General features: G+C 57.0%; 55 protein-coding genes and 1 pseudogene (1 of these 56 cut by a window edge). 29 read left to right on the top strand and 27 right to left on the bottom strand.

The annotated features are described in order from the left end of the window. The 3 genes in view from mgrA to VF639_RS10645 are tightly spaced (at most 43 nt apart) and all read right to left on the bottom strand, a layout consistent with a single transcriptional unit that may run on beyond the window. Window positions 1-520, bottom strand: the 5' portion of a protein-coding gene (gene mgrA / locus VF639_RS10655) for an L-glyceraldehyde 3-phosphate reductase (protein ID WP_331145884.1). Its footprint begins 473 nt before the window's first position; the window shows 520 of its 993 coding nt (coding positions 1-520); its start codon is at window positions 518-520; its stop codon lies beyond the left edge, outside the window. Window positions 521-563: 43 nt separating this feature from the next. Beyond that, entirely contained in the window at window positions 564-1304 is a 741-nt protein-coding gene (locus VF639_RS10650) for a PIG-L deacetylase family protein (RefSeq protein ID WP_331145883.1), read from the bottom strand. Further along, window positions 1297-2481 carry an acyl-CoA dehydrogenase family protein gene (locus tag VF639_RS10645; protein WP_331145882.1) on the bottom strand — a complete coding sequence of 395 codons (1185 nt, stop codon included), beginning with the start codon at window positions 2479-2481 and terminating at the stop codon, window positions 1297-1299. Before VF639_RS10645 ends, VF639_RS10650 begins: the two co-directional genes overlap by 8 nt. 234 nt (window positions 2482-2715) lie before the next feature. Between VF639_RS10645 and purH the strand changes: the two genes are divergently transcribed. The 7 genes from purH to VF639_RS10610 all read left to right on the top strand — a co-directional run bounded on the left by purH (window position 2716) and on the right by VF639_RS10610 (window position 12129). Continuing rightward, window positions 2716-4257, top strand: a complete 1542-nt coding sequence (purH, locus tag VF639_RS10640) for a bifunctional phosphoribosylaminoimidazolecarboxamide formyltransferase/IMP cyclohydrolase (protein WP_331145881.1) — start codon at window positions 2716-2718, stop codon at window positions 4255-4257. A 197-nt stretch (window positions 4258-4454) separates the two neighbouring features. Beyond that, window positions 4455-5480, top strand: a complete 1026-nt coding sequence (locus VF639_RS10635) for a rod shape-determining protein (protein WP_331145880.1) — start codon at window positions 4455-4457, stop codon at window positions 5478-5480. Between the two features lie 102 nt (window positions 5481-5582). Next, window positions 5583-6515 carry a rod shape-determining protein MreC gene (gene mreC / locus VF639_RS10630; RefSeq protein WP_331145879.1) on the top strand — a complete coding sequence of 311 codons (933 nt, stop codon included), beginning with the start codon at window positions 5583-5585 and terminating at the stop codon, window positions 6513-6515. Beyond that, on the top strand, window positions 6512-7039 hold the full coding sequence (locus VF639_RS10625; RefSeq protein WP_331145878.1) for a hypothetical protein: 528 nt from the start codon (window positions 6512-6514) through the stop codon (window positions 7037-7039). Before mreC ends, VF639_RS10625 begins: the two co-directional genes overlap by 4 nt. Window positions 7040-7241: 202 nt before the next feature. Further along, window positions 7242-9083, top strand: a complete 1842-nt coding sequence (gene mrdA / locus VF639_RS10620) for a penicillin-binding protein 2 (protein ID WP_331145877.1) — start codon at window positions 7242-7244, stop codon at window positions 9081-9083. Window positions 9084-9194: 111 nt separating this feature from the next. Then, complete coding sequence (gene rodA / locus VF639_RS10615; protein ID WP_331145876.1) at window positions 9195-10490, top strand: rod shape-determining protein RodA; 1296 nt, start codon at window positions 9195-9197, stop codon at window positions 10488-10490. A gap of 49 nt (window positions 10491-10539) precedes the next feature. Further along, window positions 10540-12129, top strand: a complete 1590-nt coding sequence (locus VF639_RS10610; RefSeq protein ID WP_331145875.1) for a hypothetical protein — start codon at window positions 10540-10542, stop codon at window positions 12127-12129. Between the two features lie 205 nt (window positions 12130-12334). Here the strand turns inward: VF639_RS10610 and VF639_RS10605 are convergent, their stop codons facing one another. Together VF639_RS10605 and VF639_RS10600 are read right to left on the bottom strand one after the other, a co-directional pair. Next, complete coding sequence (locus VF639_RS10605) at window positions 12335-13345, bottom strand: hypothetical protein (RefSeq protein ID WP_331145874.1); 1011 nt, start codon at window positions 13343-13345, stop codon at window positions 12335-12337. Window positions 13346-13686: 341 nt separating this feature from the next. Beyond that, on the bottom strand, window positions 13687-14853 hold the full coding sequence (locus VF639_RS10600; protein WP_331145873.1) for a hypothetical protein: 1167 nt from the start codon (window positions 14851-14853) through the stop codon (window positions 13687-13689). A 35-nt stretch (window positions 14854-14888) separates the two neighbouring features. Here VF639_RS10600 and VF639_RS10595 point away from each other — a divergent pair, with 35 nt between their 5' ends. From VF639_RS10595 to recO, 4 genes are all read left to right on the top strand, one after another. Beyond that, window positions 14889-15212 carry a 2Fe-2S iron-sulfur cluster-binding protein gene (locus tag VF639_RS10595; RefSeq protein WP_331145872.1) on the top strand — a complete coding sequence of 108 codons (324 nt, stop codon included), beginning with the start codon at window positions 14889-14891 and terminating at the stop codon, window positions 15210-15212. Window positions 15213-15442: 230 nt separating this feature from the next. Beyond that, on the top strand, window positions 15443-16066 hold the full coding sequence (locus VF639_RS10590) for a thymidine kinase (protein WP_331145871.1): 624 nt from the start codon (window positions 15443-15445) through the stop codon (window positions 16064-16066). A gap of 157 nt (window positions 16067-16223) precedes the next feature. After that, complete coding sequence (gene porZ, locus VF639_RS10585; protein WP_331145870.1) at window positions 16224-18563, top strand: type IX secretion system anionic LPS delivery protein PorZ; 2340 nt, start codon at window positions 16224-16226, stop codon at window positions 18561-18563. Window positions 18564-18691: 128 nt separating this feature from the next. Then, on the top strand, window positions 18692-19408 hold the full coding sequence (recO, locus tag VF639_RS10580; RefSeq protein ID WP_331145869.1) for a DNA repair protein RecO: 717 nt from the start codon (window positions 18692-18694) through the stop codon (window positions 19406-19408). Between the two features lie 144 nt (window positions 19409-19552). Here the strand turns inward: recO and VF639_RS10575 are convergent, their stop codons facing one another. From VF639_RS10575 to VF639_RS10560, 4 genes are all read right to left on the bottom strand, one after another. Next, a complete protein-coding gene (locus VF639_RS10575; RefSeq protein WP_331145868.1) occupies window positions 19553-20575 on the bottom strand; it encodes an FKBP-type peptidyl-prolyl cis-trans isomerase in 1023 nt (340 codons plus the stop codon). Between the two features lie 271 nt (window positions 20576-20846). Further along, window positions 20847-21473, bottom strand: coding sequence for an FKBP-type peptidyl-prolyl cis-trans isomerase (locus VF639_RS10570; protein ID WP_331145867.1), 627 nt, complete (start codon window positions 21471-21473; stop codon window positions 20847-20849). A 57-nt stretch (window positions 21474-21530) separates the two neighbouring features. Next, complete coding sequence (locus VF639_RS10565; protein ID WP_331145866.1) at window positions 21531-22490, bottom strand: FKBP-type peptidyl-prolyl cis-trans isomerase; 960 nt, start codon at window positions 22488-22490, stop codon at window positions 21531-21533. Window positions 22491-22528: 38 nt separating this feature from the next. Continuing rightward, window positions 22529-23572: a DHH family phosphoesterase gene (locus VF639_RS10560; RefSeq protein ID WP_331145865.1), complete on the bottom strand. Its 1044-nt coding sequence runs from the start codon at window positions 23570-23572 to the stop codon at window positions 22529-22531. 535 nt (window positions 23573-24107) lie between these two features. Here VF639_RS10560 and VF639_RS10555 point away from each other — a divergent pair. Beyond that, the gene (locus tag VF639_RS10555) at window positions 24108-24527 is read left to right on the top strand and encodes a nucleoside-diphosphate kinase (protein ID WP_331145864.1); all 420 of its coding nucleotides are present in this window, start codon (window positions 24108-24110) and stop codon (window positions 24525-24527) included. Between the two features lie 227 nt (window positions 24528-24754). On the opposite strand, the gene VF639_RS10550 is transcribed toward VF639_RS10555, so the two are convergent. Then, entirely contained in the window at window positions 24755-25882 is a 1128-nt protein-coding gene (locus VF639_RS10550; RefSeq protein WP_331145863.1) for an AAA family ATPase, read from the bottom strand. Between the two features lie 221 nt (window positions 25883-26103). Then, a complete protein-coding gene (locus VF639_RS10545; RefSeq protein WP_331145862.1) occupies window positions 26104-27387 on the bottom strand; it encodes a nucleoside permease in 1284 nt (427 codons plus the stop codon). A 351-nt stretch (window positions 27388-27738) separates the two neighbouring features. Here VF639_RS10545 and VF639_RS10540 point away from each other — a divergent pair, with 351 nt between their 5' ends. The 6 genes from VF639_RS10540 to VF639_RS10515 all read left to right on the top strand — a co-directional run bounded on the left by VF639_RS10540 (window position 27739) and on the right by VF639_RS10515 (window position 33306). Next, a complete protein-coding gene (locus VF639_RS10540) occupies window positions 27739-28317 on the top strand; it encodes a hypothetical protein (protein ID WP_331145861.1) in 579 nt (192 codons plus the stop codon). A 137-nt stretch (window positions 28318-28454) separates the two neighbouring features. Then, a complete protein-coding gene (locus VF639_RS10535) occupies window positions 28455-29048 on the top strand; it encodes a hypothetical protein (RefSeq protein WP_331145860.1) in 594 nt (197 codons plus the stop codon). Further along, a complete protein-coding gene (locus VF639_RS10530) occupies window positions 29032-29328 on the top strand; it encodes a winged helix-turn-helix domain-containing protein (RefSeq protein ID WP_331145859.1) in 297 nt (98 codons plus the stop codon). Before VF639_RS10535 ends, VF639_RS10530 begins: the two co-directional genes overlap by 17 nt. 111 nt (window positions 29329-29439) lie before the next feature. Continuing rightward, window positions 29440-30165, top strand: a complete 726-nt coding sequence (locus tag VF639_RS10525) for a tetratricopeptide repeat protein (RefSeq protein WP_331145858.1) — start codon at window positions 29440-29442, stop codon at window positions 30163-30165. Window positions 30166-30203: 38 nt separating this feature from the next. Beyond that, window positions 30204-32399, top strand: a complete 2196-nt coding sequence (locus VF639_RS10520) for a carboxypeptidase-like regulatory domain-containing protein (RefSeq protein WP_331145857.1) — start codon at window positions 30204-30206, stop codon at window positions 32397-32399. Between the two features lie 205 nt (window positions 32400-32604). After that, window positions 32605-33306, top strand: a complete 702-nt coding sequence (locus VF639_RS10515) for a hypothetical protein (protein ID WP_331145856.1) — start codon at window positions 32605-32607, stop codon at window positions 33304-33306. A 90-nt stretch (window positions 33307-33396) separates the two neighbouring features. Here the strand turns inward: VF639_RS10515 and VF639_RS10510 are convergent, their stop codons facing one another. The 6 genes from VF639_RS10510 to VF639_RS10485 form a co-directional block, all read right to left on the bottom strand. Beyond that, window positions 33397-34512, bottom strand: coding sequence for an alkene reductase (locus VF639_RS10510; protein ID WP_331145855.1), 1116 nt, complete (start codon window positions 34510-34512; stop codon window positions 33397-33399). A 91-nt stretch (window positions 34513-34603) separates the two neighbouring features. Continuing rightward, a complete protein-coding gene (locus tag VF639_RS10505; protein ID WP_331145854.1) occupies window positions 34604-34873 on the bottom strand; it encodes an ArsR/SmtB family transcription factor in 270 nt (89 codons plus the stop codon). A gap of 202 nt (window positions 34874-35075) precedes the next feature. Further along, window positions 35076-35684 (bottom strand): superoxide dismutase, encoded by a 609-nt coding sequence (locus tag VF639_RS10500; RefSeq protein ID WP_277225240.1) that lies wholly within the window; start codon window positions 35682-35684, stop codon window positions 35076-35078. A 177-nt stretch (window positions 35685-35861) separates the two neighbouring features. Beyond that, a complete protein-coding gene (locus tag VF639_RS10495; protein WP_331145886.1) occupies window positions 35862-36293 on the bottom strand; it encodes a nucleoside deaminase in 432 nt (143 codons plus the stop codon). A 99-nt stretch (window positions 36294-36392) separates the two neighbouring features. Further along, window positions 36393-36959, bottom strand: coding sequence for a hypothetical protein (locus VF639_RS10490; RefSeq protein WP_331145853.1), 567 nt, complete (start codon window positions 36957-36959; stop codon window positions 36393-36395). Between the two features lie 270 nt (window positions 36960-37229). After that, entirely contained in the window at window positions 37230-37682 is a 453-nt protein-coding gene (locus VF639_RS10485; protein WP_331145852.1) for a hypothetical protein, read from the bottom strand. Between the two features lie 322 nt (window positions 37683-38004). Between VF639_RS10485 and aspS the strand changes: the two genes are divergently transcribed. The 3 genes from aspS to VF639_RS10470 all read left to right on the top strand — a co-directional run bounded on the left by aspS (window position 38005) and on the right by VF639_RS10470 (window position 40576). Next, the gene (gene aspS, locus VF639_RS10480; RefSeq protein WP_331145851.1) at window positions 38005-39768 is read left to right on the top strand and encodes an aspartate--tRNA ligase; all 1764 of its coding nucleotides are present in this window, start codon (window positions 38005-38007) and stop codon (window positions 39766-39768) included. Between the two features lie 245 nt (window positions 39769-40013). Further along, window positions 40014-40325 (top strand): hypothetical protein, encoded by a 312-nt coding sequence (locus VF639_RS10475; RefSeq protein ID WP_331145850.1) that lies wholly within the window; start codon window positions 40014-40016, stop codon window positions 40323-40325. After that, on the top strand, window positions 40304-40576 hold the full coding sequence (locus VF639_RS10470; RefSeq protein ID WP_331145849.1) for a hypothetical protein: 273 nt from the start codon (window positions 40304-40306) through the stop codon (window positions 40574-40576). Before VF639_RS10475 ends, VF639_RS10470 begins: the two co-directional genes overlap by 22 nt. 133 nt (window positions 40577-40709) lie before the next feature. On the opposite strand, the gene VF639_RS10465 is transcribed toward VF639_RS10470, so the two are convergent. Together VF639_RS10465 and VF639_RS10460 are read right to left on the bottom strand one after the other, a co-directional pair. Further along, a complete protein-coding gene (locus VF639_RS10465; protein WP_331145848.1) occupies window positions 40710-41429 on the bottom strand; it encodes a M1 aminopeptidase family protein in 720 nt (239 codons plus the stop codon). After that, on the bottom strand, window positions 41393-41629 hold the full coding sequence (locus VF639_RS10460) for a hypothetical protein (protein WP_331145847.1): 237 nt from the start codon (window positions 41627-41629) through the stop codon (window positions 41393-41395). Before VF639_RS10460 ends, VF639_RS10465 begins: the two co-directional genes overlap by 37 nt. Window positions 41630-41727: 98 nt before the next feature. On the opposite strand from VF639_RS10460, the gene VF639_RS10455 reads away from it, so the two are divergent. Further along, on the top strand, window positions 41728-41919 hold the full coding sequence (locus VF639_RS10455; RefSeq protein WP_331145846.1) for a hypothetical protein: 192 nt from the start codon (window positions 41728-41730) through the stop codon (window positions 41917-41919). An 82-nt stretch (window positions 41920-42001) separates the two neighbouring features. On the opposite strand, the gene VF639_RS10450 is transcribed toward VF639_RS10455, so the two are convergent. Further along, complete coding sequence (locus VF639_RS10450) at window positions 42002-42250, bottom strand: hypothetical protein (protein WP_331145845.1); 249 nt, start codon at window positions 42248-42250, stop codon at window positions 42002-42004. A gap of 67 nt (window positions 42251-42317) precedes the next feature. Here VF639_RS10450 and VF639_RS10445 point away from each other — a divergent pair, with 67 nt between their 5' ends. From VF639_RS10445 to VF639_RS10425, 5 genes are all read left to right on the top strand, one after another. Next, complete coding sequence (locus VF639_RS10445; protein WP_331145844.1) at window positions 42318-42920, top strand: sensor histidine kinase; 603 nt, start codon at window positions 42318-42320, stop codon at window positions 42918-42920. A 15-nt stretch (window positions 42921-42935) separates the two neighbouring features. Beyond that, window positions 42936-43715 (top strand): LytR/AlgR family response regulator transcription factor, encoded by a 780-nt coding sequence (locus VF639_RS10440; RefSeq protein ID WP_331145843.1) that lies wholly within the window; start codon window positions 42936-42938, stop codon window positions 43713-43715. A gap of 339 nt (window positions 43716-44054) precedes the next feature. Beyond that, window positions 44055-47132 (top strand): sensor histidine kinase, encoded by a 3078-nt coding sequence (locus VF639_RS10435; RefSeq protein ID WP_331145842.1) that lies wholly within the window; start codon window positions 44055-44057, stop codon window positions 47130-47132. A 170-nt stretch (window positions 47133-47302) separates the two neighbouring features. After that, window positions 47303-47953 (top strand): response regulator transcription factor, encoded by a 651-nt coding sequence (locus VF639_RS10430; RefSeq protein ID WP_331145841.1) that lies wholly within the window; start codon window positions 47303-47305, stop codon window positions 47951-47953. Window positions 47954-48186: 233 nt separating this feature from the next. Continuing rightward, window positions 48187-48978, top strand: coding sequence for a 3'-5' exonuclease (locus VF639_RS10425; protein ID WP_331145840.1), 792 nt, complete (start codon window positions 48187-48189; stop codon window positions 48976-48978). 278 nt (window positions 48979-49256) lie between these two features. Here the strand turns inward: VF639_RS10425 and VF639_RS10420 are convergent, their stop codons facing one another. From VF639_RS10420 to nuoK, 5 genes are all read right to left on the bottom strand, one after another. After that, a complete protein-coding gene (locus tag VF639_RS10420) occupies window positions 49257-50669 on the bottom strand; it encodes an NADH-quinone oxidoreductase subunit N (RefSeq protein ID WP_331145839.1) in 1413 nt (470 codons plus the stop codon). A gap of 119 nt (window positions 50670-50788) precedes the next feature. Continuing rightward, a complete protein-coding gene (locus tag VF639_RS10415; RefSeq protein WP_331145838.1) occupies window positions 50789-52258 on the bottom strand; it encodes a complex I subunit 4 family protein in 1470 nt (489 codons plus the stop codon). After that, window positions 52258-52461 (bottom strand): superinfection immunity protein, encoded by a 204-nt coding sequence (locus VF639_RS25360; protein WP_414654706.1) that lies wholly within the window; start codon window positions 52459-52461, stop codon window positions 52258-52260. The genes VF639_RS10415 and VF639_RS25360 overlap by 1 nt, the downstream gene beginning before the upstream one ends. Before the next feature lie 125 nt (window positions 52462-52586). Beyond that, on the bottom strand, window positions 52587-54527 hold the full coding sequence (gene nuoL, locus VF639_RS10410) for an NADH-quinone oxidoreductase subunit L (protein ID WP_331145837.1): 1941 nt from the start codon (window positions 54525-54527) through the stop codon (window positions 52587-52589). Window positions 54528-54634: 107 nt separating this feature from the next. Then, window positions 54635-54967 carry an NADH-quinone oxidoreductase subunit NuoK gene (nuoK, locus tag VF639_RS10405; RefSeq protein ID WP_331145885.1) on the bottom strand — a complete coding sequence of 111 codons (333 nt, stop codon included), beginning with the start codon at window positions 54965-54967 and terminating at the stop codon, window positions 54635-54637. Window positions 54968-55267: 300 nt separating this feature from the next. Here nuoK and VF639_RS10400 point away from each other — a divergent pair, with 300 nt between their 5' ends. Together VF639_RS10400 and VF639_RS10395 are read left to right on the top strand one after the other, a co-directional pair. Continuing rightward, window positions 55268-55870, top strand: coding sequence for an RNA polymerase sigma factor (locus VF639_RS10400; protein WP_331145836.1), 603 nt, complete (start codon window positions 55268-55270; stop codon window positions 55868-55870). Window positions 55871-56019: 149 nt separating this feature from the next. After that, a complete protein-coding gene (locus VF639_RS10395) occupies window positions 56020-56400 on the top strand; it encodes a hypothetical protein (protein ID WP_331145835.1) in 381 nt (126 codons plus the stop codon). A 50-nt stretch (window positions 56401-56450) separates the two neighbouring features. On the opposite strand, the gene VF639_RS10390 is transcribed toward VF639_RS10395, so the two are convergent. Together VF639_RS10390 and VF639_RS25485 are read right to left on the bottom strand one after the other, a co-directional pair. Then, window positions 56451-56843, bottom strand: coding sequence for a hypothetical protein (locus VF639_RS10390; RefSeq protein ID WP_331145834.1), 393 nt, complete (start codon window positions 56841-56843; stop codon window positions 56451-56453). Window positions 56844-56902: 59 nt separating this feature from the next. Further along, window positions 56903-57034 (bottom strand): annotated as a pseudogene (locus VF639_RS25485) (IS701 family transposase); the annotation flags it as partial.

Raw genomic sequence — 57034 nt, 5'->3', positions numbered from 1 at the left:
CGGCGGGTTGATAGTTGGAAAGACCCACGTACAAGGCTTTGCCCTGGCGCACCAGTAGGTCGAGGGCGCTCATGGTTTCTTCCAGGGGCGTATCGGGGTCGGGGCGGTGGTGGTAGAAAATATCCACGTACTCCAGGCCCATGCGCTTCAGGCTTTGGTCGAGGCTGGATACCAGGTACTTCTTCGAGCCCCATTCGCCGTACGGGCCTTCCCACATGTAGTAGCCGGCTTTGCTGGAAATGATTAGCTCGTCGCGGTAGTTGCTGAAGTCCTCGCGCAGAATCCGGCCGAAGTTGATTTCGGCGGAGCCGGGCGGCGGGCCGTAGTTGTTGGCCAGGTCGAAGTGCGTGACGCCACTATCAAAAGCCCGCCGCAGAATGGCGCGCTGGTTGGACAGCAGATCCACGTCGCCGAAGTTGTGCCACAGGCCGAGCGAAACGGCGGGCAGCTTCAGGCCACTGCGGCCACTGCGCCGGTACGGTATTTCCTGGTAACGAGTGGTGCTTGGTAGGTAGTGCATAGAAGAGGGGTTAGACAACGGCCGGCAACATAGCAAGGCTTTTCTACATCACCTCCAGATAAACCTCGAAGGGCTGCGCAAAATGCGCCAGCATTTCCGAAGACAGCAGGAAGCCCGTAGGATCATCGTCGATAATGCCCGGCGCTAGCTGTGAACGGTGGGCGGCAATGGCGCGTTGCTTCTGATTTAGCACCGGACTGATATCCAGCCGCCAACCTGTGGCTTCATTCGGTTGAGGCAAGTCGGCGGGCATGGCCCGTTCCCAAGCCCACACCACGTATTCGAGCAGGCGTGGCGCGGGCTCAAAGGTTAGCGCGGCCCGCACCAGCTGGCTGGTGGCGCGGTGGTCGGGGTGCGGGTCGCGGCGCCAGGGGCAAAGCACGGTAGCGGGTTGGGCCACCCATAGCACGGCCCGTAGTTGCGTTACGGCTTCCTGAAAGTGGGTGTGCCCTTCGCCCGGCACTTTGCTGTCTGGTAATCCGAGGCAAATAAGCGGTGCTTCAACCTCGAGTTCAACCAAAGCCTGCTGTAGCTCTGCTTCGCGCAAAGCTTGCCGGGCCGCGGGCGGAAACTTCCGCGAGTTGGGGTGCGACATGGTGCCGTCGCTAATCAGCACCACTTGCACCGGCACGGCAGCCCGCCGTAGCAACGCAATAAGGCCGCCGCACCCCAACGCTTCATCGTCGGGGTGCGGGGCGACAACCACTGTCGCGCCTAGTTCAGTTATTGAAGCGGCGGGGCGGAGGGGGAGCGTATGGAAATCGAAAGCAGTGCGGTTACTCATTCCACAGCTGGAAAGCCGGAACACTGCGGTCGAGGGCGAAGCGGCCGGCATCGGCTTGCGCGGCATCGGGGGCAGGCTGGCGCAGGTAGTGCGTTAGGTCGCGGTGCAGGCGCTCGAAGGGCTCGGGCTTTAGCAGGCCGCGGGCGCCTACGCAACGCTCGGCCAGTTGCAGCACACGCAGGCAGATGTCTTCCAGGGCCGTGCGCATCATGTTGGCGTAAGCCACGGTAGCTTCGGCATCGGTCTCGGCGCCGGGGCGGCTGGCGTGGTCGGCAGCCCCGCGCAGCCAGAGGTTGCCGCTTTCAACAAGCAAAGCCATTTCGCCGAGGCGTTGGCGCTGGTAGGGGTCGTCGGTGCGGCCCAGGGCTTGCAGGAAGCGGCGCGTTTCGTCGAATACGGCTTCGGCGCCGCCAAGCTGCACGGCTGCAAAACGGATAGCGCCGCCGCTGAACCACGGTTGCCGGTAATAGTCGCCGGGTTGGCCCAACAGGTCGTCGGCGCTTATTTCGAGGCCCGTGAAGTCAACTCGGCTGCTGGCGGTGCCGCGCATACCGAGGGGCCGCCAGAAGCTGGCATCATAGATTGGTTTGTTGTCGGCCGCAGGCAGCACCAGCATTTGCCAGCCGCCATCAGGCAAGGCTGCCGTGAGTAGTGGTCGGCTTAGGTAGCTCGCCCCCGACGCGAAAGTTTTGCTGCCGTGCAGGCGGTAGCGCCCATTGGCAAGTGGCTCTAGTTTCACACCATCGGCCGCTTCCGTGTTCCAGACCCCAAACCAATGACCGGCCTGCGCCTCGGCAGCCCAATGCGCCACTTGCGCGGGCGTACCAAGGCGTTGCAGCAGTTGCAGGGCATTCACGTGGCCTTCGTACAGCCGCCCCATTACCAGGTTGCCCCGGCCTATGTGCTTGAGCGTGTTCAGTAAGGGCAGGATTTGCTCGGCTTCGGCCAGGTCGGCACCTCCTAATGCAACTTGCAGCGGGGCCGTGAGCAATCCGGCTTCGTGCAGCCAGTTGAACTCCTGCTCGGGAAAGCCGCCTTCGAAATCGGAATGGACGGCTTGTGCCAGTAGGCGCGGCGCCAGGTTGGCCGCAGCTGCTTCAGGAGCAGGAAGCGGCGCAGAGAGAGGCCGGGCGCCAGTTGCCGGAGCTTGAGGAGACGAGATGAACGTAAGAGGCATAAGCAGAACAATAGATAGCACTGGCTAGTACTGCCGATCAAGTTTTATTGTTGAGGCTGTCAATTTCTAACAGACGAGGTAGGCTCTTGTTCAGGTAGGAGAGGATAAAAAGGCTTGGCGCGGCCCCGGCATTTGCCGCTTGTTCCCAACAATTACAAACGGGAACTTGGCATGGCCGACCTGATGGAAGTACCTTCGCGGCGTCGTTCGTTTTTCCATCTTAAAGCTTCCGCTATGTTGCAGCCCATTCGTTCCGCTCTGGTTTCCGTCTATTACAAAGACCGTTTAGAGCCACTGGTGGCACTGCTCAAAGAGCATGGGGTAACATTGTACTCCACTGGGGGCACGCAGCAGTTTTTGGAAGAGCAAGGCGCTGAAGTAACGGCCGTAGAAAGCCTAACAGGCTTCCCGGCCGTGTTCGGCGGCCGCGTCAAAACGCTGCACCCGAAAGTATTCGGCGGCATCTTGCACCGTCGGCACGAACCCGCCGATTTGGCCGAAGCCGAGCGCCACCAGATTCCGCCCATCGACCTAGTGATTGTCGACCTCTACCCCTTTGAGGAGACGGTAGCTTCCGGCGCCCCCGAAGCAGACATCATCGAGAAAATCGACATCGGCGGCATCTCCCTGCTGCGCGCCGCCGCCAAAAACTTCCGCGACGTGCTCGTCGTCAGCAGCCGCGACCAGTACCAGGCCGTGACGGAACTGCTCGGCCAGAAGAACTGCGCCACCGACCTCGAAGACCGTCGCCAGTATGCTGCCGCCGCCTTCGCTGCCACCGCGCACTACGACACCGCCATCGGGCAATTCTTTTCAAATTCTTCGACTGCGACAAACAACAAAAAACCAGAAACTAAAAACGAGCAACCTGCTACCCCGCTGCGCTACGGCGAGAACCCGCACCAGTCCGGTACTTTCCACGGCGACCTGGCAGCTCTCTTCGACCAGTTGCACGGCAAGCAGCTCAGCTACAACAACCTGGTAGACGTAGACGCGGCGGTGCTGCTGATGCAGGAGTTCCAGGTTGAAGGGCCCGCGGCCTGCGCCATTCTCAAGCACACCAATGCCTGCGGCGTAGCCCAGGCGGCCACGCTCCAGGAGGCCTACCTCAATGCCTTGGCCTGCGACCCGGTTTCCGCTTTCGGCGGCGTTATCATCGTCAATAAGCCCGTGGATGCTGCCACGGCCGCAGAGCTGAACAAGCTGTTTTTTGAAGTGCTGATTGCTCCCGAGTTTGAAGCCGATGCCTTGCCGGTGCTGCAAAGCAAGAAAAACCGCATTCTGCTGCGCCAAAAGCCGGTGGAGTTTCCCGCCAAGCAAATAAAGACCTTACTCAACGGCATCATCGAGCAGGACTTCGACCGGGCCACGGAAGGCGCCGCCAACTTCTGCACCGTTACCGAATCGGCGCCGACCACCGACGAAGTAGCGGCGCTGGAGTTTGCGCTTAAAGTTTGCAAGCACACCAAGAGCAACACCATTGTGCTGGCGCGGGCCGGGCAACTGCTGGCCTCGGGCGTGGGGCAAACCTCGCGGGTAGATGCGCTTCGCCAGGCCATCGACAAGGCCAAGTCGTTCAACTTCGACCTGAAAGGTGCAGTCATGGCCTCCGACGCTTTCTTCCCCTTCCCCGACTGCGTCGACATTGCCGGTGAAGCGGGCATTCGGGCTGTGGTGCAGCCTGGTGGCTCCATCAAAGACCAGGATTCTATCGACGCCTGCAACCGCCTCGGCATGGCCATGGTGCTGACCGGCGTGCGCCACTTCAAGCACTAGTAGGTGAAATTGTGAAGTTGTGAAATGGTTCGTTTAATGTTCTACAAGTGTTATCTGCGCATTATGCATAATTAGAACGTCAAACACACGTTTCACAACTTCACAATTTCACCACTTCGACCAGAACTTCCGTACTTTTGTCCCCACTTTTTGTACAAGTGAATCTTCGCTTGTACTCATTTTCTTGCCGTCAACCAATGGGTTTCTTCAACTTCCTTACCAGCGACATCGCCATCGACCTGGGTACGGCCAATACGCTCATCATTCATAACGACAAAATTGTTGTGGATGAGCCGAGCATCATCGCAAAAGATCGTACCACCAATAAAGTAATTGCCGTAGGTCGTCAGGCGCAGCAAATGCACGAGAAGACCCACGATAATATTCGAACTATTCGTCCCCTGAAAGACGGCGTAATTGCCGATTTCCACGCTGCCGAGGAAATGATTAAGGGCATGATTAAGATGATTGACACGCGGAACCGCCTGTTTCAGCCCTCGCACCGCATGGTCATCTGCATTCCATCGGGTATTACCGAAGTAGAGAAGCGCGCAGTGCGTGACTCCGCCGAACACGCTGGCGCCAAGGAAGTTTGGATGATTCAGGAGCCCATGGCCGCCGCCATCGGTATTGGTATCGACGTAGAGCAGCCCATCGGCTCGATGATTATCGATATTGGAGGCGGGACCACCGAAATTGCGGTTATCGCCCTGTCGGGTATCGTCTGCGACCAGTCCATCAAAACGGCTGGCGACGTGTTCAACCAGGACATTCTCGACTACATGCGCCGCCAGCACAACCTGCTGATTGGTGAGCGGAGCGCCGAGCGAATCAAGATAGAAGTAGGCGCCGCCCTCACCGAGTTGGAGTTCACCCCTCCCGACTACGAAGTGCGTGGCCGTGACCTGATGACGGGTATCCCGAAAGTTATCAAGGTAACCTCCTCGGAAATTGCCATTGCCCTCGATAAATCGGTGGCCAAGATCGAAGAAGCAGTTTTGAAAGCGCTGGAAATCAGCCCGCCCGAGCTGTCGGCCGATATCTACGAAAACGGCATTCATCTGACCGGCGGCGGCGCCTTGCTGCGCGGCCTCGACAAGCGCCTGGCTGTGAAAACCAAGCTGCCCATTCACATTGCCGAAGACCCGCTACGCGCCGTAGTACGCGGCACCGGTAAAGCCATCAAAGATATTCAGGCCTTTAGAGGCGTACTGCTGACGTAGTGTTTGGGAGTTAGGAGTTAGAAGCTAGAAGTTAGGAGTAACAGCGTAGCTAGTTCTCTTTGTCTGCTCCTAACTCCTAGCTTCTGACTTCTAGCTCCTTTTATGCGCAACCTGTTCGCTTTCCTGTTTCGCTACCGAGGCTTGCTCGTGTTTGCGCTGCTGGAAATAGCGAGCTTGTACTTGTTGGTTCGCAACAGCACCTACCAGCGGGCGGCATTTTTCAATTCTGCGAATACCTACGTGGGGGAGATTCTGGCTACCCGCAACCGCATCTACGACTACTTTCAACTGGAAAGCATCAACCAACGGCTGGTGCAGGAAAACGCCGCGCTGCGGCAGCAGCTTTACAGTAGCGACCTAAGCCACCGCGAATCCGACAGCCTATCGGTGCCTCAAGATAGCGCCTCGCAGGTACGACTGGCTCGTCTGAGCTACCCCGATTCGCTGCTGCTGGGGCTGCGCACCCTGCCCACCCGCGACCCGGACTATCCTCTTATTCCAGCTCGGGTTGTGAACAACACCATGCGCCGTGTGGATAACTACCTGACGTTGAACGTGGGTACCCGCGACGGAGTGCGTAGTGGCATGGGGGTGTTGTCGGTGGGCGGCGTGGTGGGTCGGGTGAAAGTAGCGAGCGAGCAATTTGCCACCGTTACGTCGCTGCTGCACTCGAAAACGTTTATCTCCGCCAAAATCAAGCGCGACAACACCTTCGGCAGTATCAAGTGGCTCGGCGACGACCCCACGCACGCGCTGCTCGACAACATTCCGCGCCAAAACAAGCTGCTGCGCGGCGACACCATTGTCACGTCGGGCTACAATGCGGTGTTTCCGGAAGGCATTCTGATTGGGATAGTCGACTCGTTTGTGAAGGAGCCCGACAAGAACTTCTGGACGGTGCGGGTGCGGCTGGCCGTGAATTTTTCGAACCTGGAGTATGTGTATGTAGTCAATCCGCGGCTGAAAGCCGAGCGCGATACGCTCGAAGCCCGCGCAGGCGTCAGACCAGAAGCAGCAGGGGAGGAGCGGCCATGAAAAGTGTAGGAGCTATACTGCTGCAACTGCTGCGCCTCGTCTTCTTTGCGGGCGTACACATGCTACTGGTAAGCCGGCTGGTGCTTTTCGAGCTGGGCTGGTGCTTTTTCTATCTAGGGTTCCTGCTGTTTCTGCCCATCGGCACCTCCATTGTGTTGCAGCTGGTGCTTGGCTTTGGCATGGGCTTGCTGATGGACATCTTCTACGATACCGGCGGGGTGCACGCCGCCGCCGCCGTGCTGCTGTGCTATTTGCGCCCCTGGGTGCTACGCCTGCTCACCCCCCGCGACGGGTACGAAGCCTCCGACTCGGTGAACGTGCATCAGATGGGCGGGCAGTGGTTTGTGGTCTATATCGTGCTGCTTGTCGGCCTGCACCACCTGGCCTTTTTCCTACTGGAACTCGGCAGCTTCCGGGCCTTCGGCCTCACGTTGGTAAAAGTGGTCGTGAGTACGCTTTTCACCGGCCTCACCTTGCTCATCATCCAGCTGATTTTCTTCCCCACCCGCCGCCGCGGGCGTTAGTGGTGAGACGGTGAGTTAGTAATTCACTGATTCAGTGAATTTGACGTTCGGACGGCGTGGGTGAGGTGGTGCCACCCGGCCCGCCGTCTACATCATTCGCGCAAGCCGAACAGCAAATTCACTCAATCACCACCTTACTCCTGTGTATCTTTGTGAATCCGGCCGGGTGGCCGCAAATGCTTTCTAATCAGAATATACGGCTTTGCAATACCTTGAAGGACGGCGGTATGTGGTGATGGCTATTTTTCTGGTAGTGGCTATCACCTTTGGCGCCCGTCTGTTTTACATCCAAGTACTTGACGGCAGCTATAAACTGGCCGCCGACCGCAATACGCTCCAGCGAATTGTGCAGGTGCCGTATCGTGGCCTGATCTATGACCGCAACAACCAACTGCTGGTCCAGAACACCCCGGTATACGACCTGATGGTGGTGCCGCGCGAAGTGAAACAGCTTGATACTCTGCGTTTCTGTGAACTGCTGCAACTGCCACTCGAGGAAGTGCGCGAAGGGTTGAAAGCAGCTCGCAGCTACAGCCGCGTGAAGGCGTCGCCGCTGGTGCAGAACTTAAGTACGCCCGAGCTAGCCGCTATTCAAGACAACCTGATCGACTTTCCCGGCTTCAGCATCAAGGCCCGCATGGCGCGCTCGTACCGCACCGAGAGCATGGCCCATGCGCTGGGCTACGTGGGTACCATTACGCCGGCTTTTCTGGAAAAAGAAAAGTACGCCAAGTATCTGCCCGGCGACTTTCTGGGTATCAGTGGCATAGAGGCATTCTACGAGCCGCAGCTGATGGGGCGGCGCGGGGTGCAGTACAAAATGGTAAACGTGCGCGGCATCGAGAAAGGCGCCTTCCGCAACGGCGAGTTCGATACGCTGTCGGTGGCGGGGCAAGACCTGCACACCAGCATTGACATTGAGCTGCAGAAGTACGGCGAGATGCTGATGAAGAACAAGCGCGGTTCTATTGTGGCCATCGACCCGAAAACCGGTGAAATTCTGGCCATGGTATCGTCGCCGGGCTTCGAGCCCTCGGTGCTGACGGGCAAGGGCATGGGCAACCGCTATATGGCGCTACTTCAGGATACGGCCAAGCCGCTCTTCAACCGCCCGCTGATGGCCACGTACCCGCCGGGTTCGGTTTTCAAGGTGGTGAACGAGCTAGTGGCATTGCAAATGGGCGTGGTTACGCCGCAAACCGCCTTCGACTGCAACTGGAAACTGGTGCGTTGCACCCACCGCCACGAGTACCCGAGCAACGTGGGCATTGCCATCAAGCAAAGCTGTAATCCTTACTTTTTTCAGGTGATGCGCGCCGCTGTTATGCGGGGTCGCTCTGCCAACCGGTTCGAAGACGCTCGCTTAGGATTAGGAGAATGGCGGCGCAAAGTGATGGCCTTTGGGCTCGGGGATAAGCTAGGCGTGGACATCTCGCAGGAAAAGAAAGGCCTTATTCCGTCGCCCGAGTTCTATGACAAGCACCTGGGCTATCACCGCTGGAATTACCGCACGGTGTATTCGCTCAGTATTGGGCAGGGCGAGTTGGGTATTACGGGTTTGCAAATGGCCAACATCATGGCCATTGTTGCCAACCGGGGCTGGTACTACACGCCGCACTTCGTCCGGGCCATCGGCAACGGCGGACCACTGCCGCAATACACCGTGCGCCATCCGGTGGGAGTTGAGGCTCAGCATTTCGAAGCGATAATTCCGGGGATGCAGGCCGTAGTAGATGGCCGCGGCGGCACCGGTAACAATGCCTCACTGCTCGATGTGGGCATCTCGGTGGCTGGCAAAACGGGTACCGTTCAGAACCGGCACGGCGAGGACCACGCTACTTTCGCTGCCTTTGCGCCGGCCGAAGACCCCAAGATTGCCATTGCGGTTTTCATCGAAAATGCCGGTTTCGGTGGTTCCTCCGCGGCGCCCATGGCTTCCTTGATGATGGAGAAGTATCTGCGCGGACACATAGCACCATGGCGCAAGCGTTGGGAAGTTTGGCTTCAAAGCCCCGCCAGCCGATTTATCAGGCGCCACCGCTAGCACGGTGCCGCAGACCATAGCATCGAAGAGCTAGCTCCCTATTTAAAGCAAAGCTGCAGAACAGTTGTGAGGAAGCATCTGCTGCTCACTCATCCCTAACATCTATTCAGAATGCCCACCTCTCCAGCTAGATATTCGCGCAGCCTCGATTGGGTGACTGTGCTCATCTACTTGCTGATGGTTGGCTTAGGTTGGCTTAGCGTGTACGCGGCCAGCTATTCACCCGACGCGCCCGCCGATCCGCTGCGCAACCTCAGCTTCTCGGAACTGATGGCTTTCAACTGGTTCAAGCAGATTCTCTGGATTGGCACCGCGCTAGCCCTCATTGTCGTGCTGGTGGTTATCGACTACAAGGCCTACGACACGTTTGCTTTTCTGCTTTACGGCGGTATGATTGTGCTGCTCATCGTCACGATGGTGGTGGCCCGACCGATTGCCGGGTCGCGCTCCTGGCTGGAGCTAGGACCCGTCCGTTTGCAGCCTGCCGAGTTTGCCAAATTCACAACGGCACTGGCTGTGTCGCGGTTTATGGCCAGCATTAACCTGCGCCAGCAAAACTTCCGCGACCAGCTGGTGCTGGCCGGGCTTACGCTGTTGCCGCCCCTGCTCATTCTGGCTTCCAACGAAACCGGACAGGCGCTGGTGTTCGGGGCCTTTCTGCTGGCTTATTTTCGGGAAGGTATGTCGCCGCTGATTCTGCTGATTTTGGCGGCGGCGGGCCTCATTCTGATTCTGGCGCTGCTGGTTCCCAAGCTCTGGCTAGTAGGCGTTTTCACGCTGATTTTGGGGTTGGTGCTTCTGTTCAATCGTAAGGCGCTGCGTCACCATCTGCCGCTTTCGTTGAGCGTGTGGGCGGTAGTTATCGGCATGGTGTTCGGGGTTGATTTCTTCTTCAACAACGTGCTCCAAGCGCACCAACGCAAGCGTATCGAGGTGCTCATCAACCCTTCGGCCGACCCCTTAGGCGTGGGCTGGAACGTGACGCAGTCTAAAATTGCCATCGGATCGGGCGGGTTTGTGGGCAAGGGCTTCCTGCAAGGCACGCAAACCAAGTTCGACTTTGTGCCCGAGCAAAGCACCGATTTCATTTTCTGCACGGTAGGCGAGGAGTGGGGCTGGTTGGGCTCTACCACCGTTATTATCTTGTTCATGGTTCTGCTCGGGCGCGTTCTGTACGTGGCAGAGCGACAAAAATCGGTGTTTGGGCGTACCTACGGGTACTGTGTGGCCAGCATTTTCTTTTTCCACTTTGCCATAAATGTCGGTATGACCATAGGGCTGGCGCCGGTAGTTGGTATTCCGCTGCCTTTCTTCAGCTACGGGGGCTCCTCGTTGTGGTCATTCACTACGCTTCTGTTTATTTTGCTAGGCATTGATGCCTACCGCAAGCAGGACTTGGAACGGTAGGCGCTGTAGCCCAAAACCTACAGTTTACCTCTACTTTGCGCTGCTGCCCTTGCCACTTGCTTCCTCTGCCATTGCCGCGCCTCGAAGTTCCACCCGCTCTAAGCGAGCAGAATGGGTGATTGCGGGGGTATTGACGGGTTTGTGTTTGTTGCTGCCCACCCGCAACTCCACCGTCGACGCCTGGTACTATGCCGCCTGCGTGCGGCACGGGCATGAGCTGTTTCAGCCGCACCACTTGCTCTACAATGCGGCGGGCTGGTTGTGGGTGCGCATACTGCCGGCTACAGTTGATGCACTGGCGGCTCTCAAGGTTCTCAACGCGGTGGCGTTTGGCGGCTGCCTGCTGGTGCTGCGCGACTTACTGCGGCGAGTGGGCGGTGCTGCGGCTCCGGTGGCGGGGTGGCTGCTAGTGGTAGGCAGCAGCTTCGGCATGCTGCGCTTTGCCACCGAAAACGAAACGTATATCCTGCCGCTGCTACTTTCCTTGCTGGCAAGCCGAAGCTGGTGGCAGGCTGTGCGGAAAGGTGGAAACCAACATTGGGTGGCGGCAGGCGCGTGGGCGGCACTGGCGGCGCTGTTCCACCAAATTCATGCGGGCTGGTGGCTGGCGCTGCTAGTAGGCACCATGGCCGCAAGTCCCGTTGGCCGCTGGCGGAAGATGAGCCTGTACGTGCTGCCCGCGCTGGTGGTGCCCTTGGCTTACGTGGCAGCTATGCCGAGTTGGAAGCTGGCCTTCACGCCCGTTGCCTTCTGGCACTTTGTATTTCACGACTTGTACGCCGGGCACGCCGGCGCCCGGCCTTCGGGCCGCACGTTGCTGCTAACGGTTATCAACTTAATCCGCACGTTTGGGCAAATGCACGGCTCCACATTGGCTTTGTTACGGCGCTGGCCAGCACTAGGCGGCTTCGCGGTACTGAGCGGAGGACTGATGCTGTTGGCAATTCGGAAGCTCTGGCAAAGCCGACGAGTAGATTCCACGTCTTCTTCAGCAGTAACACCAAGTGTTTTGTTTGCTTCGTCTGCGGCTTCTGAACGGCTGTTTTGGCTTACCCACTTGCTGGTGCTGCTCTTGCAGCTAGGCTGCGCGGTGTGGGCCGAAGGCAACGCCGAGTTTATGGTGATGCTACCGGCGTTGCTGGCGCTACTACTAGTGAACCGGCCAGAGGTAAGTACCGCCTTGCCGTGGATGGGTGCTTCGCTGCTGCTCTGGAACCTGACGTTTGGGCTGCTGCCAGCCTATACGCTGCGCCTTACCAACACCACCGCGCTGCTGGCTCGTATCCAGCAGGAGCCGGCTGCCTGGTGGCTGCTGGCCGACCCCAACCTGGTCCTAAACCAACTTCATTACATCACCGGCGAGCCTATAGGTCCCGCTAAGGTACTGCCCGCCCCCGCGCTGCTGGTGCAGCGGCGCGGCCAGTCGCCTGCCCGCTTTCGGGCGTGGCTGGCAACTCGCCGCGCCGCCGGCCAGCGCATCTACACCGACGCCCTCGGCGGCCCTAACCTGCTCGACCGCGCCCGCCTCACCCAAGGCGGCGACGATGCGCAACGGCAGCTACTAGCCGGCTACCGCCTCGCCCGCGTCGATTCTTTCCCCACTTCCTTCGGCCCGGTTTATCTAACCGAAATTCGGTAAAAATGGTCGGGACGATGATTTACGGAGCCCCCTGACTTCTGTCGGGGATGATTATTGTAACGGTTCTGTCATGCTTGATCTGGCGTCCCAAGAGGGAGTATCTCGTGTGCTGAGGCTGCCAAAGTATATACCACCTTGGCGAGATGCTTCGACAGGCGGACGCCAGATAGAATATGACGGGCGAGCACCTTCCCAAACAGCTTCGCTATATGGTGGATTCAATAGTGGAGTCAAGCGCCAACTGCTTCACGCCTAACTGCTGTGTGAGCACCAGGGCAAAAGCTACTGCAAAAACTGGTGCTGCGAGGTAGCCCATACGGCCTAGGTCGCTGGAAAGAAGCATGTGCACCACTACTACCGCTACGAATGCTCCGCCAGGCCACCCGAGCTGCCCAAGCCAGGAGGGCCGCTTCCCGCGGCGCCAGCCGAGTAGCAATGCCAGCCAAAAGAATCCGAATACACTGAATATCTCTCCCGCCCCTTTCACCGAAAGCAGCCGCCGTAGCGAATAGCTAAGGTTTTCAACATGGTTGAGCGCGTTTTGCACACTCGCGGCGGGCGGTGCTCCAATGCGGGCATCTATCCAATACCGCACCCCGAAAGCCAATGCCGCTCCCAAAAGCAGCCACGCTACCTGTGCGGGCCACGGCAGGGCCCGGCGGCCAAACAGCAACAGCCACGGCACCAGAAACACAAACGACTCCTTTGCCAGCCACCCTAGCAGGAGCACTGGTACCAGCGCAGCGCCCGAGCCGCTACGCGCTGCATAAAAAGCCAGCGCAAACACCAGTATGTACAGGCTATCGACGAGGGGTAGCCCGCTGGTATAGACCGCCCAACGGCTACACAGCACGGCTACCACAGCCAGCGCGGCAGCAGGCGGCGAGGCCCCATACAAGCGGCTGGTTTCATACAGCACTAGTCCGGTACCCGCCATAAGCAGTGTATTGAGTACATAAAAAGCCAGCCGCAGCGGCCAATCAGTGGCGGCGCGCTGCGACCAGATGCGGGCGTATACCTGCTCGAGCGGCCAGGCAATAGCCGCGGCGGCGGCAGGTACCAGCACCCGGTAGCGCCGCGTTACACTCGCATCCCGAAACTCGCCCCGCGCCATGCTCAGGTAGCTGCGCGTGTCAAGGGAGTGCGAAAAGTCGTAGTGCACATACATGGTGTAGGCTGGGCCAGCCAGCACCCCAAGCGCCAGCAGATACACCAATGCCAGTTCCTGCCACCGCGCTTTGCCTTTCGAGGGTGCTTGTTGGTTGTTGATTGCTGAAAAGTTAAATGGTTGATTGTTAGCTATTGACCTATTTAGGAACCCTACAGTCCGTCCGGCTCTATCTGACGTTTGCTTGCCGCAGCATCCCACGTGCTGAGGTTGAGGTGCTGTTGATTTACCACCCGAGCGAGATGCTGCGGCAAGCAAACGCCAGATAGAGTAGGACGAGCTAGAGGAGTTTAGCGGACTTCCTGAACAGCTTCACTAGTTTCTATCTAATTGATAGCTGAACATTCAACAATCAACTATTTAACAATCAGCAATTCACCAACCAAAAATCACCCAAATTTCCGGTCGATCAGCTTCAGTAGTTTGTTTACGTGCTCTTCCTTGCGCGTCCAATCGTACTTGCTAGCCAATTGCTGGCTCACGTAGTTCTTAGCCAATTCGGCGTTGGGTAGCGTGTCGAGGTGCTGGATGGCGGCGTGATATTCCATATTCTCGCCTCCAAATAGCTCATTGATAAAGCTGAAACGCTGGTTGATGGAAATAGCCTCGCGGAGCGTTTCCACTTTTGGCGCCTGCTCAGCCAGGGTGGCAGCGGGACGCTCGGGGCGTAGGGTTTCGCTTAGTGGCTGGCCAGCTGGCTGGTTAGCTTTCAGCTTCTCGTACAGTGGCACCACAGTTAACTGAGCGTCAGCCTTGGTTGCTGGCTCCTGTGCAAGTGTAGTGGGTTTGCTTTCGGGTACCAAAGCGGGTTTAGGTGCTGGCTTTTCCGGTTCCGGCGTGGGCACTACGGGTGCTTGTGCTGGCTCGGGTGCCGCCGGCGCCATTGGAGCGGCAGAAACTGCGGGAGTAACGGGAGCCGCCGGAGTAACCGGCTGCAAGTCCTCTTCGCGCAACGGCAGCAACGCATTAAACTCTGCTACTAGCGCAGCTAAGGGTTGTAGTAGCTTGTTGTTAGCTTCCTGATACCGACCAAACCGCTTCAATACGTCCTCCCGCTCTAGCGTGCCCTCAGCCGGCAGCGTGTCAACAAAGCCTTGATAGAGGGGCTTACTGAGGTCGAGGTAGCGAAGGGTATCGCGCAGCTGAGCTGTGGTTGCCGTGGGTTGCTGGTCGAGGAGCTTATCGTCGAAAGTACTCACCGGGTCGTGGGCCATGGCCAGCGTATCGGCAACGGCGCGCGCGAGTAACGGCTCGAAGGTTGGGCGGCTGAGCTTGATGCGGCGCGATAGTACGTTCATGAATTGGGTGAGGGCCGTGCGTACATCGTCTGCTTCGAAGTCGAAGTACGGACTGCGCAGGCGGGCCACTTCCTGTTTCCATTGGGAGAGCAGCTGCTGCACCACAAACAGGTTCACTTGCCGGATGGGGGTGAAACGGAGCACCGCCGGCCCGTCGAGGGTGGTCGTGGGGCGGGCGCCAAAATGCTGGTCGCAGAGGTGGGCGGCTAGCCTGCGGCCATAGTCTTCGCGTGGGGTCTTGCTATCTTTGTCGTTCATTGAAAAGCCAGATTCGGGCCTGAAAGTTAAGGAAAATGCCTACGCTCACCGTGCAAAACCTGCCGGCCACCGTGCCTGTACCAACTGGTAGTACGTTGCTGGCGGCCCTGCAAGCCGCTGGTTACGACTGGATGCACGCCTGCGGCGCCAAAGGCCGCTGCACCACTTGCCGCATCATTCTGGTGAGCGGCGCCGAGGCCTTAACGCCCCCCACGGCCGCCGAATTGCGCTATCGCACCGCCAACCGGCTGCAAGAAAACGAGCGCCTTACCTGCCAAACTTGCCTTCCTGCGGGTGATGTAGAAGGTCGCGTACCCGAAGCCACCAAGCTACCGCACCTGCATTACCAAGTGGAGTAATTGAGTTTCTGGTTTATAGTTGCTGGTTTCTGGTTTGCCTTAAAACCAACAACTATAAACCAGAAACTAAAAACCAGCAACTCAATTCCATCCAGGAAAACCGACGAGAAATGGTGGTGGCTTCCGGCGGTAAAGTTGTAATTTGGGCTGTCAAGCTGGAAGTGTAGCGGCCTTCAAGACCGTGAAATACTTCACTCAGTTACTCTGTCACTCAGTTACTCTCCACGAAGTTGTTTATAGAACCCCGCGGCGGCCATGGCCGCGACGTACCCCGCCGGGGCTGGATTGAAGTGGTGTGCGGCTCGATGTTTTCGGGCAAGACCGAAGAATTGATTCGTCGGCTCAACCGCGCCAAAATAGCCCGGCAGCGGGTCGAAATCTTCAAACCCGCCCTCGATACCCGCTACCACGTCGAAGACGTAGTGTCGCACAATGCCAACAGCATCCGCTCGACGCCGGTGCCCCTGGCGCAGGAAATGCTGCTGCTTGCCAGCGGCTCCGATGTCGTGGGCATCGACGAAGCGCAGTTCTTTGATGAGAGCCTGGTGGAAGTATGCGTGCAACTCGCCAACCGCGGTACCCGCGTTATCGTGGCCGGCCTCGATATGGATTTCCAAGGCCGTCCTTTCGGCCCCATGCCCGCGCTGATGGCCGTCGCCGAATTCGTAACCAAAGTGCACGCCGTGTGCGTGTGCTGCGGCGAAATAGCCTCGTATTCGTTTCGAGTGGCGGCTTCTGAGGATAAAATCTTGCTTGGGGAAACCGATGCCTATGAAGCCCGTTGCCGACCTTGTTTTTTGGGAGGAATGCAGGAAAAGTCGGGTACCGAAGCGGCGGGGCAGCGCAAACACTAAATGCCGAGCTCAGGCGTTGAACTACTATTTACTCTGTGTGCACATTAAAGGGCCGGGGAATTTCAAGTATAAGCTCTAACAAGCCATTCAATTTCTGCCTGATGCGCGGATGGTTGGAATAGCAGTTGATAGCCAAGTTGCTCTTTATCTTTCGTCTATGATACTTTTAGTACGCACGTTGCGCTATACCATTTTTGGGTTGGCGGTTTTGCTTCTGGTTACGCCTGCTGCACTGCAAGCGCAAAGCACAGTGGGCTTCGGCGACTGGCAGCTGCACTTGCCCAACAACCGGGCCCGGACTTTAGCCGATGCCGGCCAGCGCATCTATGTTACCACCGATGATGTCTTCTTCTATTTCGACAAGGAAACCAACACCACAACTATACTTTCCCGCCGCGACGGCCTCAGTAGTGTAGGGGCCAATGTGGTAGCCTACGATTCGGTGAGCCAGCAGGTGCTCGTGGCCTACCGCGACGCCAACCTCGACCTGCTAAGCGCCGACGGCACCCACGTCCGCAATGTTAACGACATTCAGCGCAAGCAGATAGCCGGCACCAAAACCATCAACCATATCTCGTTTAACGGCCGTTTTGCCTACTTGTCCTGCGACTTTGGCTTGGTGGTGCTGGACATGGTTAAACTGGAAGTGCGCGATACTTTCTCCAACATCGGGCCGCTTGGGACACAGGTAAAGGCCTATGCCAGTACCGTAGCAAATGGCTTTTTGTTTCTGGCCACCGACAAAGGCATTCTGCGCGCTCCTCTTACTGCCGATCAAGCTAACTACCGCAGCTGGACGTTGGATTTACCGGCTCCCGACAACACCTTCCGAACCCTCGCCACTTTTAATGGACAAGCCTATACGGGCCGTAATTTCAGCAATCCGCAGCGATATGTAGCGGGTAGGGGATGGGAACCAGTATATAGTGTTTACGCCAATCAGTACCAAGGTCTTACCGCTTCTAGAGCAGGTTTGCTGATTGCCGCCGACCAAAAAGTAACCATCTTGACTGCGTCGAATGCGATGAGTGTTCTGACCAATTCCACCTCTGCGCCCTTTCCCTTAGCCGCCCTTCGTTCGCGCGATGGAGCTTTCTACATTGCTGATTACCAGCGTGGCTTGTTGAAAACTACCGACCGGCAGAACTTCGAGTCTTTTGTTACTAACGCCCCGCAGGAAACTACCGCTTTTGGGGTGCTGGCCGATGCTCGTACTAATACGGTGGATATATTCAGTGGGGGGTTCACCGAAGCTTCTCCGCAGCGCGACTACCAAAAAGGATTCTACGAGTACCAGGACGGCCGCTGGACCAACTATACCAAGGAAAATTACCCGAGCATCACCCAATTCCCCAATATCAAAGACTTGATTCGGGGAGTTCGGGCGGCTGACGGAACCTTATACATTGCCAGCTACGGCGGCGGGTTGCTACGCTGGAAAGGTCCGGGCGATTTCAAGCAGTATACGCAGGGTACACCCGGGGTACCCTTGGTGAGTGCTATTGTAGATAATCCAAATTTCACACGGGTAATGGATGTAGCGGAAGCTACCAATGGCGATATATGGGTTTCTACCCGCCATCCTGAGCGCCCCGGCCCAAGTTTACACGTTCTTACTCCGAGTACGGACACGTGGCGCACTATTCCTTTTGCCACTCTCAACAACCTCAACCGCCTTGTGCTCGATGATTTTGGTGGCGTGTGGGTTGCGCAGGCAAGAAAAGATGGCGCTGGTCTTTTTGCGTACGACGATGTGTCGAAAGCTGCTCCAGTTTATTTTTCGTTCGGCAACCGTGGCTTACCCTCGAACCTGGTGTGGGCTATGGCCAAAGACCGAAAAGGCGCTATTTGGGTAGCCACGGGCAAAGGAGTAGCCTACTTAGATGACCCTAGCTCGGTGTTTATAGCCGGGAGTACTACCTCTTTCAACCAGCCTATTGTAAGCCGGGGAGAAGGCGTAGGTTATCCAGCGCTCGGTGATGATGTAGTAAAGGCCATGGCAGTAGATGGGGCCAACCGCAAGTGGTTTGGTACCGAGCGAGGGTTGTGGCTATTCAGCGAAAACGCCGACGAAGCCCTGCTACACTTCACCACCGATAATAGTCCTTTACCGTCCAACGACATCGTCGACATAGCCGTAAACGACCGGACCGGAGAGGTATTCATTGCTACCTCGGCAGGTGTGGCATCGTACCGAGGGTCGGCTACCGTGACGGAAGGAGTGCCGAAAGATTGTGCTAAAGTATCGCCCAATCCGGTGCGCACCAGTTTCACGGGGCAGGTAGGGGTAACCGGCTTGGCCAACAACGGTATCGTCAAAATCACCGACGTAACCGGTAAACTGGTGTATCAAACTACGGCCACGGGCGGGGGCGTTATCTGGAACCTAGCCGACTACAATGGTCGTAAGGTGCAGTCGGGGGTGTATTTAGTGCTTTCGTCGGATGCCGACGGCAAAAACGGCTGTATCAGCAAAATTGCCGTAGTGGAGAAGTAAGGTTCAGTTAACAGTTATCATTTAACAATTAGCAAGCGTGGCTGCCTAGTGAATCACTAGCTGAGCCGCTTGACAGCCCACGCTTGCTAATTGTTAAATGATAACTGTTAACTGTTAAATGACCAGCTATGCTAATTAAAACCCGCGGTATTGTGCTGAGTTACATCAAGTACCGCGAGACCAGTATCATTGCGCGTGTGTACACTGAGCGGCTTGGCGTGCAGAGCTACGTTGTGAACGGAGTGCGCAAGGCTAAGCCGCCGGGGCGCATTGCGCTGTTTCAACCGCTCACGCTGCTGGAACTGGTAGCGTACACTTCCCGAAACGGCGGACTCACTCGTCTTTCCGAATTCCGGTGCTCGGAATCGTATCGTAGCATTCCTTACGAGGTGCAAAAAAGCAGCGTGGCGCTGGTGCTATCTGAAATTATAAACCATTCGGTGCTGGAGGAAGAAGAAAACGAACCGCTGTTCAACTTTCTCCACGACAGCTTGCTAGCCTTCGATCAGCAAACGAAAGGGTACGAAAACTTCGCGCTGTATTTTCTGCTCAACCTGGCTAACTACCTGGGTTTTGGGGTTGAGAAAGGCGAAGAAATTATAACGCAAGTGGCCTTTGCGGCTACGGTGCCAACAGCGCAGGGCGGCGGCCCAATGGTATTGCGGCTACAAGAGTTCGAGCAATACATCGACGAGCTGTTGACCGACCCTACTCGCAGCACCATTCCCAACGGCCGGGTACGCCGCGAACTGCTCGACGTTATTATCCGCTACTACCAGCTCCACGTTGAGCGGCTAGGCGAAGTACGCTCGCTTGCCATTCTATCAGAAGTGTTAGCTGAATAGATAGGGAGTTGATGATTTAGCGACTTAGAGGCTATTTGAACAGGCAACGCCCTTGTCATTCCGACATTCCCTATTCGAATAGCCTCTAAGTGAAGTGGCACCACTCCGCCACTTCCACGCCGACAGAACAGCCAGTTTATTTAATCACTTCTTCACTTCTACTAGTTCCACTTCAAAGCGTAGGATGGCGTTGGCCGGGATATCGGCGCCGGCGCCGCGGGGACCGTAGGCTAACGAGGAGGGAATGAGTAGAATGGCTTGCGTGCCTTGCGTAAGGGCCGCCAGACCTTGGTCCCACCCCGGAATCACTTGGCCAGTGCCCAAGGCAAAGGAGATAGGGCGTCCGCCTTGCTTCTCCGACGAGTCGAATACTTTGCCGTCCAGCAGCATCCCTTTGTAGAGCACCGAAATGGTTTGGCCACTCAGGGGCTTAGGACCAGTGCCTGGCTTTGTCACAACATAGTAGGTGCCGCCAGTTGTTTTCAGCCCTTCCAAGTTGTTCTTTTTCAAATATGCCTGAATCTGTAGATCTTCTTTCTGTGAGAGGCGGGCGGCATCCGCAGCCGCCTTTTTCTGGGCCAGCTCCATCATTTTTTGCTGGTCGGCCGCGGCTTCTTCCGGTGTCATTACTTTTTGGGCCTTGGCCAGCAGGGTCATGGTGTTGCCAGCCTTCTTCATGAAAGGTGGCACCGGCTGCCGAAACGACTTACCAAACACACTGTCCACATTGAAACGGAACACGGCCGAGTCGCCAGGCTGCAGCATCGCCACGGCGTCTTCTATGCCGCCACGTACTTTCAACTCTGTCAGCGGCAACTGAGCAGGCATGCCAAGCAAGTCTTTGCGTGAATTGAACAGCACGGAATCCTTGGCGGTACGGTACTGAAGATGCGCCGCCAGGATTTTGCCCACCCGGCTCGCGTACGTCGGATCACCGGCCGGATTTACATCGGTACGCAATAGGTAACGGCCATTAGTCTTGCGGTAAATTCTGTATTCGATGCCCGAAGCGGTTCGGCCGAAGGTTGGTGCCGGGGCTTTTACCGGGGCTTTCGTCTGCGCTTTTACCGGTGCCTTAGCCTGGGCATAGGCCGACTGTTCAAGTAGCCCGGTTGCCGCCAATAAAACAGCTAAAAACAATGAGGAGCGAATCAATAAAGGCTTCATAAGGATAAAAGACTTTCGGGGAAGCAGAAATTTACAACAAGCGGAAGGCAATTGCAGGAAGAAGGGCGTGCCAACTTCAGAACGAACGATAAAATGACTATTCTTTGATCAGGCGTTGCTCTTATAAAAAGTTATAGGTGCCGAACTGCTTGATGCCCGGAACGTAAATCGGCGGTGACAGAACCAACTATTTGGTTCATGCCACCGCCGACACACAAATCTAGTTACGTTTGACCATTAAGCTATGCAAATGGCTCAAGGCAACGTGTGCTTACTTCACATCTAGTATAGTCATGTCAAAAACCAGGGGCTCATAAGGATCAAAGACGCGCCTGCCCTGGTCGTCTACACCTGATCCATAGGCTAAGTACGACGGAATGAGAACTAGCTTCCGGTCGCCTTTCTTCATGAAGAACAGTCCTTCGTTCCAGCCCTTAATGTATCCTGTGGCACCAGCCGTTGCAGGAAGACAGCCGCAGGGTGTACCCTTTTCTGTTGAGTTATCGAAGATATCATCCTCCTTGTTCTTTGAAACGGCATCACCAATTATGACGCCACCTACATACCGTCCAACGTAGCGTACATCTACCGAATTGCCCTTGATGATGTTCACGCTACTAGTTGGTCCCTCAACCAAGTCAACAATATAGATGCCGTTGTTGGTCTCACCATTTAAGCGCCGAAACTTGTTGATACCAGTTCCTTCCGTGATGCCGCGGCGGGTTAAGTAATCCCGAATCAGAACGTCATCTTTGACTTTGGATTCTTCTAGTAAAATGGCCGCTGCCTGGGTGCCATCATCTGTGTCGTCCTTACAGCCTGACAAAATAGGCATAGCTAGCACGAGCAGCAGCGCAGCCATGCGGAACAGTGAAAAGCGTTTGAAACTGTTTTTCATAAGAATAAGCGGCAAAAAGGTAAAATGCCGCGCCGGCAAACCGGCGCGGCTCAGGCTTTACTTTACATCCACCAACTCCACATCGAAGCGCAGGGGCGCATCGGCGGGGATGTCGGTACCAGCGCCGCGCTGACCATAGGCCAGCGGCGACGGAATCAGCAGCGTGGCTTTGCTGCCTTTGTTGAGCAACGGTATGGCACGGTCCCATCCCGGAATTACCTGGCCTACGCCAATTGCAAAATCAATAGGCTTGCCGTTTTGAGGCGCTTTCTCCGAGGAGTCAAACACTTTGCCGTCTAGCAGCGTGCCCTTGTACTTGACGGATACCGTCTGGCCCGTTTTCGGCTTAGGGCCCGTGCCGGGTGAGGTAACCACGTAGTAAACTCCCGATGTGTCTTTCTGCACATTCAGGTTGTTTTTCTTTACATACTCCTGCAGAATCGCGTCGTCTTTCTTGCTCTGTTCGGCGGCGTGTGCCACCATTGTCTGCTGCTGCTTCACCATGGCTTGCTGCTGGTCGGCCATAGCCTCTTCGCGGGTTTGCACCTTCTGCGCTTTCACCAGCATAGTCATGGTGTTGCCGGCTTTCTTCATGAAAGGTGGTACCGGCTGGCGGAACGACTTGGCAAAGATGGTATCGACGTTGAAGCGGAACACGGCCGAGTCGCCGGGTTGCAGCAAGGCAATGGCTTCTTCCAGACCGCCCTTTATCTTCACTTCCTGCAACTCGATGCGCATTGGAATGCCCATTTGCTGCTTACGCGAGTTAAAAAGGATCGAATCTTTAGCGGTGCGGTATTCTACGTCCAGCGCCAGAATCTTGCCGACCCGGCTCTTATAAGTGGCGTCGCCTTCAGCACTCACCTCACGCGGAGAATAGCTCTTGCCTTCGTTCTTGAAGACTTTATACTCGATGCCAGACTTAGTTTTTGCGAAGTCGCCGCCTTTGTTGCAGGAGGCCAGGCTCAGAACGCTGGCCGCTACGGCCAAGCTTAGAATGTTGCGATGCAAATGCATGAAGCGGGAAAGGTGGTGAAAAAGAAATTTCAGGCAAGTTACACCGTAGGCGGCGCAACTGCCAGAGGGGCCGTCACCAGTTGGCTCTGGTATTGAGGCAATAAATCGAGGAAACGTTGCACGGTGTTGTCGAGTGCGTCGTAACTAATGCCGCCCGCCGCGTTGTGGTGGCCGCCACCGTTGAAGTGGTCGCGCGAGAAACTGCTCACCGAGAAGTCGCCAACCGAGCGGAAAGATATCTTGATGGCCTGCCCGCGGTCGATAAGTACGGCCGCGAAAACGATGCCTTCGATGCTAAGCGCAAAATTTACGAGACCTTCGGTGTCACCGGTTTTCGAGTCGTACTCTTTTAGCTCGTCCTGCGTGATGGCAATGTAGGCCGTGTTGTACTCGCGTAATACGCGTAGCTTGTCTTTGAGCACGAACCCCAGAAAGCGCAGGCGCATTTCAGAGTGCGAGTCGTAGATGCGGCGGTGCACATCGGAGAGGTTGATATCGGCGTTGAGCAGCTCGGCAATAATGAGGTGCACGTTGCGTGAGGTGCTCGGGTGCCGGAACGAGCCTGTGTCGGTCATGATGCCGGCGTAGAGGCACTCGCCAATGCCCGCGTCGATCAGGCTCTGGTCGCCCATGTCGCGGATCACTTCAAACACTAGCTCGGCGGTAGCAGCAGCTTTCGAGTTCGAGAAGTCGAGGTCGGCGAACTGCTCGGGCTCCTGGTGGTGGTCGATGAGCACCTTGGTGCCGGGCGCTTGGCGAATGTACTCGCCCATCTCGTTGATGCGGCCCAAACACGAGAAATCGAGGCAGAACAGCACCTCAGCCGTTCCAATTATTTCGCGCACTTGCGCGTCGTTGCGGCGCGAATCGTACACGACTACGTCGCTGTTGCCGGGCATCCACGCCAGAAAATCCGGGTAGTCGGAAGGCGTGACGACGGTTACGGTGTGGCCTTTTTTGCGAAGGTAGCCTGCCAGTCCCAACGACGAGCCGAGAGCGTCGGCGTCGGGCTTGTGGTGGGTGGTGATGAAAACCTGCCGGGGTTGCGATAGCAGCTCCTGCAGCTCAGAGATTGTGGACATTGCCTACTGATAGGTGGCTGAAATTCGGGATTTTATGCCGGGAGCAAGGCGGCAAAAGTCGGAAATATTCCGGGTTCCAACAAAACAGCTTTGGGTTTGGTGCAACGGCAGCAGTAATCGCCTGAACAGGACGACTATAGTTCCGCTGTTATTTCAAGAAAGTACTTTCCTTGGATTTTGTTTCACAGCTGTCCTGCTGCTGAAAGAACACTGTTTTCACTGAAAAAATTGCGGCAAAGGTTTCCTTGTCTGCTGATGCGTTGGTCGGCCATCACCAACAAAAAAGAAGGCAGAAATTTTAATTGGTGGCTTCTGGAAACTGCAACTCTCGGTCCTGCTGCCTGGCGGGTGGCTGCTTCCAAGTCGAGCCATATCGAGCCACGATTCGCAAAGCCGAAGACGGTTCTTATAAAGCTGTTTTGCCGGCAACTTCTGACGCAGCTAGCAACTTCCCGCCCAAACCGTCTACTTTTGCGCCCGCAAGCTCTTTGCACTTCCCAACAGGAATTTGTTTTAACCCAACCCATAGAATAAGATGGCCACGAACCGCACGTTCACCATGATTAAGCCCGACGCCACGCAGGAAAACCACATCGGTGGAATTCTGAGCATGATCGAAGAGGGCGGCTTCCGCATTGTTGCGCTCAAGAAAGTGAAGCTGACTCCCGAGCGCGCCGGCCAGTTCTACGAGGTGCACAAAGAGCGGCCCTTCTACGGCGACCTGGTGAAGTACATGTCGTCGGGGGCAATTGTAGCCGCCATTCTCGAGAAAGAAAATGCCGTAGCTGACTTCCGCACCCTCATCGGCGCTACCAACCCTGCCCAGGCCGCCGAAGGTACCATCCGGAAAAAGTACGCCAAGAGCATCGAAGCCAACGCCGTTCACGGTTCCGACTCCGACGAAAACGCGCAGATTGAAGGCAGCTTCTTCTTCGGTCCCGACGAGCAATTCTAAATCCACAGATTTAGCGAGTTTTGTCGAACTGTACGGATTCAGATTTCTCTGATCTGTCGCCTGCACTCCGATATAAGCGCTGAGTTAAAGCACTATGTACTGTGCTTTAACTCAGCCAGCTTTTTCCTATCTTAGAACAAGCACAAAACCCCGCTTTGCAGCCTGCAAAGCGGGGTTTTGTGTATGCTGGAAACAGACTTTTTATAAACTATTTTTATGCTGACGAGCTAGCGAACTTGTCCAAAACCGATGCGGCCGGTGGCGGGAGAAGCGTCAAAAGCCGGCGCATCGCGGTTGTAGACGTCGGTGAGAGCCAGGGGGCCGTCTACGGGAGCTGATTGACCGAGCGTGATAGCCAAGGCCTGCGCTTTTTCCTGAGTTAGCGGCTGGAAATGGTAGGCGGCAATCAAGCGGCCTTTGCGGAGTAGGGCGCTGTCGATGCGGGCTAATTCCGTGTTGAAGGTGCACACCACCTGAATGTGGAAGCAGTCGGCAAGCAAGCCATCGGAGAGGTTGAGCAGGTTGCTGACCGCGCTACCGCCCCGGCCGCCTTCGCGCTTCAAAAGCAGTTCTTCGGCATCCTCGATGATGAGGATGGAATTGGTGTTGTCGTGGAGCAGGTTGATGAACTCGGGGTCGGCAATGCGGGCCGCGAGGTTGGGCGGAATAAACAGCTTGGGCTTGTCGAGCAGGCCGCACAGATGGCGGATGTAGCTGGTTTTGCCGGTGCCGGGCGGGCCGTGCAGAATCACGATGCCTTTGTCTTGCGGCTGGCGCAGGCGCTCCACAATAATGTCGTGCACCGGGAGTAAGTCGTCGTTGTAGTGGGTGCTCAGGTCCAGCTCCGGTACTTTGATGGAGAGTGGCGTGAACTCCAGGTCATTGTAGGCCAGGCGCAGCACATGAATCCGGTGGCGCTCTTGTTCGCCAATTTCCAGCAGCGCCTGGAGCAGCCCCACAAGCTGATCGAGCGCGGCCTTATCGGTGGCGGCCGAGTAGTAAACAAAGGCACCCCGGTCGCCGTACCCGCTCCGGTCGTCGATGTACAAAAGCAACTCAGGCGCCAGCAGTAACGCGTAGGTCACGAGTTCGGGTGCCGCTTCTGATTTCTCATAGGCCCGTACATGCGCCACCGTGGAGGCTTCCAAGTCGTAGAGCTTCGCCAACTGCTCCAGCAACTTGTGGCGTTCGTCTTTACTGGAGAGCTGAAAATTGAGGCGCCGCGGGAGCTTCCCGTAGGATTGGTAGAACCAGGTATTAGGCTGGAAGTAGTAAGCGGTTTCGAACATGGGCAGCAGATTGGGCACCTCGGACGGGGTATCGACCGGGCACGCAGCTGCGGGAGCTTTAGGCATATGAAAAAGACTGATGCAATGGGAGCTTACGACCGGGAATGTACATGATCCATAGCGCAGAAAAAAGTCCGAACTGTGCAGTTCGGACTTTTCGTAGGGTTTACCTGAAGTTCACACGCTCAAGCTGATGCCGCTCGTGTTTTTTGACTCGATTGCAGAACGAAACCCAGGCTGCGTTCCACTTAATCAGCAATCACCCACGGCTACACTTTGCTTGGCGCTTATGCCTGTTCGGCTGTCAAGAGGTGCTCGCTATGCACGCTGGCTATTTCCTGCGGGTTATGCTCATGTTTGAAGAGAATCATAAACAAAACCGCAATAACCAGGGAGTACAAGGCAAAGGTTATCCAGATGCTATGCCAGTCCTTGGTGTTGTCGGCGTTGGTGAAGTACTCTTGAATAATAATGCCACTGAGCGAGCTACCTAGCACGGCGCCGAAGCCATTGGTCATCATCATGAACAACCCTTGCGCGCTGGCTCTGATAGTAGGCTCGGTTTGAGTTTCGACAAACAACGAGCCCGAAATGTTAAAGAAGTCGAAGGCCATGCCGTACACGATGCACGAGAGAATAATCATCCATAAGCCGTCGCCAGGATTGCCGTAGGCGAACAGCCCGAACCGCAACACCCAGGCAATCATGCTAAAGAGCATTACCTGCTTGATGCCAAACCTTCTGAGAAAGAAAGGAATTGCCAGAATAAACAGCGTTTCCGATATCTGCGAAATAGACATGATGATGGCGGGATTCTTCACCGCAACCGAATTCTTGTACTCGGCAATTTGGTCGAAGTCGTGCAGGAAGACGTCGCCGTAGGCATTGGTTAACTGCAAAGCCGCCCCGAGCAACAGCGCAAACAGGAAAAAGACCGCCATTTTGGGGTTGCGTAGCAGCGTAAACGACTGCAGCCCGAGGGCATCAACCACACTTTTCTTTGGACCGGCCTGCGCCATTGGCGGGCACTTGGGCAGCGTAAAGGAATAAAAACCAAGCAATATGGCCGCGCCGCCCGCCACAACAAACTGGCTGGACGAGGTTTCGAAGCCGAGTAAGCTCACCACCCACAACGCCACGATGAAGCCCACCGTGCCCCACACCCGAATGGGGGGATAGTCCTTCACGACGTCGCCGCCTCTGCTTTTGAGCACCGAGTAGGAAACTGCAATGGAGAGAGCCAGCGTGGGCATGTAGAAAATCATGTTCAGCAGCATCACCCAGAACATCGTACCCGGATTATCGACCAGCGGGACCGTGAACAGCACGATGCCCCCCAGAATGTGGAGGATGCCGTACAGCTTTTCGGCGTTCATATACTTATCGGCCACGATGCCCATCAGCGAAGGCATAAAAATCGAGGCGATGCCCATGGTCGAAAAGATGGCGCCAAACTGCCCCCCCGACCACTCTTTGGTTTTAAACCAATAAGCGCCAATAGTTATCAGCCACGAGCCCCAGATAAAAAACTGGAGGAAGCTCATGATAATAAGACGCAGCTTGATATTCATGCAGGGTTGAGTTAGAAATGGGTTTGCAGAGAAAGGACAAGCTTTTCCAGCTTCGGAATAAAAGAGATACACCAGATACCTGCGACACCCAGCGCCCCAACTCGGCCAAGAGGCCGCCACAGCACGCTGCCAACCAGGAAACCTGGCGCTGGAAAAGAAGTTAACCCGAGGAGAAAAAGAACAACCCGGCCACTTGCGCAGACCAGGCATCCAAAGATAACTAAAATCGGAAAGGGGAAAAGCAGAGAAAAGCGGATGGAAAATCCTGTAAATAAGTTTATGAAATGATTTGGTTTACAGTATAAACTAGTTTACGTTTGTATCATTCTGACACTCAAATATGCTACCGCCATGAAAAACCTTGCCAGCCTCGCCCTCCGTTCTGCTTCGACCAACGCATTCAATGCGCAGCCGCTGGAAGAAGCAGCCAACCTGAACACCTATGCCTTTACCTATCTGTTTCGGGGTTCGGTGGTGCTAACGGCTGCGCTGAGCAACTATGCGCTGGAGCAGGTTGGGTTTGCCGCGCCCTGGCTGCCCTGGATGGTGCTCATGCCGCTGATGGGCATGGTGCAGGGCATTCGGGGGCGGCGGCAGCGCCAGCTGGGGCAGGCCGACGCTACGGCCGCCAGCAACGCCATGCGCCTGCTGCAAAAGAGCTTTGTGCTGATTATTCTCTTGTCGGTGGCCTGCGCTTGCGTGGTGGGCTGGGCGGTGGTGCACCCGCTGCTATTGGTGCTGTATGGCGTAACTACTTACATAGCCGGCCGGGTGCTGCACTTCCGCCCGCTGCAACTTGGCGGCGTAGTCTGCGGGGTGCTTGGTGCTGCTGCCGCCACTGTCCCCGCCGATACGCAGCTGCTATTGATTGCCGCTGCCATGCTATTGAGCTACATCATCCCCGGCTATTTGCTTCGCCGGGTGGCTTAGCAACTGGTTTGCCGTTGTTTGTTTTGCTTTGCGTCGATGCTGTCTTGAAAAGGCTAACTAGCAGCAAAAAACGAAAACCAGACAGCGATAAACGAATCGGAAATCAGCAACGACAAACGAAAAGCAAACAACGAACCATGGAACCGACCGAAAAACCGTTTTCCGCGCCCGAAAGCTTACTGCTGATCCAGCAGATGATACAAGCGGCCAAGCAAGACCTGAGCGACCATTCCTTTGATCTGCTGTTGTGGGGCTGGTTGGTGCTGGTGGCGGCGCTGTCGCACTACATTCTGCTGCAGGCAGGCTACAACAAGCCCTGGCTGGCCTGGCCGGTGCTGATGGGGATTGGGACGGTGGTGGCTTTCGTGAACGGGGCCCGTCGGGGGCGGCGCGAGCGGGTGCGCACTGCCCAGAGCGACTTTATGCTGTTTTTGTGGGCTGGCTTTGGCATCCTGATGCTGATGCTGATTGGCGTGGGGGTTGCCTCAGGCTGGCGCACGGTCTATCCGCTTATTATTGCGCTTTACGGCCTGAGCACCTTTGCTACGGGCGGCGCGTTGCGGTTCAGGCCGCTGATTTGGGGCGGGGCCGCCTGCTGGCTGCTGGCCACGGTAGCATTTCGGGCGGCTTTCGACACGCAATTGTTGCTGGTAGTCGCCGCCGTGCTGGTGGCTTACGTACTACCCGGACACATGCTGAGAAGCCAATACCGCCGTGGCCGCGCCCTTTGAAGACCTGGATCCGCTGCTGCACTCGCAGCTGCGGCTCGCGGTAATGTCGCTCTTGCTGAGTGTGCGGGAAGCTGAATTCAACTTTCTGAAAGAGAAAACCGGCGCCACCGCCGGCAATCTGAGCACCCAGATTAGCAAGCTGAAAGACGCTGGCTACCTTACCATGACCAAGGAGTTCAACGGCTCCTACCCGCTCACGCGCTGCGCCATCACGCCGGAAGGCGTCAAGGCCTTCGAGAACTACGTAAGCAGCTTGCAGCGCTACCTCAAGCCGGAATAGCCAGTCGCACTTGCTCTTGCCAAAATTCTGTTTCCCTGTCTATTCAGCTGCTTTTGGTGGCTCACTGGGCCGCGCTTTGTCTGTTTTTCCACCTCTCTTCGTTTCTTGCTCATGAAAAAGTATCTGCTTCCGCTCTTGTTGCTTGTGTTGCTGATGCCGGGCCGGCTGCTGGCCCAAAGCCGCGGCCAGAACGTGCTGACCCACATTCAAAGCAAGCTTACCTGGCACACGCCCACCGACTCCCTGCAACTAGTAGCCAAAGCCTTGGACGAGCTGCGCACCGCCCAGCCCAACGCCTACCTCAACTATTGGGGCGCCTTCGCGCAATACCACCTCTACTTCCGGGCCGGGCCGGACAAGGCGCGGGCCGAGGCGTGTCTGGAAAAAGGCATCGACTTGCTGGAAGCCGTGCCCACCAAAACCGCCGAGCATTACGCCCTGCTTTCGTTGCTGCAAGGCCTAAACCTGGAATTCGCGAGCTTCCTGACCGTAGCCTTCAAAGCCAATACCACTAAGGAAAACGCGGAAAAAGCCGTGACACTGGCGCCTGGCAACCTGCGTGCCCACTATGCCCGCGGCGTCAACGACTTCTACACGCCCAAGCAGTACGGTGGGGGCAAAGTGGCCGTTGCGCAGTTACTGAAAGCCGTTGCCGCCCCCGAAAAGCCCGACCCAAATCCTTACGCTCCTAACTGGGGCAAAGCCGACGCCTACTGCTACCTCGCCCAAGCCTACCAGGCCGCCGGCCAGCTTGATTTGGCCCGCAAGTATGCCACCGAAGGCCTCGCCAAATACCCCGGCCACGGCCGTCTGAAAGGTTTGCTGGCTAAAATGTAGCAGCTGAAGCGTATGCTACAGTTCTTTCCTTAACTCCCATGACCTTTCTCTACTTGCATTGCACGCGGCAACTGCTGCGTAGCCTGGCCTTGCTGTGTCTGCTGACTTCCGCTGCGCTGGCCCAAACTCCGGCTACGGTGCGCGGCACCGTGGCCGACCATAGCACCGGCGAAAAGCTGCTCGGGGCCACCGTACGCTTGACCGGGCAGCCTGCCAGCACAACGGCCACCGACCTCGACGGCGCATTTGTGCTGCCTTTTGCAGCCGGCCAACCCGATACCCTGGTGGTGAGCTACGTGGGCTACCGGTCGTTTCGGCTGGTGCTGCGGACAGTGCCGATGGCGGTAGTGGTGGTGCGGCTGGTACCGGCCGGGGGCCTCACGCTGACCCAGGTGGAAGTAACGGCCAAGCGGCCTATTGCCGAAGATTTTATTGTGCGGGAGCTGGATTTCCTAAGCATCGTCACCAACCCGGCCGCCGCGGCCGACCCCCTGCTGGCCGTGCGCACCCTGCCCGCCGCTACTACCCTCGACGAGTCGGCCAGCATCAGTTTGCGCGGTTCCGACCCTAGCCAGACCGGCATCTACCTCAACAACGTACCGATTTATGACGCCGTGAAGTTCGCGCAACTCACCGGCATCGGCACGTTCGGCATCTTCAGCGTCGATTTGGTGAAGTCGGTGCTGGTGTTTCCAACCAATCCGCCGCTGGAGTTTGGCAACGCGGGGGCGGGTCTTATCAGCTTGAGTACCGATGAGCGGCGGCGCAGCAACTTCGTGCAGGCCTCGTTGGGGCTAGCCAACTCGGGGCTGCTGGCTGGGCGGCCGGTGGGGCAGCGGGGCATGCTGAAAGCGTACCTGAACGCGCAGGACGGGCTGCTGCTGCGGGCCGTGAACCCGGCTTCGTTCCGGCAATTGCCCCGCTTTGGGCTGGTCGATGGCGGAGTGCATTTTGCCACCAAAGTAGGGGGGTACGGCACCGTCAAGGCATTTGGCTACGGCCTGAGTGAACGGTACGCCTACCGCCCCGCCACCGGCGGCCCCACCAACTACCAGTACCGCAACCTGCGCGGCTTCTACGCGCTGAGCTACGAGCAGGCCTGGCCCGGCGCCGACCTGGCGCTCAGCCACGGCCTCAGCCAGCGCCGCGCCCACGATGCTTTCGGTAGCTACAACACCACCTGCCGCTTCGCCGACTACTACGCTGCCGCCCACTACCGCCGCTACTGGTCTGGCACCCTCAGCACCCGCGCCGGCCTCAGCTACGACGAGCGGCGCCTGCACCTGGCCGGCCGGTTTCCGGTGCGCCGCGACGAGTTAAGCGCCACGGCGCCCACCTACGCCGCTGCTTTCGGGCAGGGCCGCACGCTGTGGGAAACGTATCAGTACACCAAATACAGCCGCGGCCCGTGGGTGCTGGGGGTGGGGCTGCGCCTAAATGCGGTGCCACACCTCGCGCAGCCCGGCTACGGTAGCGCGCAGCTCAACGTGCGCCGCAACCTGAGCGTCCACCGCTTCCTCAACCTCTCCGGTGGGCAGTATATCTCCTTTACCTCGCCCGATCCCACCTACTACGGCTTCCTGCGCACCCGCATCCGCCAGCTGGCCCTCGACTACTCCGCCACCAGTGCCACCCCCGATGGACCCATGCTCACGGCCGCCATCTACGCCAAGCAAGAGCGCTCGATACTCCGCACCAATCTGGTAGGCGCCGAAGTATTTGGGCAGCGCACCTTCTTCAGCTGCCTGCGCGCCGACCTGGCCGCCGCCACCGTGCACGCCAGTCCCGCCCGCTACGACGCCACCACCCCCGATGCCCGCGCCCTGGCTTTAGCCCAACGCCGCTACGACGTGCGCTTTCAGCTGAAAAGCACCCTCAAGCTGGTGGGTAAGTGGGGTGAGCTAGGCCTGTTTGCGCAGTACCGCGCCGGCGCCCCCTTCACACCCGTGCTCGGCACCACCCCCGACCCCGCCACCGGCGGCGTGCTACCCCAATATCCAACGGATTTCAACGCCTCGTACCTGCCCAACTACTTCCGCGCCGACCTTACGGCCAGCAAGTTTATCCGCCGCCCCACCAACGGCAATACGCTGGTACTCTACGCCGTGTGCAGCAACCTCTTCAACGCCCGCAACGTGAGCGGCTACGCCTACACGCCTGATTACACGCAGACCGTGCCCGAATATTTCCAGCGGCGCCTGCTGTATTTCGGGGTGGTGAAAACTTGGCAGTAACGCCAGTCGGGAACAATAGAAGTAAAGAAATTCAATAGAATACTGCTGCTTGATTTTCTTGCCATTACCTTGAATCATCCTCCTTTCGCTTAGTTTATGCCCGCAGGCGCCACCGCATGCTCATCCGCTCCATCACCCACCTAGTGCTAAATGCGTCGTGCGTGTACATTACCGCCTTTCTGCTGACGGTGCTGCTGCACGGCTGGTGCACGCCCTCATAGCCCTGGCGCTGGGCGGCCACCCCACGCTCTACAACACCTCAGTCCGCAACGTCAACGACCTGTCCGAATTCCGGCAGGCGCTGGTGGCTTTGGCCGGGCCCGTGTTCAGTTTGCTGCAGGGACTGGTGGTCCTGGCTTTCGTGCGCCAGCGTCGGGCCACCGGACTGGCAGCTTTGTTTGCGTTGTTTTTCGGCGTGTTCGGGGTTATCAATTTCCTCGGCTACCTCATGATTACGCCCTTCGTGCCCTACGGCGACCTGGGCCAGGTGGCGGCTATCTGGCACCTGCCCCTGCCGCTCGGGGTGGCCGTGGCAGCGGGTATCGTCCTTACCATCAGTGTCCGGCGCACGGCTCCGTTGTTTATGCGCTTCGTACCGGCCGAGGTAGCCACGCCCGCCGCGCGGGTGGAGAAGGGTAGGGCGTTGCGGGCGCTTACTGCCTGGCCCTGGCTGATTGGGTCAATAGTGATTACGGCGCTGTCGTGGCCGGTGCCTACGTTAGCAAACTTGCTGGTTGCGCCCATGAGCAGTATGGTACTAGGCGCTGCCTGGGGCGCCGCTATGTGCCAGCCAGAACTGTCCGGCTCCACCGCGCCGGTCGTTTTCCGGTGGTCGTGGGGCGCGGTAGTGGGGTTGGTGCTGATGGCCCTCGTGTTTCGCAGCCTGCAAAACGGGGTGGTGTTGTGAGTGGTAAAGGCTGAGTAGTGCGCTGGCCCCTAAACAAAAAGCCTTTCCTGTGCCAGGAGAGGCTTTTTGTTTAGGGGCCAGGAAGCCGCTTTACTTGGCCGCAGCCTCGGCTTCAGCCAGGGCCGGATAGTCGGTGTAGCCTTGGTGGAAGCCTTCGGGGCCAGGAGCGTAGAAGGTGTCGGGGTCGTAAGGGGCCAACTCGGCGCCCTGCTGGAGGCGAGCTACCAGATCAGGGTTGGAAATGAACGGGCGGCCGATGGCCACTAAGCCGGCCCGGCCACTATCCAGAGCAGCCTCAATTTCTTGAACCGTGTTGTAGCCGCCGCTCAGAATCAGGGTGTTTGTGAACTTCTTACGGACGGTGGCTACCGTTTCGGCTGGTACGGTAGGAGCGCCCATGCTCTCGTGGTCGACCAGATGCAGATACACCAGGTTCAGCTTCTGCAGCTCCTCGGCCAGGTAAGCGTAAGTTTCGTCGATTTCCGGGTAGTGGGCCATGTCGCTGGCCATGCCCCAAGGTGAAAGCCGAATGCCGGTGCGCTCGGCGCCAATGGCTTCTGCTACGGCTTTGGCGGTTTCCAGCACAAAGCGGGCCCGGTTTTGCACGCTACCGCCGTACTCGTCAGTACGCACATTGCTGTTCGGGTTTAGAAACTGCTCCAGCAGGTAGCCGTTGGCCCCGTGCAGCTCCACGCCATCGAAACCAGCTTCTATGGCCAGCTTGGCGGCTTGCACATGCTCCTGAATGACGCTCCGTACTTCCTCGGTGCTGAGGGCGCGGGGCGTGGGGTGGTCCTGCATCTGCTGCTGATCGGTCCACATCTGGCCCGCGGCTACCACGGCCGAAGGACCTACGCCTTCAGCCCCTGCTGGTAGATTCAGGGGGTGAAAAATGCGGCCCGAGTGCATGAGTTGCACGAAAATGTGGCCGCCTTTAGCATGTACGGCATCCGTAATCAGTTTCCAGCCGGCTACGTGCTCGGCATTGAATAGGCCCGGAATACGAGCATAGCCCAAGCCGCTCGGCGAGGGCGACGTGCCCTCCGTGATAATGAGGCCCACCGATGCGCGTTGCGCATAATACTCGGCCATCAGGGTGTTAGGCACATTGCCGAGCGCGCGGCTGCGCGTCATCGGGGCCATGGCGAGGTGGTTTTGAAGGGTTAGCGAGCCAAGCTGCGTTGGCGAAAAAATCTTAGAAGCCATGATACGTCAAAAAAGGGTTAAGAGTAAAACGCTTTGACGGGCTTATAAAGAATTAATTTATTGAAATGTTTAAATGATTTCAAGCAAGTTTCTACCGCAGATTAACTAGAAAAGAAGCAAACTGACCCATGGCCTCCCGGTTAAGTGTCAAGCTCAAACAACGGCCGCATTTACGCGTCCGCACCAAGCCACTATCGGTTAAAATTTTTAAATGGTGCGATACGCAGGGCTGCGAAAGCCCCGTTAGTTGCTGCACATCAGCAAAAGGCATAGACTCTTGCTGGCTGAGCGCCAACACAATGTTTAGCCGATATCTATCAGACAGGGCACTAGCAGATTTCGCAGCAAGTAGGGCGTCCATATAAGTAACTAGTAAAATCTATGTGGGTAAAATCAATATAACTGCTTGAAAATAAGTGGTTAATAAATGGATGGCCACTTAGTCCGTAGCTGTTGCCCGTATACTAAAATCGGTCGGCCCAATGCCTGAAGAGGCACTAAACCGACCGATAGAAGGGTCGGGAAACTACTGCGAGGCAGTTTCCCTGATAATCAACCAAAAACTATGCCGCTGCTGCGAAGCGCTTGTTCACTTCGTCCCAGTTGATGGCGTTATAGAAAGCCGCAATGTAATCGGGGCGGCGGTTCTGATACTTCAGGTAATAGGAGTGCTCCCACACGTCGAGGCCGAGTACGGGCGTGCCGCTGCAGCCTGCGTCGGGCATCAGCGGGTTGTCTTGGTTAGGCGTCGAGCAGATTTTCAGGGAGCCGTCGGCTTGCTTGCACAGCCACGCCCAACCCGAGCCGAAGCGCGTAGTGGCGGCTTTAGTGAATTCTTCCTTGAACTTCTCGTAGCTGCCAAACGACTGCGTAATGGCCTCACCGATAGCGCCGGTTGGTTCGCCACCGCCGTTGGGGCCCAGCACCGTCCAGAACAGCGAGTGGTTCCAGTGGCCGCCGCCGTTGTTGCGCACGGCCGCCGGGGCCGAGGCAATATTCTGCATTAGGTCTTCGAGGCTCTTGCCCTCCAGCTCCGTGCCCGCAATGGCATTGTTCAGGTTGGTTACGTAGGCCTGATGGTGCTTGGTGTGGTGGATTTCCATGGTTTGCGCATCAATATGCGGCTCCAGGGCATCATAAGCGTAAGGCAGTTGGGGCAGTTCGAAAGCCATGATTTTGGGATTTGAAAAAGTGAAAGTTAACTCGCCTAATTACCCCCGCGGGGCCTCACCCCCTAGCCTCCTTTCCCCGAAGAATGGGGACTAGGGGTGAGGCCCCGCCAAGGGAAACATTGCGGGTAGTATAACCACCATAGCCCCGGTAGGGTTACGGAAGCGGCCAAAAGTAGCTTATTTCCGCTTCCGTGCGAAAAACTCCTGCATCAGGGTCGCGCACTCCTCGGCCAGCACGCCCCGCACTAGTTCAGCTTTGGGGTGCAGCAAATTGCCGTGGCGTCGGAACCCGACTTTCAACTCATCGGCCCCGTACACCACGCGCCGTATTTGGGCCCAGGCGGTGGCGCCGGCGCACATTACGCACGGTTCTATAGTTACGTAGAGTGTACAGTCGGTCAGGTACTTGTTGCCGACGTGGTTGGCGGCGGCCGTTAGGGCCAGCATTTCGGCGTGGGCCGTTACGTCGCGCAGCCGTTCGGTTTGGTTGTAGGCCCGCGCAATTATCTGCTTGTCCAGTACCACCACCGCCCCAATCGGAATTTCTTCTTCCTCCAAGGCATACCGCGCCTGCTTGAGAGCTTCGCGCATGTACTGCTCGTGCGACATAGTGCTGACCTGCTGCTCTTTGATAGATAGGTTGTTGTAGTTGCACCCCGGCTGATTGCCGTTCAACAAGCAACTACTACCAATCACCAATCAAGCTGTTTACTTCATCGAAATACTTTGCATCACGGCGCGGGCAGTGGGCTGCCACTGCGCTTGCTCGTCGGCGGGCGCCACAAACGTGAACACCGTGAGCTGGTCGCCCTCAATGGTGTATTGCACCATCTGGTAGCGGCGGATGGGCGCCAGGTTGCTGCCCCGGCGGTTGTCAGCCACCGACGACACGAATTCCAGCATCACAAAATCGCGCTTATTGACGGTGCGAATGTCCTCGGCTAGGAACTCCACCTTGGAATACATGTTCTGGATGCTGGCTTTGTAAATCTTAAGCAGCAGCGCATAATCTCGGTTGCTGAAGGTACTTGGCTTCTGCGCCACGCTGAAATCGACGCGGCCGTTGGGGTTGCTGAACACGGCCAAAGGCTTGCGCGGGGCCGGATATTTCACCGCAATGCCGTCGTCGGGTAGCGCCTGAAAGCCTTCGGGAACCCCCACGGTGATATTTTTACTAACCGAGGTTTTCTTGAGCTTGGGCCCCGCAAACGCTGCTAGTAGCAACACGGCCAGCAGAAGCGGAGCAAATCGGAAAAAGCGAGAGGTGGTTTTCATAGGAATGGCGGCAAGGTACGCAGGATGCAGCGCGAAGCTGAAGCTTTGCGTTTCGTTGCAAAGGTTGAACGATGGCGCTGGTACAACACCAGTCGCTCAACGAAGCACAAAGCGCAGATTTGTGCTACAGCTAATAAATGCAAAGCTCCGAAGCTAGATAACTTCGGAGCTGCGAAAAAAAGTCAACGAATAACTACCAAAGCTGAGGCACGGCAGTACGCGGCTATCAAAAAAATCGGTGTAATCCGAAGAATCGGCTTGATCCGTGATTTAGCGGCGCTTTTTCTTGGCTACCGCGGCGGCCGGATACGTGACCTTCACTTTCTTCCAGTATACGTAGTTGCCGGTTTTTGCTTCAATCATATAGCTGCCGGCCGGAATCCGCCCTAGGTCCACTGGCTCGCCGGTGTTGTTGGCGGGGTCGAGGGCGGTGGTGTAAACCGGCTGGTTTTTATAGTTGGTCATCACCAGCGTGCCGGGCTTGGTGAACTGCTGCGTGAAGCTAAGCATGATGCTCTGCCCGCCGCTAGCCGGGAAAATGTCGATGCCCGACAAAGTTTCGATGCGCTTGATGGGGCCGTTCAGCGTAACGGGCTCCGCCTCCGATTTGGTTTTTACTGCGGTACCGTCGGCCGCCTTGGCTTTGGTTTTGATCTTGGTTTGAGCCTGCGAGGAGAAGGAAAACAGGACGGCAACGAGAGCGAGGAGAACGGAGCGTTTCATGAGCGAAGCAAGAGTAAGAAAAGTCGAGTCGGTTGAGAGCATAGTTGGATCAGCAGTTTGCATACTCCGTGCCGAACTTACAGCAAGGCAATGAAAAAGGCTCCATTTTCATTTAAAACAGGCATTTTTCACAAATCATTGTAAGTTTCTTTACAATCCGAACCTGGCTTTTTTAGTACCCCACTGATTTTTCCTGTCTACCTTCGCCTTTAATCAGCACGAAGTAGCGGGTGGTGAGCAGGGAGGTTTTTCTGCTCCTGCTCGGCTACCCGCAAACGGCTAGATACTCCCTACTAAGTACTCCATACTCACTACTGTAAAGATGCTCCGGACTCACACTTGCGGCGAATTGCGCCTCGAACACGTTGGTTTAACCGTTACCCTCTGCGGTTGGGTGCAGCGCACCCGCGACAAAGGCGGCATTCTGTGGGTTGATTTGCGTGACCGGTATGGCCTCACGCAGCTAGCGCTGGAAGAAGGCGTGGAAACCACCGAAGTGCGCGAGCAGGCCCGCCAACTCGGCCGCGAGTTTGTGTTGCAAGTAACCGGCCGCGTGTCGGAGCGCCACTCCAAAAACGACAAGATTCCTACCGGAGGCATCGAAATCCGGGTCGAGAAGCTGGACGTGCTCAACCCGGCCAAGCTGCCGCCCTTCCTCATCGAAGACGAAACCGACGGCGGCGACGACCTGCGGCTGAAGTACCGCTACCTCGACCTGCGTCGCAACACCGTGCGCCAGAACCTGATGCTGCGCCACCGCGTGGCCCAGGCCACCCGCCGCTACCTCGACGGCCAGGATTTCATTGAAGTGGAAACGCCGGTGCTCATCAAAAGCACGCCGGAAGGTGCCCGCGACTTTGTGGTGCCCTCCCGCATGAACCCCGGCGAGTTCTACGCCCTGCCCCAGTCGCCCCAGACCTTCAAGCAGCTGCTCATGGTATCGGGCTTCGATAGGTATTTCCAAATCGTGAAATGCTTCCGCGATGAAGACCTGCGCGCCGACCGCCAGCCCGAGTTCACCCAAATCGACTGCGAAATGTCGTTTGTGGAGCAGGAAGACATTCTTAACACCTTCGAGGGTCTGGTGCAATACCTGTTTCGCGAGGTGAAAGGCGTCGAAATCGGGACGCTGCCCCGCATGACTTATGCCGATGCCATGCGCCTCTATGGCAACGACAAGCCGGATACACGCTTCGGAATGCCGTTCGTGGAGTTGAACGAGCTGGTAAAAGGCCACAGTTTCCCGGTATTCGAGGCGGCCGGTTTGGTGATTGGTATCTGCGCTACCGGCGCGGCGACTTACACCCGCAAGCAGCTCGACGAGCTAACTGACTACGTGAAGCGCCCTCAGATTGGTGCTACTGGCCTGGTATACGCCCGCGTGGAAGCTGACGGTCAGGTTAAGTCGTCGGTAGATAAGTTTTACGCCCAGGAAGAGTTGCAGAAGTGGAAAGTTGCCTTCAACGCCCAGCCCGGCGACTTGCTGCTGGTGCTGGCCGGTGAGCCCAACAAAACCCGCAAAGCCCTATCGGAGCTGCGTCTGGAAATGGGTAGCCGCCTCGGTTTGCGCGACAAAGACACCTTCTCGGCGCTGTGGGTGGTGGACTTCCCGCTGCTCGAATTCAACGAGGAAGAAGGTCGCTACTTCGCCATGCACCACCCCTTCACCTCGCCCAAGCCCGAAGACGTGCCCCTGCTCGACTCGCCTGATACCATCGGCGAGGTGCGGGCCAACGCCTACGACATGGTAGTCAACGGGGTAGAAGTGGGCGGCGGCTCTATCCGTATCCATGACCGGGGCGTGCAGGCCCGCATGTTCAGCCTCCTCGGTTTCAGTGATGAAGAAGCGAAAGCGCAGTTCGGCTTCCTGCTCGACGCCTTCGAGTACGGCGCCCCGCCCCACGGCGGCATTGCCTTCGGCTTCGACCGGCTCTGCAGCCTCTTCGGCGGCGCCGACTCCATCCGCGACTTCATCGCCTTCCCGAAAAACAACTCCGGCCGCGACGTCATGATAGATTCGCCCTCCCCCATTTCCGAAGTGCAGCTCAAGGAACTGAGCATTAAGACAGCAGTAGTAGGAAAGTAGAACTCCTGCTACGATAAACCCCAAACAAAAGCAGCGCCTGATGCATCAGGCGCTGCTTTTGTTTGGGGTTTATGTCTTACACAATTTCAACTCGGGAGCACAACAAGTAAAAGATGTAACGCGAAGTTATACTTCGCGACGCGTTGAACGATACTACTGCTAGCACGGACAGGACCGTTCAACGCGTCGCGAAGTATAACTTCGCGTTACATTTAGGGATGAACCTGCAGGATTAGCAACGCAATTTGCCGCATTTGCTGCCACCAGGGGAGACGGTGTTTATTACTTTCCGGCTGGCGGGTTCTCTACCGGAAAAAGTATTGGAGGAATTGCGAATCGAATACGGGGCGGTTGCTGGTGAAAGTTGGGAAGCTTCTTATGCGCGGCAGAAGCGCTATTTCGGTAAGTTCGATAAGTTGCTGGAGAGGTTGGACTGCGGGCCAACATGGCTGCAAGAGCCGGCTATAGCGGCGTTGGTGGTTTGGCACTGCAGTATTTTGAGAGGCAGGCATACGAACTGGTTTGCTATTGCATTATGCCCAATCATGTACACGTAGTGGCCACGTTATTTGAAGATGGACTGCCTATGATGCGCGCATTACAGTCTATCAAAGCACACACTGCCCGCGAGGCTAATCGACTATTAGGCCGCACCGGTCAGTTCGGGCACCGGGAAAGCTATGACCACGTAGTGCGCAACGCGGAAGAGATGCGTAACATTATAGCCTACACTCTGGAAAATCCCGTGCGGGCTGGCATGGTAGATAACTGGCTACAATGGCCGTATTCCTGGTGGCATGAAATGTAACGCGAAATTGCACTTCGCGAGGTGTACGCACCGATGTAATATGATTGCTTGTGGCGCGGCTGCCTCGCGAAGTGCAATTTCACGTTACATTCTTCCTGAGGCGAGAGTGCTCAGTAAACCAACGAAGCTCAGGCTACAGCTTCACGTCCTTGCGGTTGTCTTCCAGGTCACGGTCTACCAGCTCGTGGTAGGGGTCGACGGCGACGTTGGCGGGCTTTTGGGCCACGATGAAGCGCAACTTGTTGGAGCCGGGGTGCAGGCGTTGCTTCACTAGCAGCAAGGGCGCGGGCGGGCGCTTGTCTTTGCCGGTTTCCGGGAATACGGCCACGGGCAGCGTTTCGCGGATAGGAGCAGGGCGCTGCGTGCCGAGGCTGTCGGAGTAGAACTTGCTGCTCGTGACGGTCATGTCCACCTGGTAGCGACCGTCGGGCAGCTTTTTGGCGGTGGCGTCGGTTACGCGGTTGTCGTAGAGCGTAATCCGGTCGAACAGGTCGGTGAGCAGGGGCTGGAGCGAATCGGGGGCGGCGCGGCGGATGTAGCCGACGAACTCCGGCGAGTTGGTGTAGGGCGGGTTCTGGAAGGCCACGGCTTGCACGTACTGCTTGAGGGCACCGTTCAGCTGTTTTTCACCGAGGTAATCCTGTAAGGCATACATCGTTACGGAGCCTTTGCCGTAGTGGATGTACTGCTGATTTTCAACTAACGCCAGTGGTACCTCCTTTTTTTGCTCTACACTACGGCCGCTCAAGTAGCGGTTCATATTGATTTTCATCCACCGCTCCATGGCATTGGCTCCGTAGCGCTGGCGCATCACCATCAGGGCTGAAGCAGCACAATCACCACGAACGGCCACAAGTAGCTGCCCGCCGGCAGAAACCGGTCGGCTTCCACCCAGGGCATCACGCTGGCCAGCGCCGCGCCCACCCCAATACCGGTGAACACCAGCACGGCAATGGCATGCGAGCCCAGAAATCGGCCGCCCAGATAGCCCCATTTGCTGATGGGCTTGGTGTAGAACAGCGGGTGCGCCTGGTACTCAACGTCGCGGTACACCGGATTGCCCCCATTAGCGAGGAGGCGATGATGATGCTGAACACGCTCAAAATGCTGATAATCACACTAAGCGAGTAAGGAGTATTGACCTTCACGGCTTGCCCATCGCCGCCCAGCGCGATAGTTACGCCCGAACCGAAGCCACCGCCTGCCGCCGTTACCAGCAACCCGGCCATCAGGGCCAGCAGCCCGAAGTAAATCCAGGTGGCTGGCCGCCGCAGCCGGTATTTTATTTCGAAAAGGAATATGGGAGGAACATTTCAATTAAGAATTATGAATTAATTAAGTAGGAATTGGGCGGGTGCTTGGGTAGGTGCCAGGTGCTAGCTGCGGCGTGAAATGCCGCCTGCGCCGGGCAGCTGAAACCTGCTGCTAGGCCAGCGGAACCCCAGGCCTGATTTTCAATTCATAATTTTTAATTGCTGAAAAGTAGACGTCTTCCAAATCCGGCGTTACGCTTTCGGAACTATTGTCGGGGGCGGCATCGGCCAGCACGTGCACCACAGTTTTGCCCGCGAACAAGCGCGAGCTGATGACGTTGTGGGTGGCCTGCAACGCGGGTAGCTGCGTTTTCTCGACCAGCTTGCGCCATACTTTACCTTGCAGCGCGTCTATTACCATGAGCGGGTAGCACGACCGTCGCTGCCAGGAAGACGACCGCCACCGCGAGGAGCTGGAAAAGCAGCACTTGGCCGCCGAACTGTCGTTGCTGAAGGCCAAGATCAACCCGCACTTCCTCTTCAACACGCTCAACAATATCTACTCGCTCACCAGTCAGGAGTCGCCGGAGGCGCCGGCTGCGGTGGCCGTCTTGCAGCTGGCCGAACTGATGCGCTATTTACTGTATGAATCGGCCGCCGATACGGTACCGCTTTCCAAGGAGGTTTCGCACCTGCAAAGCTTTCTGAGCTTACAGCGTCTCCGCCTGCCCGGCGCCAGTGCCGAAAGCCTGCGCTTCAACATTGCCACCGACATTCCCCCGCACTACCCCATAGCGCCTATGCTGCTGTTGCCGCTGGTCGAAAATGCCTTCAAGCACGGCGACCTGACGGCCCGGCCCTACGTGGTGGATATGCGCCTGGCTTTGCACCAAGACCGGCTGGAGTTTAACATGCGCAACGGCATCCGCCGCGCAATACTGCCCGAAGCCAAAAGCCCCGGTGGCGTCGGCCTGGTTAACCTGCGCCGCCGCTTGCAGCTGCTCTACCCCGAGCGCCACGAGCTGCGTGTCGACGAGTCGGCTACTCACTACCACGTTACTCTCATGCTGCTGGCGCCCACGCCCGCCTAGCTTTTGCTCTGCCTCATGGACCCTTCTCTGGCTTCCTCCCGCCCCCTTACCTGCGTCATCATCGACGATGAGCCGCTGGCCACGGCGGTGTTGCAGCGCTACTGCGCTCAGCTGCCGTTTCTTCAACTGGTCAAAACCTTACACGATGCTGTTTCAGCCTTGACTTTCCTGCAAGCCACGCCGGTTGATCTGCTGTTTCTCGACATCGAAATGCCCGGCCTGACGGGTATGCAGCTAGCCCAAATCCTGCCGGCCAACCGTGGCCCCCGCATCATTCTCACCACTGCCTACGACCAATACGCCGTGCAAGGCTACGAGCTCGGCGTGGCCGATTACCTGCTCAAGCCCACTGCTTTCCAGCGCTTTATACAGGCTGTTACCCGCGTGCACCAAAGCTTTGCCGCCGCCCCGCCCGCTCTTAGCCTCACTCCGGTGCCCGCCCCGGCCGAGCCCCCCGCCCCCACTACCTCCTCCGCTGCCATGTTCGTCAAAAACGAGCACCGCTTGCAGCGCGTCGCCTTCGACGATCTGCTCTACATCAAAGGCATGAAAGAGTACTTGCTGCTCTACACCGCCGATGGCGGCAAAATCCTGACGCTGCAGTCTTTCCGACGAGTAGAAGAGGTACTGCCGCCGCAGCGCTTCGCCCGCATTCACAAGTCCTACATCGTTTCCCTAAACCGCATCGAGCACCTAGAGCGCACCAAAGTGCAAGTGGCAGGCCGCCTGTTGCCCGTAGGCGACGCGTACCGCGAACCGTTTATGGCACTGATTCGGGCTTACAATCAGCTCTAGCTTTAGGGAAGTGTCGTTAAAGCATCGTAATCGTAGCGCGGAAGCCATAGGAAATCCGTTCCGCGACGAGCAGCGCGAGTATCCGGTACTGCACCGAGCGGCTCCTACGCGTAGGAACTCGCTGCGCTCGTCGCGGAACGGATTTCCTGTGGCTTCCGCGCTACGATGCCTAAGTTACCACCTATGCCGCGCCTGCTTCATTGAAGGAATTTGCCTAGAGATGGCGGGCTTGTACCTTAACTATAGAATCCAGGTTAATTGATTTTCAGATCGTTGTTTCAATAGATAGCATTTCTTCGATGTAATTCGGTACATTCAGCCATCAGGTCCGTACCGACCATGAAAAGAACTGCTGACATCTGGCTCCTCCTGATCGGGCTGTTGGAACTGCTAGGCCACGATGGGATAGCGCAGCCAACTGCGCCGCTTTTCCGGACGCTCACCGCTACTGATGGGCTTGCCGAGAATAGCGTGTACGCCATTGTGCAGGATCGCCGCGGCTTTCTGTGGGTCGGTACCCAAGACGGCTTGAGCCGCTACGACGGCGTCGGGTTCCGCACCTTCCGCAACGACGCCCAACAATCGACCAGCCTTGGCAGCAACTTTGTGCTGGCGCTTTGCCAGGACCGGGCTGGTAACCTGTGGGCGGGCACCGGCGGCGGCCTCTCTTGCTACAACCCCTGCACCAACCAGTTCCGCACTTACCGCGCCGCCCCCGGCGATTCTAGTGGCCTGAGCGACAACTTTGTTCGTACCGTGTTGTGCGACCGGCAGGGGCAGGTATGGGCCGGCACCGAAAGTGGCTTGCACCGCTTCGAGCCCGCCACGCAGCGCTTCACGGTCTTCCGTCATCAGCCCTTGCGTGGGGTTAGCATTCGCTACAATGCCGTGCGGGCCCTGGCTCAAGACCAGGCCGGCACGATATGGGTGGGTACGGGCGAAGGGCGCGTTAGCCGCTTCGATGCCAGCCTTAGCCGACTAGTACCCGATGCCCGCCTGCAGCCCGCTGGGCCCATTACCACGCTGTACGCCGACCGGCGCGGGGGCCTGTGGGTGGGCACCGAAGCGCAGGGACTATGCTACCTGCCCGCTGCGGGCGGCGCTGTTCGCTGGTATATGCCGGGCAGCCAACCTGGTAGCCTGCCCGTGGGCCGCATCAAAGCGATACTGGAAGACCGGAACGGAACTGTGTGGGTGGGAACCACCGAGGGCCTGTGCCGCTACGATGCTGCAACGGGTACCTTCCACCCGCTTCAGCACCAACCACGCAACTCTCGCAGCCTCCCCGAAAACACCGTGCAAGCACTTGGGCAAGATCAGTCGGGGCTGCTGTGGGTGGGCACCGAGGCGGGCCTGAGCTGCGCCAGTCTGCGGCCTACCACCTTTCGTACCCTCGATACCAATACTCCCGGGCCGGTGTGGGCCATCACCTCCGACGCCGCGAGCCGGGTATGGGTCGGCACCGAAGAGCACGGGCTAATTTGCTACGACCCGGCCACCGGCAAGCGCCAGCAGTTCCGCCACAATTCCGCCAACGCTGGTAGTTTAGCACAGGACTACATTCGAGCCCTCTGCTTCGATAAACAAGGTCGGCTGTGGATCGGCACCCAGGACCAGGGCCTCGATTGTCTGGAGCCAGGCAGCTCCCGTTTCGTGCACTACCGCCACAACAGCGCGCAGCCCAACAGCCTAGCCGACGACCTTGTTCTGTCGGTCTCTGAAGATTCGCAGGGTAAGATGTGGATAGGATTGAACGGCGGGGGGCTTAGCCGCTACGATCCGGCCACCAAACGCTTCACCACGTTTCGCCACAACCCCGCCGATCCGCGCAGCCTTCCCAACAACTACGTCCGCACCGTATATGAAGACCGGCAAGGACGGCTGTGGATTGCCACCGGTGGGGGTGGCCTCTCCCGCTTCGATGCGCGTACGGGCCTATTCACCACCTTCCGCGCCGATGGGCGCAACCCGCGTAGCCTGAGCAGCAATTCGGTCCGTTCTATTTTGCAGGACCGCCAAGGTACGCTGTGGGTTGGCACCGAAGGCGGCGGTTTTTCCCGGATAGATGACCCCGACGCCGGCCGCTTTACCACGTTTCGGGAAGACGATGGCTTGCCCAACGACGTGGTATACGGCATACTCGAAGACAACCAAAGCTGCCTGTGGCTTGCCACCAACAAAGGTCTGGCCCGTTTCTCGCTGCACACCCAAAAGTTTCATACGTTCGACGCCCGCGACGGCTTACTGCAGGACGAGTTCAATGCCGCGGCCTGCCACCGCACCCTGGCGGGCGTTTTCTACTTTGGCGGGGTCAATGGAGTTGTTGCCTTCTGCCCCGAGACAGTACGTACCAATCCGGTGCCGCCGCCCGTGGTGCTCACGGCGTTCCGCAAGTTCAACAAGCCCGTTGAGCTACCCGACACCGTTATTACCGAGCGGCACGTGCTCCGTCTCTCGCCCGAAGACAATGTTTTCTCGCTGGAATTTGCGGCGCTCAACTTTCAGCTACCCGAAAAAAACCGCTATCTGTATCAACTCAAAGGCTTCGATGAGCAGTGGGTGCCAGCCGGCGACCGTCGGGAAGCCACCTATACCAACCTCGACCCGGGCACCTATACCTTCCGGGTCATAGCAACCAACAACGACGGCGTATTGAACCCAAACGGCACGGCGCTGACTATTATCGTAGATCCGCCCTGGAACCGCACGTGGTGGTTTCAGGTGGGTATAAGTTGGGTGCTATTTGGGCTGCTGTTCCTGGCCTACCGGGTGCGGGTGGGGCAGTTGCTGGCGTTAGAGCGTATCCGCCACGGCATTGCCCGCGACTTGCACGACGACATGGGCTCCACGCTCAGCAGTATTTCCATCCTCAGCCAGATTGCCCGCAACCACCAGCGCCAGCAGCGCCCCGAGCTGGCTGGCGCCATCCTCGAGCAAATCGGCGACTCCTCGCGCCGTATGCTCGACGCCATGGACGACATTGTGTGGGCCATCAATCCCGACCACGATTCCCTCGACGATGTAACGGCCCGGATGCGCCGCTTTGCCTCCGAAGTGCTGGAAGCCCGCGGCATCGAATTCACTTTCCGCGCCGATCCGTCGGTGCAGGGCTTGAAGCTCGGGATGCAGGCGCGCCGCGAGTTCTTTTTGTTGTTTAAAGAAGCTGTAAACAATCTGGCCAAATATGCTGACTGCCAGCACGCCAGCATTCTACTGGCCTATCATCACGGGCAACTGCACCTTACAGTGGAAGACGACGGCGTTGGGTTCGACCCTGCCAGCCCGGCCCAAGGCGGTGGCAACGGCTTGGCCAACATGCACACCCGAGCTGCTAGCCTCTCCGGCCAGCTCACCATCGACACCGCTCCCGGCCAAGGCACCAAGCTGCACCTGAGCATGCCGCTTGGGAGTGGATGAGTGAAGAGGTGAATAAGTGAACGAGTGAAGTAGCCTACGGCGCGGATGGCACAGCTCCTTGCTGACGTAGGCTACTTCACTTCACGAAGTTCCTCACATCATTATGTGGTCTAAACAGCTAGCAACAGCCCGTATATTCGCTGTATTATATACCCTGTTTTACCCGGCGAATGGAAACGGCTACTCGCGTACTGATTTACGAAGATAACGTTGACCTGCGGACTAGCTTAAGCCAGTTGTTGTCGGGCTCAGTAGGCATGGAACTGGCGGGCGCGTTAGGCAACTGCACCCAAGCCGAAGCCGATATGAAGCGCCTGCGACCCGACGTAGTGCTCATGGATATTGACATGCCAGGCTGCACGGGCATTGAGGGCTTGCGCCGCATCAAGGCCATAGCTCCCAACATAAATGTGGTCATGCTAACGGTATTCGAGGAAAACGACCGAGTGTTCGATGCTATTTGTGCTGGGGCTGATGGCTACCTGTTGAAAAAAACTTCCCCAAGTCGCCTGCTCGATGCTATTGGGGAAGTGCGGGCCGGTGGGGCTCCTATGACGCCCGCTATTGCCCGGCAAGTGCTGCGTCTGTTCCCGAAAGTGCCGCCCCGCCGGCCTAGCGAGGATTCGCACGCCAACCTGAGCGCCCGGGAGCAGGAAATTCTGGGCTTGCTGGTAGAAGGCTACAGCTACAAAATGATTGCCGCCGACCGTAACATCAGCATCGATACCGTTCGCTCGCACATCAAGAAAATCTACGAAAAGCTGCACGTGCGTTCCATGACCGAAGCCGTGAGCAAAGCCCTGCGCGAAGGTTTGACATAAAGGGGTGGCTGGTTTCCAATTACTGTTTGAACTGACAAGCTATAGGGGCCTGCGAAGCAGATAGTTTTTAGCCCGCAGAAGGCGCGGAGACTTGCGCAGAGGACGCAGAAGCAGACGGCTACGTGTGTAAGCTGGTTGAGCTTGTTAGTTCATATATATAGCAGAAACTGGTACCTTAAAGGCAGTTGCCGTTCCTACCAGAGCAACAACCAGCAACCAGAAACTGCCAACCTATGCGCCTGCTCCGCAACCTCCCGCTCGACCAGATTTTTGTACTCGACATCGAAACTGTGCCCTGCGTCGGTTGCCACGATGATTTGGAGGAAATGCTACAGCATCTGTGGGAGCATAAGTGCCACTCGTTGCGCCGCGAGAAAGGCTGGATTTCGCACGCTTCGCACATCGACCCCTTGCCCGACCACCTTCATGCCGCCGCGCTGTTCGAGCAGGCCGGCATCTACGCCGAGTTCGGCAAAGTGGTCTGCATCTCGCTCGGCTGCTTCTACTACGACAAGCAGGAGCAGCTACGCTTCTACGTAAAGTCCTTCGCCAGCCACGACGAAGCCCAACTGCTGCGCGACTTCTCGGCCATTCTCGAAAAAAAGCCGCAGCACCTACTTTGCGGCCACAACAGCAAGGAGTTCGACATTCCGTACATCTCGCGCCGCCTGCTCATCAATGGCCTGACCCTACCGCCGCAACTCGACACAGCCGGTAAAAAGCCATGGGAGGTCAACCACCTCGATACCCTCGAACTCTGGAAGTTCGGCGACCGGAAATCCTTCACGTCCCTGTCGTTGCTGGCCGCTATGTTCGGCATTCCCACCCCCAAAGACGACATCACCGGCGCCGACGTAGCCCGCGTTTATTACGAAGACCAGGACCTGCCGCGCATCATCCACTACTGCCAGAAAGACGTCATCACCACCGCCCGCTTGCTGCTGAAGTTTCGCGGCGAAGAGCCGTTTGGGGATGCTGCGGTGCAGTACGCTGATGAGGCCAGCGTGCTGATGCGGCGGGTGTAGGGCCTCACCCCCCGGCCCCCTCTCCCGCGGAGAGGGGGAGCCAGACGAGAGTAGCGCCGCCCGTTCGGCTTACGCCTCACCAACGGCTACCGTCATTGGTGTAGTGGCTAGTTTTCAAACAACAAAGGCCCGCAACTTCTCAACTGCGGGCCTTTGGATAAGTACTTTTTTGATAAAAGTATTCGGTGGTAGCCGTTCGTGAGGCGTGAGCCGAGCGGGCGGCGCTACTCTCGTCTGGCTCCCCCTCTCCGCGGGAGAGGGGGCCGGGGGGTGAGGCCCTACAGGATTCCACTCAAAATTCCTGGCAGTACACCGAGCACCACCGTCAGCAGCGCCAGCAGCAGCAGCGCGCCCGACTGAAACGTGCTAATTACTATCGGTTCAGTGGCCGTATCGGAATCAGCATCACGCATGTACATGGCAATGATGGGGCGGAGGTAGTAGTAGATGCTGATCATCGACATCACCACGGCAAATACAATGAGGCCAATGTGCCCGTTTTCTACCGCCGCCGAGAAGACAAAGAACTTCCCGAAGAAACCACCTGTGAGCGGGATGCCCGCCAGGGAAAGCATAGCTACTGTTAGCACGAAGGCCAGCAGCGGATTGGTTTTGGCGAGGCCGTTGAAGCCGTCGTAGTCTTCGCGCTTGCGTTGGTCGGCTACCAGCTTCACCACGCCGAAAGCGGCAACCGTAGCCACTGAGTAGGCCAGCGAATAGAAGAAGATACCGTTAGCGGAAGCACCTTCCAACTGCCCGTTGAACGCCACCAGACCGATAAGCAAATAGCCTGCGTGCGACACGCTCGAGTAAGCCAGCATCCGCTTGACACTAGTTTGCGCCACGGCGCCCACGTTACCGATGGCAAGGGTGAGCACGCACATGGCGGTAAGCGTGGGTAGCCACAGGCCTTGAGCCGAGGCGGCAGGGAAAGCCTGCACCAGTAGTTTCAGGAAAGCGGCAAAACCAGCCGTCTTCACTACGGTGCTCATAAAGGCCGCGAAGAACGTAGGTGTGCCCTCATACACGTCGGGCGTCCAGAAGTGGAACGGCGCCGCCGACACTTTGAAGCCGATACCAATCAGCATCAGCAGCATCCCGATGTAAAGCATCGGCGTGAGCGAAGCATTGATGGGGTTCTGCACCGCGAAACTGATGTTTTTTAACTCGAACGTGCCGGTAGCACCGTACACCAGCGCCATGCCGAAGAGGAGGATGCCCGTGGCAAACGCGCCCATCAGGAAGTACTTCAGCGCGGCCTCGTTGGAGCGCAGGTTGGTTTTCTCGGCTCCGGCCACCACGTACATGGCTACACTCAGAATCTCAATGCCCAAGAACAGCATCAGTAGGTGGTTGTAGGCGACCATCATGATGGCCCCAACCAGCGAGAAGATCAGCAGCGAGTAGTATTCGGCCAGATTGGCTTGACCATCACGCACGTATTTCTCGGAGAAGGGAATCAGCAGCAGCGCCGTCAACACCACAATGCCCGTGAAGGCCACCGAGAAGTTGTCGACCACCAGCATGTCGTTGAAAAACGACTGCGGGCCGCCGTTCCAGTCGATGAAGTTCACGGTTAGTACCGTGCCCAACATGAGCATGGCGGCCGGCAGCAAAATCCGGTTGGAGCGCAGGAACCCTAGAAAGAGGTTGCCGAGGCCGAAAACAGAGAGAAGAACGATTGAAATCATGTGTCGTTAGATGTAGCGCGAAGCTCCAGCTTCGCGTATCGTTGAACGATGTCGTTGAACGATAATCGTTAAGACGGCGCGGCCAATGCGCGAAGCTGGAGCGTCGCGCTACAAGCAGTTTACCGCTTCACCACCTCACTTAGAATATTCATCACGCTGCCTTCCGACAGGTGCAGGAACGTGTTCGGGAACAAGCCAATCCAGAAGACCAGCACGATGAGCGGCACCAGCACCATCAGTTCGGCGCCAGTCAAGTCGGTAATAGTTTCGGAGAAAGACGAGTCGGGGCCGAGCATTACGCGCTGGAACATGCGCAGCAAGTACACCGCGGCCAGGATGATGGTGATACCCGCTACGGCGCCCATCCAGGCATTGTACTGGTACACGCCGCCGAGCAGCAGGAACTCGCCCACAAATCCGTTGGTGAGCGGCAAGGCCACCGTCCCGAGCAGCAGCACCAGGAAGCACACCGTCAGGATGGGGGTGTTGCGGGTGAGGCCGCCGAGGTCAGGAATCAGGCGGGTATTGGTGCGGCGCTCGATGCAGTCGGCAATGAAGAACATGCCTACCACGTTCACACCGTGCGCCAACATCTGGATGCTAGCGCCTTGCAAGCCAATTTGGGTAAGCGAAAACACGCCAGCAATCATCAGGCCCACGTGGGAGAGGGAGGAGTAGGCAATAAGCCGCTTCACATCCTGCTGCCGAATGGCGATAATAGCGCCGTAGATGATGCCGATGATAGATAGAATCAGCACCAGGTTCTGCCACTGACTTACGCCCAACGGCACGACAGGAAGCAGCCACCGCATGCAGCCATAAATACCCATCTTCAGCATGATACCCGAAAGCAGCATGGTAGCCGGCGCCGGCGACTCGGTGTAGGTATCGGGCTGCCAGGTGTGAAACGGGAAAATGGGCATTTTCACGGCAAAGGCCGCAAAAATCAGCCAGAACAGCCACGACTGCTCCTGGGCGCTAAGGCTCAGGTTGTAGAACGAGGCCAGGTCGGAGTTGTGCGCCGCGAGGCCATTGGCGGCCGGGCCGGTCTGGAAGTAGAGATACACGAAGCCGGCCAGCATAAACAGCGAACCGACGATGGTATACAGGAAGAACTTGAACGTAACCTTGGCCCGGTTCACGCCGCCCCACACACCAGCCAGGAAGTAAATTGGAATCAGCGCCACTTCCCAAAAGAAGTAGAACAGAAACGCATCCTGCGCCGTGAACACGCCCACCAAGCCCGTTTCCATGAACAGCACCAGCGCATAAAATGCCGAGGCATTCTCGAAGCTGCGACGGTACGAGGCCAGCAGAATCAGCGGCACCAGGAACGTGGTAAGCAGCACCAGCAGCAAGCTGAGCCCGTCCATCCCCACGTGGAAGTTAATACCCGCCGAGGCTATCCAGGGCAGGTTCAACGAGAATTGTCCGGAGTTGCCGCCGTTGAACGTAACGGCCGCGAAAATTGCCAGCACAAATTCAATCAGCGCCGCGCCAAACGCTGCCACCCGGGCAGCACTGCCTTTGAAGAAGTGCAGGAGCAGGGCGGCCGCCACGGGCCAGAGTAGAAGAAGGACTGTAAGCATTATTTGATTAGCAGGTTGTTCTTAGGTTGCTCAAAAGACGGAGCTACAGAAGCGGAAATAATAGGTGTCTTTCTCAAGGATAAATACAGCGCATAAAGCCACCCGATGATTGTCCAGCTTAGGAATAGATTTAATATGAAAATGACAAAGACATTGTTCTTCTTTCTTCCAAGGATAGTAGGCAGAAAGTTTACAAGAATCATGACAGAGTAAAGGGCAATAATAATTATCGTTTCTCCAGCGGTAACATTTTCTACCCTGGTATAAGGACCAGTATAAGGTGTGAATAGAAGGGCCGCGTGACTCATACTATTCAAGTGTCAGATTCTTAAAACTTCACGAAGTTCAGAGCCAGCACTACCACAATGCCGATTACCATCAGAATAAGGTAGGTTTCTACGGAGCCGGTTTGCACGAAGCGCAACAACTGCCCGCCGCCCATGGTAATGCGGCCGAAGCCGTTTACTACCGGGTCGATGATGCCTTGCTCCACGTAGCGGTACAAGCCTTTCGAGAGCCACATGGTTGGGCGCACGAACAGGGCGTTGTATAGCTCATCGACGTAGTATTTGTGGTAGACCACGTTTTCCGGAGTTGAGCGTTGGGCGGAATCTTCGGCCGGCCGGACGCCGCGGCTCACGTATTGCACGTACGCCAGGATGATGCCTAGCACGCCGGCACCTACCGAGAGGCCGATGAGCATGTATTCCGTGGCGTGGTCGACTTCGGCGTTGAAGGCGGCCGGGTTGAGGCGTTGCGAGTAGGTGAAGAGCGGCGCGAGGTAGTCGGCGAGGTAGCCGCGGCCTAATACCAGCGGCGCGTTTAGGAAACCGCCCACCGCTGCCAGGATGGCGAGGATGATAAGCGGCAGCGTCATAGAAGCCGGCGACTCGTGCAGGTGGTGCTTCTGTTCCTCAGTGCCCCGGAACTCGCCGAAGAAGGTCAGGAACAGCAGACGGAACATGTAGAAAGCCGTCAGGAAGGCCGTGAACAAGCCGATGGCGTACAGCACCTTGCTGTGCTCGTAGACATGCAGCAGGATTTCATCTTTCGAGAAGAAGCCCGAGAAAGGCGGAATGCCGGCAATGGCGAGGCAACCAATCAGGAAGGTGATGAACGTAATGGGCAGCGCCTTGCGCAGGCCACCCATGCGGCGCATGTCCTGCTCGTTGCTCATGGCGTGTATCACGGAGCCCGCCCCCAAGAACATCAAAGCCTTGAAGAAAGCGTGGGTCAGCACGTGGAATAGGCTGGTACTGTAGCCCATAACGCCCAAGGCCAAGAACATGTAGCCCAACTGCGAAACGGTGGAGTAAGCCAGTACCTTCTTGATGTCGTTTTGCGCCAGACCGATGGTGGCCGCAAACAGTGCCGTAGCCGCCCCAATAATGGCTATAACCTCCAGCGTTTGGGGTGCCAGCGTGAACAGCACATTGGCGCGCAGAATCATATAGATACCCGCCGTTACCATGGTAGCCGCGTGAATCAGGGCCGAAACCGGGGTGGGGCCGGCCATAGCATCAGGCAGCCAGGTGTAGAGCGGCAACTGCGCCGACTTACCCATAGCACCCACGAACAGCAGCAGCGTGATGGCCGTTACCACCGTCGTGCCGATTTGCATGGCCGAGGCCTTCTGGAACACTTCGGCGTATTGCACGGAATCGAAGGTGAGATAAATCAGGAAGATGCCGAGCAGGAAGCCAAGGTCACCAACGCGGTTGATGATGAAGGCTTTCTTGGCGGCGTTGTTGTAGCTGGTGTTCTTGTTCCAGAAACCGATGAGCAGGTAGGAGCAGAGCCCCACGCCTTCCCAACCAATAAACAGAATCACGAAGTTGGCACCGAGCACTAGTACCAGCATGCTGAATACGAACAGGTTCAGGAAGCTGAAAAACTTGCCTACGTTCTCGTCGTGGTGCATGTAGCCGATGCTGTACACGTGAATCAGGAACCCGACGCCCGTCACGAGCAGCAGCATAATCAGGCTGAGCTGGTCGATTTGGTAGGAGAACGGAATCTGCATCGAGCCCACCGAAATCCAGTCGAACAGCGTGACGGTGTACTGGTACTGGAAGTTCAGAAACAGAAACACCGAAATCAGGAACGAGCCGAGTACCGTAGCGCTGCCCAACACGCCGGCCACGGTACCGGACAGGCGCTTGTTCAGCAGCCCATTAATGAGAAAGCCCAGGAAAGGCAGCAGCGGAATCAGTACGTATAAAAACGTAGAGTATGGGGCGCTGGCGGCAGGTAGAACGGTTTCTTGCATCTAGTTAATGGCTAAATGGCTTAATGGTTGGATTGTTAAGGGATTGGCTGTTCTCGTAAGTCGTTGAACAACTAGCCATTTAACAATTCAACCATTAAGCCATCAACTTAGAACTTCAGTCGATTTAACAGATTGACGTCGGTGTTTTGCAGGTTGCGATAAATCATGACGATGATGGCCAAACCTACGGCCACCTCGGCGGCGGCAACGGCCATAATGAAGAACACGAAAACCTGCCCATTCGGGTCGGAACGGTAAGCTGCGAAGGCAGTCAGCAACACGTTTACGGCGTTGAGCATCAGCTCTACGCACATAAATATGATAATGGCATTACGCCGGGTGAGCACCCCAAGTACGCCGATGGCGAACAGCGCCGTGGCGAAGAAGACGTAGTATTGAAGAGGAACCGTTTGAATAACCTGCGGTATGTTGTGGTCCATGCGGGGCGGTTGACGGCGAAACGAAGCGGCGCGCCGAAGCGCAGCCGTAGTGAATTGGCTGGCAAAGGTATCCTGAAAATCGGAAAACGCCACCCTTAAATCAGGGGGCAAGCTCTGGCAACTGAGGGATAAGCACGCTTTTAATCTGTATTTAAGGGGTAAAGTGGTTCTAGTGTCAAAGTAGTTGCCAAAAGACCTGCTCTCTGCCGAGGCGGAGATGATGTAGGACATCTGTCGCGTATTTCAAAAAGTGCCGTGACAATCAAGTATTTTCCAGCTTCGTTCGTCTGTGTTAGCAGAATGGAAACGCTACCCCTCACCATGACGCTACCGATGACGGCCGGCCATCAGGACCAGCAGATACAGGAAGCTGTGCGCGCACAGCGCGGCCGGCTGCTGCAGTTCATCCGTCGCCGCATCCCCGACCCCGCCGAGGCGGAAGACGTTTTGCAAGACGTCTTTGCCGAACTCGTAGAAAGCTACCGCGTGCTCAAGCCGGTAGAGCAAGCCGCGGCCTGGCTGTTCCGCGTGGCCCGCAACAAAATCACGGACCTCTACCGCCGCAAGAAAACCACTTCCCTCGAAGACGAGCTGACGCGCAACTTCTCTGCCGACGAGGAAAACTCCCTGCTGCTAGCCGACATTCTGCCCGCCCCCGACGATGCCCCGGAAAACCGTTTGCTTCGCGAGACGCTGATGGAAGCTCTGTCGGACGCACTGGCCGAACTGCCCGCTGCCCAGCGGCAAGTCTTCATCTGGCATGAGCTGGAAGAAAAAACCTTCCGCGAAATGGAGGAGGAAACGGGCGTACCCCTCAAAACCCTAATTTCCCGTAAGCACTACGCGGTTCAACACCTGCGCAAGCGCTTACAAAAGCTTTACACAGAACTGTTCACTGATTAACGAACATACAAGTTCTTCCTGTTGAAAAGCGCGTGTGAAGTATCTAGTTGGTATGGGTAGAATCACATGCCACTGCGACGTCAACTTGCGAGATACTTCGGCTCCGTTGCACTCTGCTCAGGATGACAGTCTTTTAAAATAATTTCCCCATGAATCGCTCTTCTTGGCTGCTTCGCGGCCTCAAATTCGCTCTCTTAGCTGTCTTATTCGTGGCCGCTATTGGCTTCATTACGATGAGCCTTTGGAACTGGCTCGTCCCGGACCTTTTCCGAGGCCCCGAGATTAGTTTCCCTCAAACCCTAGGCTTGCTGCTGCTGTCCCGCATCCTATTCGGCGGTTTCCACAAAGGCGCCCGTGCCGAGGCCTGGAGCCGCCGCCGCAAAATGATGCGCGAAAAGATGGAATCCCGCATGGCCAGTCTCTCCCCCGAAGAACAAGAGAAGTTCCGCCAGAAAATGCGTGCCACCTGCAGCGGCCCCGCCTGGATGCGCCGCGCTGCGCCTGATGAGGCGCAGAAAGTCTCACTGTAACACAGAAACAAATCGGCTCCTGATGCATCAGGAGCCGATTTGTTTCTGTGTTATTTATACTTTATCTGATGTACCATTACTGTAGTCCCTAAGTTATTGCCAGCTAGAATCATGTAGTATACAGTTTTGATTTTATCAGGCTTGCCTTCTAAATCAATAGTATTCCCTTGAGGCGCAATCCGATATCTATTGTTCCAAGTGATATAATCAGTTTTATTCTCTTCCATGTCATCCTCTTTAGCAATTGAAGTAACCTTTCGAAAATTGTTCAGTTTTCCCGCTGAAATAATAGCTCCAGAGTTCAATCGCCAGCCTGGTATTTGATCCATTGTTAAGTTTTTGCGGTCAATTCTCAATGTTACTTCAAGGGTGTCTTCTCTAGTTATATGCGGAAGAACAAACGTACCAGAGCTGTCTTTGAGAACAAGACGCTTATTGTTCAAATAGATGAAGACATTGTTGGCTTTAATCGCTGAACGCCTTTTTCTATTATTAACTGATGTTACGCACTAAGTAGACGGAGTTGCTGATACATGGCTTTGAGGCCGATGGTGTAGAGTTGGGCTTTGAGGCGAAAATGGCCGATGCCGCACTTGACCTTGAGCACTTCGAGCTTGGTGTAGGCCAGTACGGC

It is taken from the genome of Hymenobacter sp. (assembly GCF_036387835.1).
Classification (GTDB): domain Bacteria; phylum Bacteroidota; class Bacteroidia; order Cytophagales; family Hymenobacteraceae; genus Hymenobacter.
This window is presented reverse-complemented; position numbering and strand designations above follow the sequence as displayed.

What these genes read in the sequence shown, in the direction of transcription:
- VF639_RS10650 (WP_331145883.1), bottom strand. Translation starts at nt 1,304, where the DNA reads ATGAGTAACCGCACTGCTTTCGATTTCCATACGCTCCCCCTCCGCCCC.
- VF639_RS10645 (WP_331145882.1), bottom strand. Translation starts at nt 2,481, where the DNA reads ATGCCTCTTACGTTCATCTCGTCTCCTCAAGCTCCGGCAACTGGCGCC.
- purH (WP_331145881.1), top strand. Translation starts at nt 2,716, where the DNA reads ATGTTGCAGCCCATTCGTTCCGCTCTGGTTTCCGTCTATTACAAAGAC.
- VF639_RS10635 (WP_331145880.1), top strand. Translation starts at nt 4,455, where the DNA reads ATGGGTTTCTTCAACTTCCTTACCAGCGACATCGCCATCGACCTGGGT.
- mreC (WP_331145879.1), top strand. Translation starts at nt 5,583, where the DNA reads ATGCGCAACCTGTTCGCTTTCCTGTTTCGCTACCGAGGCTTGCTCGTG.
- VF639_RS10625 (WP_331145878.1), top strand. Translation starts at nt 6,512, where the DNA reads ATGAAAAGTGTAGGAGCTATACTGCTGCAACTGCTGCGCCTCGTCTTC.
- rodA (WP_331145876.1), top strand. Translation starts at nt 9,195, where the DNA reads ATGCCCACCTCTCCAGCTAGATATTCGCGCAGCCTCGATTGGGTGACT.
- VF639_RS10600 (WP_331145873.1), bottom strand. Translation starts at nt 14,853, where the DNA reads ATGAACGACAAAGATAGCAAGACCCCACGCGAAGACTATGGCCGCAGG.
- VF639_RS10595 (WP_331145872.1), top strand. Translation starts at nt 14,889, where the DNA reads ATGCCTACGCTCACCGTGCAAAACCTGCCGGCCACCGTGCCTGTACCA.
- porZ (WP_331145870.1), top strand. Translation starts at nt 16,224, where the DNA reads ATGATACTTTTAGTACGCACGTTGCGCTATACCATTTTTGGGTTGGCG.
- recO (WP_331145869.1), top strand. Translation starts at nt 18,692, where the DNA reads ATGCTAATTAAAACCCGCGGTATTGTGCTGAGTTACATCAAGTACCGC.
- VF639_RS10575 (WP_331145868.1), bottom strand. Translation starts at nt 20,575, where the DNA reads ATGAAGCCTTTATTGATTCGCTCCTCATTGTTTTTAGCTGTTTTATTG.
- VF639_RS10570 (WP_331145867.1), bottom strand. Translation starts at nt 21,473, where the DNA reads ATGAAAAACAGTTTCAAACGCTTTTCACTGTTCCGCATGGCTGCGCTG.
- VF639_RS10565 (WP_331145866.1), bottom strand. Translation starts at nt 22,490, where the DNA reads ATGCATTTGCATCGCAACATTCTAAGCTTGGCCGTAGCGGCCAGCGTT.
- VF639_RS10560 (WP_331145865.1), bottom strand. Translation starts at nt 23,572, where the DNA reads ATGTCCACAATCTCTGAGCTGCAGGAGCTGCTATCGCAACCCCGGCAG.
- VF639_RS10555 (WP_331145864.1), top strand. Translation starts at nt 24,108, where the DNA reads ATGGCCACGAACCGCACGTTCACCATGATTAAGCCCGACGCCACGCAG.
- VF639_RS10550 (WP_331145863.1), bottom strand. Translation starts at nt 25,882, where the DNA reads ATGCCTAAAGCTCCCGCAGCTGCGTGCCCGGTCGATACCCCGTCCGAG.
- VF639_RS10545 (WP_331145862.1), bottom strand. Translation starts at nt 27,387, where the DNA reads ATGAATATCAAGCTGCGTCTTATTATCATGAGCTTCCTCCAGTTTTTT.
- VF639_RS10540 (WP_331145861.1), top strand. Translation starts at nt 27,739, where the DNA reads ATGAAAAACCTTGCCAGCCTCGCCCTCCGTTCTGCTTCGACCAACGCA.
- VF639_RS10535 (WP_331145860.1), top strand. Translation starts at nt 28,455, where the DNA reads ATGGAACCGACCGAAAAACCGTTTTCCGCGCCCGAAAGCTTACTGCTG.
- VF639_RS10525 (WP_331145858.1), top strand. Translation starts at nt 29,440, where the DNA reads ATGAAAAAGTATCTGCTTCCGCTCTTGTTGCTTGTGTTGCTGATGCCG.
- VF639_RS10520 (WP_331145857.1), top strand. Translation starts at nt 30,204, where the DNA reads ATGACCTTTCTCTACTTGCATTGCACGCGGCAACTGCTGCGTAGCCTG.
- VF639_RS10510 (WP_331145855.1), bottom strand. Translation starts at nt 34,512, where the DNA reads ATGGCTTCTAAGATTTTTTCGCCAACGCAGCTTGGCTCGCTAACCCTT.
- VF639_RS10505 (WP_331145854.1), bottom strand. Translation starts at nt 34,873, where the DNA reads ATGGACGCCCTACTTGCTGCGAAATCTGCTAGTGCCCTGTCTGATAGA.
- VF639_RS10500 (WP_277225240.1), bottom strand. Translation starts at nt 35,684, where the DNA reads ATGGCTTTCGAACTGCCCCAACTGCCTTACGCTTATGATGCCCTGGAG.
- VF639_RS10495 (WP_331145886.1), bottom strand. Translation starts at nt 36,293, where the DNA reads ATGTCGCACGAGCAGTACATGCGCGAAGCTCTCAAGCAGGCGCGGTAT.
- VF639_RS10490 (WP_331145853.1), bottom strand. Translation starts at nt 36,959, where the DNA reads ATGAAAACCACCTCTCGCTTTTTCCGATTTGCTCCGCTTCTGCTGGCC.
- VF639_RS10485 (WP_331145852.1), bottom strand. Translation starts at nt 37,682, where the DNA reads ATGAAACGCTCCGTTCTCCTCGCTCTCGTTGCCGTCCTGTTTTCCTTC.
- aspS (WP_331145851.1), top strand. Translation starts at nt 38,005, where the DNA reads ATGCTCCGGACTCACACTTGCGGCGAATTGCGCCTCGAACACGTTGGT.
- VF639_RS10470 (WP_331145849.1), top strand. Translation starts at nt 40,304, where the DNA reads ATGCCCAATCATGTACACGTAGTGGCCACGTTATTTGAAGATGGACTG.
- VF639_RS10450 (WP_331145845.1), bottom strand. Translation starts at nt 42,250, where the DNA reads ATGGTAATAGACGCGCTGCAAGGTAAAGTATGGCGCAAGCTGGTCGAG.
- VF639_RS10440 (WP_331145843.1), top strand. Translation starts at nt 42,936, where the DNA reads ATGGACCCTTCTCTGGCTTCCTCCCGCCCCCTTACCTGCGTCATCATC.
- VF639_RS10435 (WP_331145842.1), top strand. Translation starts at nt 44,055, where the DNA reads ATGAAAAGAACTGCTGACATCTGGCTCCTCCTGATCGGGCTGTTGGAA.
- VF639_RS10430 (WP_331145841.1), top strand. Translation starts at nt 47,303, where the DNA reads ATGGAAACGGCTACTCGCGTACTGATTTACGAAGATAACGTTGACCTG.
- VF639_RS10425 (WP_331145840.1), top strand. Translation starts at nt 48,187, where the DNA reads ATGCGCCTGCTCCGCAACCTCCCGCTCGACCAGATTTTTGTACTCGAC.
- VF639_RS10420 (WP_331145839.1), bottom strand. Translation starts at nt 50,669, where the DNA reads ATGATTTCAATCGTTCTTCTCTCTGTTTTCGGCCTCGGCAACCTCTTT.
- VF639_RS10415 (WP_331145838.1), bottom strand. Translation starts at nt 52,258, where the DNA reads ATGCTTACAGTCCTTCTTCTACTCTGGCCCGTGGCGGCCGCCCTGCTC.
- VF639_RS25360 (WP_414654706.1), bottom strand. Translation starts at nt 52,461, where the DNA reads ATGATTCTTGTAAACTTTCTGCCTACTATCCTTGGAAGAAAGAAGAAC.
- nuoL (WP_331145837.1), bottom strand. Translation starts at nt 54,527, where the DNA reads ATGCAAGAAACCGTTCTACCTGCCGCCAGCGCCCCATACTCTACGTTT.
- nuoK (WP_331145885.1), bottom strand. Translation starts at nt 54,967, where the DNA reads ATGGACCACAACATACCGCAGGTTATTCAAACGGTTCCTCTTCAATAC.
- VF639_RS10400 (WP_331145836.1), top strand. Translation starts at nt 55,268, where the DNA reads ATGGAAACGCTACCCCTCACCATGACGCTACCGATGACGGCCGGCCAT.
- VF639_RS10395 (WP_331145835.1), top strand. Translation starts at nt 56,020, where the DNA reads ATGAATCGCTCTTCTTGGCTGCTTCGCGGCCTCAAATTCGCTCTCTTA.